The organism is Nakamurella lactea DSM 19367, from assembly GCF_000426645.1.
Classification (GTDB): Bacteria; Actinomycetota; Actinomycetes; order Mycobacteriales; family Nakamurellaceae; genus Nakamurella; species Nakamurella lactea.
The window spans coordinates 1-57,671 of the sequence record NZ_AUFT01000021.1 but is presented as its reverse complement, the minus strand read 5'-3'; the positions used below and the strand labels follow the sequence as shown (position 1 = coordinate 57,671).

Genomic DNA, 57,671 nt, shown 5'->3' with positions numbered 1-57,671 from the left:
AGTTGGCCGCGGTGTACCAGACGATCGCCAACGACGGGGTGCGGCTGCCGCCGTCGCTGGTGCAGGCGACCACCACCGACGGCACCACCACCGAGACGCCGGCGGCGGCCGGCACCCGGGTGATCGACGCGACCACCGCGAAGACCCTGCGGTCGATGCTGACCGCGACCGTGCAGGACGGCGACATGGCCCACCGCGGCACCGCCCCGGCGGCAGCGATCACCGGTTATCAGGTGGCCGGCAAGACGGGTACCGCTCAGCAGTTCGTCGACGGCAAGTACTCCGATTCGATGTACACCACGACCTTCGCCGGCTTCCTGCCGGCGGACAACCCGCAGTACGTGGTGGTGATCTCGTTGGACCGGCCGGGCGGCGACCGTGAAGGTGGCACCAGCGCGGCCCCGATGTTCCACGATCTCGGGGCATACCTGATGGACGCGATGAACGTGCCGCCGTCCGCCGAGGCCGCGCCGGTGCGGGACCTGTACGTCAATCTCGGCGGGTAGCGTTGGCAGTCGTGCCCACCACTTCTTCGCGGCCGGAATCGACCCCCGGCGCCCGGCTCTCGGACCTGGCGACGGCCGTCGGCGCACGGCTGGTCGAAGCTCCGGCCGGCGGTGTCGACCCGCTGGTCACCGGCGCCACCCTGCGCGGCGGCGACGTCCATCCCGGCGACCTGTTCGCCGGCCTGGCCGGCGCGAACGTGCACGGCGCGAACTTTGCCGGCCAGGCGGTCGCGGCCGGTGCGGTGGCGGTGCTCACCGACCCGGCCGGCGCCGAGCTGATCGCTGAACAACCGGCCGCCGCCGGAGTTCCGTTGCTGATCGTCGCGGACCCGCGCCAGGCGCTCGGCGGCGCCGCAGCGCGGATCTACGGTGATCCGTCCCGACGGCTGCCGATCATCGGCATCACCGGGACATCGGGGAAGACCACCACCTGTTTCCTGGTGGAGGCGGCGCTCGCCGCCCAGGGGCTGCGCACCGGGTTGATCGGCACCGTGATGACCAGGATCGGCGGCAGCGTGCCGGATGCCGAGGTGCTGCCCAGCATGTTCACCACGCCGGAGGCACCTGACCTTCAGGCGCTGCTGGCGGTGATGCTCGAGCGCGGTGTGCAGGCGGTCGCGATGGAAGTGTCATCGCATGCGTTGGCGCTTGGCCGGGTCGGCGGAACCCATTACGCCGTAGGCGCTTTCACCAACCTGAGCCAGGACCACCTGGACTTCCACCCGGACATGGAGGACTATTTCGCGGCCAAGTCGAAGCTGTTCGACGGCCGCTCCGACCGGGCCGTGTTCGACATCGACGATGAGTACGGGCGGCGGCTCGCCGCCGATCATCCCGACGGGCTGACGGTATCGGCGGCCGGGGCCGCCGACGCGGACTGGCGGGCGTTGGCGGTGGCCGCCGACCCGACCGGGCGGCAACGGATCGAGCTGGCCGGGCCGGACGGACTGCGGCTGACGATGGAGCTGGCGCTGCCCGGCGCGTTCAACGTTGCCAACGCGCTGACCGCGGTCGCCTGCGTGCAGGCGGCCGGCCATGACCCGGTGCTCGCCGCGCAGGCGATGTCGACCGTGCACGTGCCCGGCCGGATGCAGCGGGTCGACGCCGGGCAGGATTTCCTCGCGGTGGTCGACTACGCGCACAAACCGGCGGCGTTGGTCGCGGTGCTGGACGCGGTCCGCGGCAGCGTGCCAGGTCGGATCATCTCGGTGGTCGGCGCCGGCGGCGACCGGGACACCGGCAAGCGTCCGATGATGGGCGCCGAGGCCGCCCGGCGCTCCGACGTGTTGATCGTCACCGACGACAACCCGCGCTCGGAGGAGGCCGCCCTGATCAGGGCGGCGGTGCTGGCCGGCGCGCGCAAGACCGCCGGCACGGCGGACATCCAGGAGATCGGCGACCGGCGGGCGGCGATCGCGGCGGCGGTGGCGCTGGCCGGACCCGGCGACGCGGTGGTGATCGCCGGTAAGGGCCACGAGACCGGCCAGGAGATCGCCGGCGTCAAGCATCCGTTCTCCGACGTGCAGGAACTCAGGGCGGCGCTCACCGATCGGGTCGGGGGAGCATCGTGATCCGGATGCGGTTGGGCCGGATCGCTGAGATCACCGGCGGGACCCTGTACTCCGACGGCGCGCAGCCGGCCGCCGGGATCCCGGTGACGGGGGTGGTCACCGACTCCCGCAAGGCGGAGCAGGGCAGCCTGTACGTCGCCAGGGTCGGTGAACACGCCGACGGGCACGATTTCGCCGCCGCCGCCGCCGCCAACGGCGCGCTCTCCGTTCTGGGCAGCCGGCCGGTCGACGGCATGCCGACCGTCGTCGTCGAGGACGTCCAGGCGGCGTTCGCCGCGCTCGCCAGGGCGGTCGCGGACGCGGCGGTGCTCGGCGGCCTGCAGATCGTCGGGATCACCGGCAGTTCCGGCAAGACCTCGACCAAGGACCTGCTCGGTCAGCTGCTCGGGAGTTTCGGTCCGACGGTCGCGCCGGAGGGTTCCTACAACTCCGAGGTCGGAGTGCCGCTGACGGTCTGCCGGGTGGACACCAGCACCCGGTTCCTGGTGGCCGAGATGGGTGCCGCCGGCGTCGGGCACATCCACTACCTGACGTCCATCGCGCCACCCAGGATCGGCATCGTGCTCAACGTCGGCAGCGCGCACGTCGGCGAGTTCGGCTCCGTCGAGGCGATCGCGCGAACGAAAGCCGAACTGGTGCAGGCACTTCCGTCAGCCGAGCGCGGCGGCCTGGCCGTGCTCAACGCCGACGACGCCAGGGTGCTGGCGATGCGGGAGCAGACTGCGGCGCGGGTGCTGACCGTCGGGCTGTCGGACACCGCCGATCTGCGGGCGACCGAGGTGCAACTCGATGACAACGGCCGGGCCGGTTTCACGCTGACCGGCGTGCTGCCGACCCCCGGCGGCGACCGGGAGATCGGTGGAGTCCGGATCGCCCTCGGCTTCCACGGTGCACACCAGGTCGGTAACGCCCTGGCCGCGATCGCCACCGCCGGCGCGCTCGGAATGTCGCTGCGCGGCATCGTCAACGAGCTCCGGACGGCGACCCCGATCAGTCGCTGGCGGATGGAGGTGCACGAGCTGCCGACCGGGGTGCTGCTGATCAACGACGCCTACAACGCCAACCCGGAATCGATGGCCGCCGCGTTGCGTGCGCTTGCCCAACTCGGCCGGGGCCGCCGGACGATCGCGGTACTGGGAGAGATGCGCGAGCTGGGCGACAGCTCCGCCGATGCGCACCGGGCGGTCGGGACGCTGGCCGGCGAGCTCGGCGTCCGGCGGCTGCTCGCCGTCGGCCCGGGAACCGCCGGCATCGCCGAGGGAGCGCTGAGCGCCGGAGTGCCGGCGGACGAGGTGCAGCAGGTACCTGGCATCGATGAGGCACACGATCTGCTCCGGCAGTTGCTGACCGCCGGCGACGTGGTGCTGTTCAAGTCCAGCCGCGACTCGGGCCTGCGGTATCTGGGCGACCGGATCACCACCGCGTCCGGCGGGGAGATACCGACGTGATCTGCGTCGCCCGCAGTGTCGGCGTCGTCTCGGCGGTCCACCATCTGGCAGGGTCTGGACAGACCGCAGCGCACCACGGAGCATCCGACGAGAGGCAGGATCGGAGTACATGAAGAGCATCCTGATCGCCGCGGTGGTCGGGCTGATCGTGTCCGTGATGCTCACCCCGTACCTGATCAAGGTGTTCTCCCGACCGGGCTTCGGCCAGGAGATCCGGGAGGACGGGCCGCAGTCCCACCTGGCCAAACGCGGCACCCCGACGATGGGCGGCGCGGCGATCCTGATCGCGATGTGGGTCGGCTACCTGGTGTCGATGCTGGTCCGGCTGATGACCGAGCGCGGCGGTGGCCCGACCGCCTCCGCCTGGCTGCTGCTGTACCTGACCACCGGGATCGGCGTCGTCGGCTTCCTCGACGACTTCATCAAGATCCGGATGAAGCGCAACCTCGGTCTGAACCCGCGGGCCAAACTGATCGGGCAGACCTTCGTCGGCGTCACCTTCGCCATCGGCGCGCTGTTGTTCAAGAACAGCAACGGGTTGACGCCCGGCTCGGTGCGGCTGTCGTACACCCACGACCTGAAGTTCATCACCTTCGGCGCCGTCGGGTTCGTCATCATCGCCGTCCTGCTCATCGCCGCCTGGTCGAATGCGGTGAATCTCACCGACGGGTTGGACGGGCTGGCCGCCGGGTCATCGGTGATGGTGCTCGGCGGCTATGTGGCGATCTGCTTCTTCCAGTTCCGCAACGCCTGCTGGGCGCTTCCGACGAACAGCGCCGCGTACGCCGGCTGCTACGACGTGCGGGATCCACTGGACCTGGCGGTAGTGGCCGCCGCCGCGGTCGGCGGCTGCGTTGGATTCCTGTGGTGGAACGCCCACCCGGCCCGGATCTTCATGGGGGACACCGGTTCACTGCCGCTCGGCGCGTTGATCGCCGGTCTGTCGATCCTGACCAGGACCGAGCTGCTGTTGGTCGTCATCGCCGGGCTGTTCGTGATCGAGATGGCCTCGGTGGTGATCCAGGTGGCGGTGTTCAAGACCCGCAGGGTCAGAGTGTTCAAGATGGCGCCGTTCCATCATCACTTCGAGTTGTCCGGGTGGGCGGAAACCACGGTCTTCGTGCGGTTCCTGCTGCTGGCCGCGGTATCGGCGGCAATCGGACTCGGCCTGTTCTACGCGGACTGGCTCTCCCTGACCGGAGGCTGACGTGGTCTCCCCACCACTCCCCGCACCGTTCGTGATGATCATGGCCGTCCGCCAGCGCCACGCCGGGTCGCTGTCCGATATGCCGGGCAGCGCGTCATGATCATCGCTGACGGGGGTCGGGGCCTCCCGGGAGCCGGCGACCTGGTGGTCGCCGCCGGCGCCGGGGTGACGGGTCTGCCGGTGGTCAGATACCTGGCACGGATCGGCGCCTCGGTGCTGGTCACCTCGAACCGGCCCGCCCCGGCCGGGCTGGCCGAGATCGCCGGTGACGTCACCTTCGCCGGCGACCTGATGAGCGTGCCGCAGGGCTGCTCGCTGGTCGTCACCTCCGCCGGCATCCCACCGTCCCACCCCTTGCTGGCCTCGGCGCTGGCCGCCGACATCGAGGTGATCGGCGAGACCGAGCTGGCCTGGCGCATCGACCAGGCGTCCGGATCGCCGCGGCCCTGGCTGGTGGTGACCGGCACCAACGGCAAGACCACCACCATCGGCCTGCTCGAGGCGATGCTGCAGGCGGCCGGCCGGCAGGTGACCGCCTGCGGCAATGTGGGCTGGCCGGTCATCGAAGCGGTGCTGGCCGGCGGACCCCTCGAGCCGTGGCAGCAACAGCCGAGACAGGACCTGATCGCCGCCGAGCTGTCCAGCTTCCAGCTGCACTACGCCCCGAGCCTGCGGCCGCGGGCCGGGCTGCTGCTCAACCTGGCCGAGGACCACCTGGACTGGCACGGCTCGATGGCCGCCTACGCGCAGGCCAAGGCGCTCGCGCTGACCGGCGACATCGCGGTCGCCGTTCGTGACCGCCCGGTCGACCATGGATCGGGGCGATTCCGGCCGCGACTTCGCGGCGAAAATCACCCCGATCCGACCGCGGAGTCCCTGCTGCGCGCTGCGCCCGCCGGGATCAAGGTCGAGGTGATCGACGGGGTGCCGGCCGACGGCCAGATCGGGGTCACGGCGGCCGGTGGCGCCGAGACTGTCGTCGACCAGGCCTTCGGCCACGGCAGGCTGTTCGCCGCCGCCGACCTGCGGCTGCCCGGCCGGCACAACGTCACCAACGCGATGGCCGCGGCGGCACTGGCGTTGGCCGTCGACGTGCCGCCGCCCGCGATCCGACAGGGGGTCAGGGCGTTCACGCCGGGTGCGCACCGCAACCAGCCGGTCGCCGAGATCGGCGGCGTCCGCTACGTCAACGACACCAAGGCGACCAACCCGCACGCCGCCGCCGCCTCGCTGCTCGCCTACCAACGGGTGGTGTGGATCGCCGGCGGACAGCTCAAGGGTGCGACGGTCGACGAATTGGTCGCCCGGATCGCGGACCGGCTGGCCGGCGTGGTGCTGCTCGGTGTCGACGCACAGGTGATCGAGGACGCACTTGGCCGACACGCGCCCGATGTCCCGCGGATCTCGGTCGGCAGAACCGACGATGGAGCCATGGACGAGGCAGTGCGCGCGGCCGCCACCCTGGCTGCTCCCGGAACGGTGGTGCTACTGGCACCGGCGGCCGCCTCGCTGGACATGTTCAGCTCGTATGCGGCCCGGGGTGACGCGTTCGCTCGAGCGGTTGCCGCCCTGGACCGCCCGTGACCACCACCGATCCCAGACCAGGCGCCTCGGCAGGCCCGACCAGTAGGAACCCGAACAGCCGGACTCCGAACAACCGGCAGTCGACCCAGGGTACGAATGCCCGGAAGAAGAAGAGCCGCGCATCGAAGGCCCCCAGGTCGGCCGGCAACGGCGGCAGCGGGCCGATCGGCCGGCTGCAGAACTGGCTCGACCGGCCGATGACGTCGTTCCACCTGATCGTCGCGATCTTCCTGCTGCTGCTGGGCATCGGGCTGGTCATGGTGCTCTCCTCGTCGTCGGTCACCTCCTACCGCGGCGACGCCCGCAACTCGTTCGCCGCCTTCCAGCGGCAGGCGATCTTCGCCGTCATCGGTTTCATCGGTTTCCTGTTCGCCGCCCGGTTGCCGATCAAGGTGATCAGGGCCTGGACCACCACCTTCATGGTGATCAGTCTCGGGCTGCTGGTCGCGGTGCTGGTGCCGGGGATCGGCAGCAACATCAACGGCGCCCGGAGCTGGATCGGGATCGGGAACACCTTCACCATCCAGCCGGCTGAGTTCGCCAAACTGGCGTTGCTGCTGTGGGCCGCGCACGTACTGGCCGCGCGTCGTTCGTCACTCGGTTCGCTGCGGCAACTGCTGATTCCGATCGTGCCGGTCGCTTTGCTGATGGCGGCGCTCATCTATCTGCAGCCCGATCTGGGAACGCTGGTGACGCTGGCCATCGTGCTGGCCGCGGTGATGTGGTTCGCCGGCGCGCCGCTGTGGCTGTTCCTGACCACCTCGGCGTTCGGGTTGGCCGCGATGGCCTACATGGCCACCTCGGCGGCCTACCGGCTCAAGCGGGTGCTGGCGCTGTTCGATCCGGAGAAGTTTCCGGAGGCCACTTACCAGCTGCGCCAGGGCCTGTACGGGATGGGTCGCGGCGGGTTGTTCGGCGTCGGGCTCGGCCAGTCGCGGGCCAAGTGGAGCTGGCTGCCCTACGCGGATTCCGATTTCATCTTCGCCATCATCGGCGAGGAACTCGGGCTGATCGGCGCCGCCGTGGTGATCCTGCTGTTCGCCCTGTTGGCCTACACCGGTCTGCGGATCGCCCGCCGCAACGTCGACCCGTTCATCAAGATCGCCGCCGGGGCGGCCACGGTCTGGCTGGTCGGCCAGGCGGCGATCAACATCGGTTACGTGGTCGGTGCGCTGCCCACCACCGGGCTGACCCTGCCGCTGATCTCCTCCGGCGGCTCGTCGCTGATCGTCAGCATGACGGTGTTCGGTCTGCTGGCCAACTTCGCCCGCCGCGAGCCACCGGCCGCCACCGCGCTGCATGCCAACGGTCCGGGCCGGTTCTCGGCGTTCCTGGGCATCGGGACCCGCGGATGAGCCAACCCTCCCGACCGCTGTCGGTACTGCTGGCCGGCGGCGGCACCGCCGGTCACATCGAACCGGCGCTGGCGGTCGCCGACGCGTTGCGCGCCGACGACCCGGACGTCCGGATCACTGCCCTTGGCACCGACCGCGGACTGGAGACCACGTTGGTGCCGGCCCGCGGCTACCGCCTCGAGTTGATCCCGGCGGTACCGTTGCCGCGCAAGCCGTCCAAGGATCTGATCACCCTGGCGCCGCGGATGCGGTCGGCGATCAAGGCGACCCGCGCGATCATGGCCGCAGAGCAGGTCGACGTGGTGGTCGGCTTCGGCGGCTATGTCGCGCTACCGGCCTACCTGGCGGCCCGCAAGCGGGTCCCGATCGTCATCCACGAGAGCAACGCGCGGGCCGGGCTGGCCAACAAGATCGGCGCCCGGTTCGCCGACACGGTCGCGGTGGCCGTCGAAGGATCAGGGCTGACGAACGCCACCGTCATCGGAATCCCGGTGCGGCCGGCGCTGGCCGGCCTGGACCGGGCCGCGCTGCGCGCGCAGGCCAGGGAGTTCTTCGGGCTGGATCCGGACGCACCGACGCTGCTGGTCTGGGGCGGATCCCAAGGGGCACAGCGGATCAACACCGCGGTCAGCGGCGCCGCCCGCGAACTTGCCGACGCCGGCATCGGCGTGCTGCACGCGCACGGCCGCAAGAACACCGTCGAGTTGCCGGACGACCTACCGACCGGCGCACCGGCCTATGTCACGGTGCCGTACCTGGACCGGATGGACCTGGCGTTCTCCGCCGTCGACCTGATGCTCGGCCGGTCCGGCGCGATGACGGTCGCCGAGACCGGCACCGTCGGGCTGCCGGCGGTGTACGTTCCGCTGCCGCACGGCAATGGCGAACAGCGGCTGAACGCCACCGGACAACTCGAGGCCGGCTCGGCGATCATCATCGACGACGCTGACCTGACATCGGAAGCCATTGTCTCACAGGTGATTCCACTGCTGCTGCCGGACGGTGACGGCGCCGCCCGGTTCGCCGCGATGCAGGCCGCTGCGGCCGCCGTGGGTCAGCACGACGTCGGCCGGGAACTGGCGCAACTGGTGCGTGCGGCCGCCGGACGAGGAGCCCACCGATGACCGAGTTCGACGCCGTACCGCGGACCGCAGACGGCACCGACCTGTCGCGGGTGCACCTGGTCGGCGCCGGCGGGGCCGGGATGAACGCGATCGCCCGGATCCTGGCCGACCGCGGCCTGGACGTGTCCGGGTCCGACGCCAAGGGCTCGCACGTGCTCACCGGATTGTCCGTCCGCGGCGTGCGCACGGCCGTCGGACACCGGGCCGAGAACCTGGACCTGATCGAGGGCGGGCCGACCGCTGTCGTGGTGTCCTCGGCCATCCGGCCGGACAACCCCGAGGTGGTCGAGGCGCGCCGCCGCGGCATCCCGATCGTCCGGCGGGCGGTGGCACTGGCCGCGCTGATGACGGACCACCGCAGCGTCTGCGTCGCCGGCACCCACGGCAAGACCTCGACCACCTCGATGTTGACCGTAGCGCTGCAGAACGCCGGCCTGGACCCATCTTTCGCGATCGGCGGTGAGCTGAACGAGTCCGGGGCCGGTGCCCATCACGGATCCGGCGATATCTTCGTGGCCGAGGCCGACGAGTCGGACGGCTCGTTCCTGGCGTTCACCCCGCACGGCGCGATCGTCACCAATCTGGAGCCCGACCACCTGGACCACCACGGCACCGCCGAGGCCTACGCGGCAGTGTTCGACCAGTTCGTCGAGCGAATCGCCCCCGGCGGCTTCCTGGTCGCCGGCGTCGACGATCCCGGCGTGCAGGCCTTGCTGGAACGGGTCAGGTCCTCGGGTCCCGGGCAGCCGCGGATCGTCGGCTACGGCCGGGGCGAGAACGCCGACGTCCGGCTCGGGCCGTCGGCGGTGGACGGCCACCACACCGCCGCCGACCTGACGCTGCCGGACGGCACCGTCATCCGGTTGCAGCTGGCGGTGCCGGGGGAGCACATGATGCTCAACGCGGCCGGCGCGCTGACCGCCGGCGTGCTGCTCGGCGTCGACTCGGACACCATGGCGCAGGGCCTGGCACGGTACACAGGTGTCCGCCGCCGGTTCGAGTTCAAGGGCCGGGCCGGCGAGGTGGTGGTCTACGACGACTACGCCCACCACCCGACCGAGGTGCGGGCGCAGTTGCAGGCCGCCCGCAGCATCGTGCCGGCCGACGGCCGGCTGGTGGTGGTGTTCCAGCCGCACCTGTACTCCCGCACGCTGACCTTCGCCGCCGAGTTCGGCGCCGCGCTCGGCCTGGCGGACGTTGCGGTGGTGCTGGACGTCTACGGCGCAAGGGAGGACCCGCAGCCCGGCGTCACCGGCGCGCTGGTGGCCGAGCGGATCGACGGCGCCCAGGTGGTCTACGAACCCAGTCTCGGCGCCGCCCCGGACACGGTCGCCGGCCTGGTCCGCCCCGGCGACGTGGTGGTCACCATGGGAGCCGGCGACGTCACCATGCTGGGCCCGCGGCTGCTGGACCTGCTGACGGACGGGTCGGGTGCGGGATGACCACCGCAACCCGACGCTACGCCGGGGTCGGCCGCGCACCCGAGCCGGCGCCGACCAGGGGCTACCGGCGCCGGCGTTGGCCATGGGTGCTGTCGATCGGCCTGGTGCTGGCCCTGCTGGCCGGCGGCGCCTACGTGTTCTGGAAGACGCCGATGTTCGCGGTCAGGGGCATCAGCATCAGCAGCAGCGACGGCAAGCCGCTGCCCGGCGCGCTGACCGCCGCGGTGAAGACCGCCACCAAGGGGCAGATCGGCACCCCGCTGGTGTCCGTCGACCTGGGCGCGGTGCAGGCCGACGTCGCGGCCGTGCCCCAGGTCAAATCGGTGACGGCGGCGCGAGAATGGCCGAACATCCTGTCCCTCACCATCACTGCGAGGGTCGCGGTGGCGGTCACCAACGCGAACGGTGCATGGTGGTCGCTGGACGCCGACGGACTGCCGTACGTCTCCAGCAAGACCAGACCCGCGTCGCTGCCGGCGATCGAGTTGGCCACGCCCGGTCCGCACGACCCGGCCACCAGGGCGGCGTTGGACGTGGTGAAGGCGCTGCCGAAGCCGGTGCGCGCGATGGTCAGCAGGATCCGGGCGCCCAGCGCCTACCAGGTGACCCTGGTGCTCAACGACGATCGGACGGTGATCTGGGGCGACGGCAGCAACACCGCGCAGAAGGCGCAGATCCTGCCCGTGGTGCTGGAACAACCGGGCACCGTCTTCGACCTGACCGACCCGACGATGGTGACGGTCAAGTAGCACGGCCGGGCCGGCTGGGCGAGCGCCCTGCGGGAGTGCGGAGCCTGTCGTGCGGCTTCGGCGCGGGTGTGTTGGGATGCCACCGGGCGAACGCCCGCCGATTGTCCCGCCGAACCACGAAGGGCAGACCTCGATGAGCCGACCGTCTGTGAACAAGGGCGATTCCCAGCGAACCGGAGCGGCGGCGACCGCTGGCGGGACCTCCCCGGATCCGGGCAAGTCCGCCGGCCGGTCCGCCTCCGGGCTGGACAGATTCTTCTCGATCAGCGCCCGCGGTTCCAGCCTCGCCACCGAGTTCCGTGGCGGCCTGGTCACTTTCGTCACCATGGTCTACATCGTCGTGCTGAACCCGCTGATCCTCGGCACCGTCCCGGATGCCGACGGGCACCTGCTCGGCTTCGGCTCGGCACCGGCGATATCGGCGATCGCCGCGATGACGGCACTGCTGGCTGCCGTGATGACGCTGGCCATGGGCATCGCCGGGCGGGCACCGTTCGCGGTGGCGACGGGGTTGGGGCTCAACGCTTTCGTCGCCTTCCAGGTGGCCTCCGAGATGTCCTGGCCGGCGGCCATGGGCCTGGTGGTGATCGAGGGCCTGGTGATCGTCTTCCTGGTGTTGACCGGGTTCCGGGTCGCGGTGTTTCGGGCCATCCCGTCGACCCTGAAGAGCGCGATCGCGGTCGGCATCGGGATGTTCATCGCGCTGATCGGTCTGGTCGACGCCGGTTTCGTCCGGCGGGGCGACGGCACCGTCGTCGACATCGGCATCCACGGCCACCTGAACGGCTGGCCGACCGTGGTGTTCGTGGTCGGGCTGCTGCTGACCTCGATCCTGGTGGCGCGCAAGGTGAAGGGCGGCATTCTGATTGGCATCGTCGTCAGCACCGTGCTGGCGGTGATCCTGGAAGCCGCGCTGAAGATCGGACCGCAGGGAACCGACGCCGACGGCAACGTGACGAACCCGACCGGCTGGGCCCTGAACGTGCCGTCGTTTCAGGGAAAGACTTTCGGCGCACCGGATTTCAGTCTGTTCGGACAGTTCTCGCTGGGCGCCGGTTTCTCCATCGCCGGAGTGCTCACCTGCGTCGTGCTGATCTTTTCGCTGGTGCTCTCGGACTTCTTCGACGTGATGGGCACGACCATCGGGCTGGCGGCCGAGGCGAAGCTGCTGGACGACAAGGGCGAGGTGCCGCGGATCAAGGAGATTCTGCTGGTCGACGGGGTGGCAGCGGTGGCCGGCGGCGTGACCTCGGCGTCGTCGGCCACCACCTACGTCGAGTCGGCGGCGGGCATCGGCGACGGCGCCCGCACCGGGCTGGCCAGCGTCTTCACCTCGGCGCTGTTCGTGCTGACCATCTTCCTGTCGCCGCTGGCCCAGTTCGTGCCCTCCGAGGCCGCGACTCCGGCCCTGGTGGTGGTCGGTGTACTGATGATGTCGCAGATCAAGAACATCGACTTCGGCAAGTTCGCCGACGCGCTGCCGGCGTTCCTGACCATCGTGCTGATGCCGTTCACCTACTCGATCACCAACGGCGTCGGCGCCGGCTTCATCGCCTGGGTGGTGCTCCGGGCCGCCACCGGCCGGGCCCGCGAGGTGCACCCGCTGCTGTGGGTGATCTCGGCCCTGTTCGCCGTCTATTTCGCCATCGAGCCGCTGAAGAACCTCTTCGGCATCGGCTGACCGTTCGCCCGCCGGGGCCCGGGCGCGCGGAACTGTCCATGTTGGACGGGCGGGCGCGGGGTCGGGCAGTTGGCGCGGCACAGAAAGCCCGACGACACACCGGCGCGTCATCCCCAGGAACGTCGGCCGCCGACTTACCGTTTCAGCAGAACCACTTGACATAACTATAAGGGTCTGGTTGAGGTTGAGGGTTAATCCGGAAGCGTGGGGAAGCGTGCCCGGGGAGCCCACCGAGATCAGGTCCGCAGCGCACACCAGCAACGCCACCCAGCAGACCGGGCAGCACCCGCTCAGACCGACAGATCGAACGAGGGAAGGGTCCGTCACCATGACGCCTCCGCACAACTACCTGGCCGTCATCAAGGTCGTCGGCATCGGCGGCGGTGGCGTCAACGCCGTCAACCGGATGATCGAGGTCGGCCTGCGCGGGGTCGAGTTCATCGCGATCAACACCGACGCCCAGGCGCTGCTGATGAGCGATGCCGACGTCAAGCTCGACGTCGGTCGCGAACTCACCCGTGGCCTCGGTGCCGGTGCAGACCCCGAGGTCGGTCGTAAGGCCGCCGAGGATCACCGCGCCGAGATCGAGGACGTTCTCAAGGGCGCCGACATGGTCTTCGTCACCGCCGGCGAGGGTGGCGGCACCGGTACCGGCGGCGCGCCGGTGGTTGCCTCCATCGCCCGCAGCCTCGGTGCGCTGACCATCGGCGTCGTCACCCGGCCGTTCACCTTCGAAGGACGCCGGCGCGGCGGCCAGGCCGAGGACGGGATCACCGAGCTGCGCAACGAGTGCGACACGCTCATCGTCATCCCGAACGATCGGCTGCTGCAGCTCGGCGACCAGGGCGTCAGCCTGATGGACGCCTTCCGGTCCGCCGACGAGGTGCTGCTCAACGGTGTCCAGGGCATCACCGACCTGATCACCACCCCCGGCCTGATCAACGTCGACTTCGCCGACGTGAAGAGCGTGATGGCGGGTGCCGGTACCGCCCTGATGGGCATCGGCTCCTCCCGCGGCGAGGGTCGCGCGGTCGAGGCCGCGCAGAAGGCGATCAACTCGCCGCTGCTGGAGGCCAGCATGGACGGCGCCCACGGGGTGCTGCTGTCCATCGCCGGCGGCAGCGACCTCGGGTTGTTCGAGATCAACGAGGCCGCCTCGCTGGTGCAGGAGGCGGCGCACGAAGAGGCCAACATCATCTTCGGGACGGTGATCGACGATTCGCTCGGTGACGAGGTGCGGGTGACGGTGATCGCCGCCGGCTTCGACTCCACCCCGTCGACCCTGCCGCCGCTGGAGCGCGACCGCGGCGGCGATCGCACCGCCCGCGGGCCGATCGCCGATTCGGCGGCCGGCCAGGTCCGTCGCGAGCCGGCCCAGCCGGGACGGGGTCCGGCCAACGGCTATGGGCAGCCGGCCGGCGCGAACGGCCAGCCCCCGAACGGTGCGCCGAACGGCCAGCACCCGAACGGCCACAACGGGAACGGTCAGCGGGGCGCCGGCCGGCCGGCCCAGCAGGACGGCTATGACGAACGGCCGGGTGGGCAGCCGTACGTGCCGCCGACCCCGCCGAGTACCCCGCCGCAGCGAAGCGTTGTGCAGGTGGACGACGATGACGACGTCGACGTCCCGCCGTTCATGAAGCGGTGACGGGCGGCACCGCCTTGGTCGGCACTGCCTCCAACGGCACTGAATCGGACAGCACCACACCGGACAGTGCGGCGCCCGAAAGCACTGCGCCGCCGGTGGTGCGACGGATCGTCACCACCAGATCCGGTGGCGTGTCCGAGGCCCCGTTCGACAGCTTCAACCTCGGCGGCGGCGTGGGCGACGACCCGGTCGCCGTCGAGGCGAACCGGGCACGGTTGGCCGCCGCTGCCGGCCTGCCCACCGGTCGGATCGTCTGGATGCAGCAGGTGCACGGCACCAGGGTGGTACCGGTGGACGGGCCGGGACCGCTGCCCGGCACCGACGGGATCGTCACCACCCGCCGCGATCTCGCGCTGGCCGTGCTGGTCGCCGATTGTGTGCCGATCCTGGCCGTCGACCCGGTTGCCGGGGTGATCGGCGCGGCGCATGCGGGCCGCCGCGGCGCCGCCGACGGCATCGGCCTGGAACTGCTCACCGCGATGACGGAGGCCGGCGCCGATCCGGCCGGTCTGCAGGTGCTGCTCGGGCCGGCGATCTGCGGCCGCTGCTACGAGGTGCCGGCCGACCTGCAGGCGCAGGTGGAGGCGACGCTGCCCGGATCGGCCTGCGAAACGGCCGACGGCACCAGCGGTGTGGATCTGCGGGCCGGGCTGGCCGCGCAGTTCGCCGCAGCCGGTGCGGAGACCGTGCTGATCGATCAACGCTGTACCCGGGAGGACCCGGACCTGTTCAGCCATCGGCGATCCGGCCGAACCGGGCGTCAGGCAGGTCTGATCTGGATGCCCGGCAACTGATCAACGGACCTGCGTGTCGCAACTCCAGGGGTCCGGTCGCGGCCATTAGCGTGAACCACCAGAGCATCGTCAGCTGAAGGGACGGACATGGGCACGCTGCGCAAGATGGGGGCCTTCCTCGGTCTCGTTCCCGACGATCAGCGCTACCTCGGGGAGGGCGAGCAGGTCCACCCCGGTTACTCCGACGATCCGGGTGCGGCCGACGGCTACCGCGAGTCGTACGGGTCATCGGACTACCCGGCGCAGGAGTATGCCGCCGATGGGTATGACGGCGACGCCTACGACGGCGACTATGCCGGTTCCGGCGTCAGTGCCGAGTACCGCGCCGGCTACGACAACGACGGTTATCGCACCGACTACGCCGACGAGGGCTCCGACCTCCGCGAGCCGGCCTACGCCGGCTACCAGCATTCGTCGGCCGACGGTGACGGCGACGTCTCGATCGAACCGGAACCGGCCTACGCGGGCGTCGCCGTCGATGCCATGCCGGCCGGGCGTCCGGAGCCGGTGAAGGCGGCCCGCGGCGGCGGCCGTGGCGCTCGTGGCCACCGCGGCCGCAGCGCCGACTCCGACTTCCACACCCAGGGCGCCCTCGCGGTGCAGCCACAGGCTGTCCAGCTGGAGTCGCCGGTGGAGGCATCCACCGGCAAGCCCGCCACCGTGAAGCTCAGCGGCTTCGGCGACGCACGGCAGGTCGGCGAGACCTACCGCGACGGCCAGGCAGTGATCTTGGACATGACGGACCTCACTGATTCCGAGGCCCGCCGGATGGTGGACTTCGCGGCCGGCCTCGCCTTCGCCGTACACGGGTCCATCGACAAGGTCACCACCAAGGTGTTCATGCTGCACCAGCCCACCGGTGACGCCGCGCTCTGAGCGCGCGCCGGTACCCTTGGCTCAATCTGCCGCGCGCCGGAGTCCTCCTCGGGCGCCGGTGAGGCCCCGTGTTCTGCGCCGACAGGCCCGAGATCAGGTACAAGTGGAACTGTGAACATCCTCTGGCAGACGCTCTTCCTGCTGCTGTGGACCTTCCGGTGGCTGCTGCTGGGTCGGCTGGTTTTCGATTTCGTCCGGATCTTCGCGCGTAACTGGCGGCCGGTCGGCGGCGGCGCGGTGGCGCTGGAAGTGCTCTACGCAACCACCGATCCGCCGATCCGGGTACTTCGGAAGATCATTCCACCCGTTCGCCTCGGCGGGGTAGGGTTCGACCTCAGCGTTATGGTTCTGCTCGTAGTGGTTGTCATACTGATGGCCCTGGTCGGTAACGCGGCTTGGGCAACCCTGTAGCGAAACCGCCAACACGGTCCGCTGCTGTACCGAGATCTGTAAGGAGCAATCATGCGGCTGACGCCCGCTGACGTGCACAACGTCGCCTTCAAGAAGCCCTCGATCGGGAAGCGGGGCTACGACGAGGACGAGGTCGACGCCTTCCTCGACCTCGTCGAGGGCGAGCTGAGCCGTCTGATCGAGGAGAACAACGACCTCACCCAGCGGTTGGCCGTCTATGAATCCGGTGGTCAGCCGCCGGCTGCCGTCGGACTGTCGAAGTCGGCCGACGAGCCGGCCGCACCCGCCCCGGCGGACCAGGCCGCGGGGAGCCAGCAGCCGACCGGCGAGCAGCCGGTCGTCGACGGTTCCGGAGCGGCAGTTGCCGGCTCGCAGACACCGGCCCAGCAGGCACCCCCGGTTGCCGCGGTGCCGGCAGCCGAGGCGGCCGAGCAGGTGCAGCAGGCGGTGGCCCAGGCGCCGGCTCCGACCAGCACACTCGCCGACCACCACATGCACGCGGCCCGGCTGCTCGGCCTGGCCGAGGAGACCGCGCAGCGGCTCACCACCGAAGCGCAGGAGCACGCCGACAACACCCGGAATTCGGCCAACGCCGAGTCCGAGAAGCTCCTGGGCGATGCCCGCAGCCAGTCCGAGAAGCTGCTCGCCGATGCGAAGAGCCAGTCGGAGCGGATGCTCTCGGAGGCCAAGAACAGCTCCGAGCAGATGGTCAAGGAAGCCAGCGAGAAGGCCGAAGCGACGACCCGCGACAGCCAGCTCAAGGCCGAGGCCATCGACCGCGAGGCGCAGCGCAAGTACACCGAGGTGATGACGCAGCTCACCGCGGAGCGCACCAGTCTGGAGAAGAAGATCGACGACCTGCGCACTTACGAGCGGGAGTACCGCAGCCGGCTCAAGGGCTGGATCACCGAGCAGCTCGCCCAGCTCGACGAGAGCGGCTCGACCAACGCCCCGGCCGCGGCCGAGGGCGGCGCGAAGTAGGCCGATCCGAGATTCGATCACTACTGCGGCGGGCGGAACCACTTCGCCCGCCGCAGTAGTATCTGTACGAAGTTGATTCACCGGCTGTATCTGATTCACCGGCTGTGACCCGGCCATCACCGGCGAGCCATTCGGAAGAACAGGGACCTGCCCGGGAGCGCAACGGCTGCCTCCGATCGCAGGTTCCTCACTAGACCCGAACGGGTCCGGCCCGTCATCGCCGGCGAACGAGCGGCCCGGCAGCAACATCGTCGGGCAAGTGGGGTGGTACCGCGGGAAGGACGGCCGATCGGGCCGGGCTCCTCGTCCCTGCAGCGGCATTCCGGTATCCGGGCAGACCCCCGGGCAACGGAGCATCAGCAGCGGACCGAGAAGGAGCGATCGATGGCGTACCCCAAGGCCGGCACCGGCGATGACCGGAGTGTCACCGCTCACCCGAACTTCCCGGCGCTGGAACGCGCCGTCCTGCAGTACTGGGCCGCCGATGGCACCTTCCAGGCCTCCATCGACCAGCGGCCGGCCGGCGAGGACGGCGGCAACGAATTCGTCTTCTACGACGGGCCGCCGTTCGCCAATGGGCTGCCGCACTACGGCCACCTGCTCACCGGATACGTCAAGGACCTGGTGCCGCGCTACCAGACCATGCGTGGCCGTCGGGTCGAGCGCCGGTTCGGCTGGGACACCCACGGCCTGCCGGCCGAGCTGGAGGCGATGCGGCAGCTCGGCATCAAGACCAAGGACGAGATCCTCGAACTGGGTATCGGAACCTTCAATGACGCCTGCCGGGCTTCGGTGCTCAAGTACACCGACGAGTGGCGCGAGTACGTCACCCGACAGGCCCGCTGGGTCGACTTCGACAACGACTACAAGACACTGAATCCCGACTACATGGAGTCGGTGATCTGGGCGTTCAAGGCGTTGTACGACAAGGGCTATGTCTACGAGGGCTTCCGCGTCCTGCCCTACTGCTGGAACGACCAGACCCCGCTGTCCAACCACGAACTGCGGATGGACGACGACGTCTACCAGATGCGGCAGGACCCGGCCGTCACCGTCGGTTTGCGGCTGGCACACACCGCTGACGACGACCCGCTCAGCGGCGCGCTGGCGCTGGTCTGGACGACAACGCCGTGGACGCTGCCGAGCAACCTGGCGGTGATGGTCGGCCCGGACATCGACTACGTCGTGGTGGAGGCTGCACACCCCGCTGTGGCCGGCACGATGGAGCGGTACCTGATCGCGGCGGCCCGGTTGGCCGCCTACGCCCGCGAGCTGGGGGAGGACGCCGACCAACGGATCGTGGCCCGGGTCAAGGGATCCGAGCTGCTCGGCCGGAGCTACACGCCGCCGTTCGGCTACTACGTCGGGCACCACGGCGCGCACCGGGTGCTGGCCGCCGACTTCGTCACCACCACCGACGGCACCGGCCTGGTGCACAACGCCGGCGCCTTCGGTGAGGAGGACAAGGTGGTGACCGACGCGAACGGGATCGAGCCCGTCGTGCCGGTGGGCCAGGACGGCTGCTTCCGGTTCCCGGTGGTGGAATACGAAGGCATGCTGGTCTTCGACGCGAACCCGCACATCATCGACCATCTCAAGGCCCGGACCGCCGGCGCCGGCGAGATGGGCGACACCACAACGGGAACGGTGCTGCTGCGCCGGGAGACCTACGACCACAGCTACCCGCACTGCTGGCGCTGTCGGAATCCACTGATCTACATGGCGGTGTCCTCGTGGTTCGTCGAGGTGACCAAGTTCAAGGACCGGATGGGTGAGCTGAACCAGCAGATCGCCTGGGTTCCCGAGCACGTCAAGGACGGCCAGTTCGGCAAGTGGCTGGCCAACGCCCGCGACTGGTCCATCTCCCGGAATCGCTTCTGGGGCAGCCCGATCCCGGTGTGGAAGTCGGACGATCCGAAGTATCCGCGGATCGACGTCTACGGCTCGTTCGCCGAACTGGAACGCGACTTCGGCCAGGTGCCGACCCGGATCGACGAGAACGGCCAGACGGTACCGGATCTGCACCGGCCGAACGTCGACCGGTTGGTCCGGCCGAACCCGGACGACCCGACCGGCAATTCGATGATGCGCCGGATCGAGGACGTCTTCGACGTCTGGTTCGACTCCGGCTCGATGAGCTACGCCCAGGTGCACTACCCATTCGAGAACGCCGACTGGTTCGAGCACCATTTCCCGGCCGACTTCATCGTCGAGTACATCGGCCAGACCCGCGGCTGGTTCTACATGCTGCACATCCTGGCGACCGCACTGTTCGACCGCCCCGCGTTCTCCAGCGTGATCAGCCACGGCATCGTGCTGGGTGACGACGGACAGAAGATGTCCAAGTCGCTGAACAACTATCCGGATGTGACGGAGGTGTTCGACCGGGACGGCGCCGACGCCATGCGCTGGTTCCTGATGAGCAGCCCGATCCTGCGCGGCGGCAACCTGATCGTCACCGAGGAGGGCATCAGGGAGGGCGTCCGACAGGCCGAGCTGCCGTTGTGGAACGCCTGGTACTTCCTGTCGCTCTACGCCGGGGCGGCCGGCCGGGATGGCGTGTGGCGCACCGACTCTGCCGATGTGTTGGACCGGTATGTGCTGGCCAAGACGGCCGATCTGGTGACGTCGGTGACGGCGGCGTTGGACGGTTACGACATCGCCGGTGCCTGCGCGCAGCTGCGCGAGTTCCTGGAGGTGCTGACCAACTGGTACGTGCGCCGCAGCCGGCAGCGGTTCTGGGACGGTGACGCTGACGCCATCGACACCCTGCACACCGTGCTCGAGGTGGTCTGCCGGGTCGCGGCCCCGTTGCTGCCGCTGACCACCGAGGTGATCTGGCGCGGCCTGACCGGGGAGCGCAGCGTGCATCTGACCGACTGGCCGGGTGTCGATCTGATCCCGGCCGACGCCGAGTTGGTGACGGCGATGGATCAATTGCGACGGTTGGCATCAGATGCGCTCGCCCTGCGCAAGACAAACAAGATCCGAGTGCGTCAGCCACTGTCAAAGTTGGAGGCCTTCGTCGCCAATCCTGCCCCGCTTCTTGGCTTTCGGGAGCTTCTCGCCGACGAAGTTAATGTTCGAGAAGTAGTGGTTCGTTCCACTGAAGATATCAGTCTCCCAAAGGATCTGACCGTAAATGCGCGTGTTCTCGGTCCGAGGCTTGGATCTAAGGTCCAGGATGTGATCAAAGCTGCGAAAGAGCGCAAATATGAGCTTAATTCGGACGGAACTGTGACGGCTGCGGGCGAAACTCTCCGGGGCGAAGAATTCAACCTCGAGTATCGATTCTCGAAAGGATCGACGATCGAGAATCTCTTTGGGGCATTCACGGGAGGCTTGCCGAGCTCGGCGTCGAACCCAGTCTTCTCGGTTACCGGTGGAGGAGGTGTTGTCGTGCTCGACATGGCGCTCACCGACGAGTTGCTCGCCGACGGCGCGGTTGCCGACCTGCTCCGGTTGGTGCAGCAGGCCCGCAAGGATGCCGCGCTGCAGGTGTCGGATCGGATTGCGCTGCAGCTGGACGTATCGGAATCGTTGTGGCCGGCGGTGCACGCACGGATCGGCCAGATACAGGCCGAAACCCTGGCGCTGACGGTGGAGCGAGCCGCCCTCACCGCTGGTGACGGCGTGCTCTCCGGCGCGGTCGGCAGCGGCGAAACGGTGCGCGTGCGGGTGGCAGCGGCGTCGGCCGGCGGTCCGACAGGCAGCTGACACCCGCGGTCGGTGCCGCCCAACGGTATTCCGCCGGCGGTAGCCCGCGGCACCGGGTCAGCCGTTGTCGGTATCGTCGGCCGGGTCGCCGGTCCGCTCGGCGGCGTCCAGTGCGGAGTTCGTCAGCCCCGTCATCCCCATCAGCATGGCCAGCATCAGCATCGCGGCGACCCCGAAGACGAGGCGCAGGCCGAACAGCTGGCCGAGCGCCCCGCCGACGGCGGCGCCGAGCGGCCGGGTTCCCCAGGCGACCAGCCGGTAGCCACTGTTCACCCTGCCCAGCAACCGATCCGGTGCGATCCGTTGCCGGAGCGAGACGGCGATGACGTTCCAGATCACTGTGGTGACGCCGCCGACCACGAACCCGGCCCCGATCAGGTACGGATCGGCGGTGGCGGCCGGCACCCCGACCATCACCGCCCCGCCGATCATGCTCAGCGCCAGCGACAGGCTGCGGCCGAGCCGCCGTTCCACCCAGGGCGCGACGAACGAACCGAGCAGGCTGCCGACGGCCAGTGCGGTGAGCAGGATGCCATAGCCTGCGTCACTGAGCCCGGCCGCCGACGACGGGCCGACCAGGTGCAGCACCAGCACAGCGAAGGTCGCGTTGGTCGCCAGGTTGAAGAGCCCGGTGAGGACGGCGAGGGAACGTAGAACCCGGTTGTGCCACAGGAATCGCAAACCCTCGGCGATGTCGGCGCGCAGCGTGGTCCGGCCGATCCGCTCGACCCGGAAGGACCCGCGGAGCAACAGCAGCAGCGCGACGGCAGCGAACCACAGGCCGGCCGGCGTGGCGACGGCGAGCACCAGGCCGGCGGCGACCAGCAGGCCGCCCAGTGGCGGACCGACGAACTGGTTGGCCGTCAGCTCGGCGGCGTACAGCCGGCTGTTCGCCCGCGACAACTGATCCCGGTCGACCAATTGTGGCAGGATCGATTGCGCGGACGTGTCGTACAGCGTCTCGCTGGTGCCCAGCAGCAGCGCGGCCGCGTACAGCAGCCAGATCGCCGCGGCCCCGGTTGCCACCGCCGGGACCAACGCCACCAACACCAGGGCGCGGGCGGTGTTCGACCAGAACATGATCTTCCGCCGGTCCACCCGGTCGGCCAGTGCGCCGGCCTGCAGGGCGAACAGCAGCCACGGCAGTGCCAACGCGAAGCTGAGCCCGGCGATCGCGGTGGGCGACTGGGTGTACCGGATCGCGATCAGCGGAAGGGCTACCTGGAAAATGCCGTCGGCAAGATTCGACAGGCCGCTGGAACTCCACAGTCGCCAGAAGTTCGCGCCCAGTGGACGCTGCCGTTGCCGGGTCACCTGGCGAGGCTTCACAGATGGACATTCCCACATCGATGGGGAATATTCAAGGTGATGGGGAAAGATGGATCGATGCCGTAACCTGACGCCATGAGTGGTCCGCCGATCGAACACCGGCCGGAGATCACCGCTGGAGACGTGCCGTTCCGCCGTCGGCCGGCGACGCTGCAGGAGGCCAAGGCGGTCGCTCACCCGTTGCGGCTCCGGATCCTTCGGCTCTGCACGCTGGAGGAGTTGACCAACAAGCAACTTGCCGATCGGCTCGACCGAGATCCCGGCACGGTCCTCTATCACGTCAAACAGCTGGTCGACGCCGGCCTGCTGGAACCGGCGCCGGTCCGAACGGGTGCCAGCGGCGCACTGGAAAAGCCGTACCGGGCAACGGGTGTCACACGCTGGCTGGAGACAACGCTGGCCCATTCGGTGGACGGCGGCGCGCTTGCCCCTGTGCTGGCAATGCAGCAGGAACTGCAGGCTGCCGGGCCCGACGCGATCGAGAAGATGTCACGGTTCGTGCTGCACCTGCGGCCCGAGCAACTCGAGGAGCTGGCGCTGCGGGTGGTCGAGGTACTGGACGACTACACCGCCGGCGACGGCGAGCGGCTGGATCAACCGGTGTACAGCGGGATGTTCCTGTTGCACCGGCTCGGCGCGCCCGGCGAGCCGCAATGACCCGGCCCGTCAGCCCGGTGCTGGCGTCCCGTCGGCGACCGGGTCCAGGAGCGGCAGCAGACCGCCGAGCGTCTGGCTGCAGCCGGCGTCGAGCTTCAGATCGGCGAACTCGTCACCCCTGGTGCTGCCGCGATTGACGATGGCCACCGGCCGCTCCTCCCGATGCATGCGCCGAACGAACCGCAGACCCGACTGAACCGTCAGCGACGAGCCGAGCACCAACAGACCGGGTGCCGTATCGACCAGGGCGTAGCACCGGGCGACCCGGTCCGGCGGAACGTTCTCGCCGAAGAAGACCACATCGGGCTTGAGCACCCCGCCGCAGATCAGGCAGTCGGCGACGACGAAACCACTGGTGTCGGCCAGTTCGACGTCGCCGTCGGGACGCTGCTGTGGCGTCAGCCCCTGCCCGTAGCCCGGATTCAGCGCGGCGAGCCGCGCCGCCAAGTCGGGGCGAGCGGAGATCGCGCCGCAGTCCAGGCAGATCACCCGGTCCAGCCGACCGTGCAGGTCGATCACGGAGGTGGCTCCGGCCCGCTCGTCGAGGCCGTCGACGTTCTGGGTGATGATGGCGCCGACCCGGCCCTCCCGCTGCAACCCGGCCAGCGCCAGGTGACCCGCGTTCGGGGCCGCTCGGTCCATCCGCTGCCAGCCGACATGGCTGCGCGCCCAGTACCGCTGCCGGGCGGTCGGTCCAGACCGGAATTCCGAGATCGTCATCGGCATCCTGGCCGGCGCATCCGGCCCGCGGTAGTCGGGGATCCCGGAATCGGTGCTCATGCCGGCCCCGGTGAGGACGACCGGCGGGCCGTCGAGTCGTCGCAGGTACCCGGCGAGGGCGGTGGCCGGGTCCGGCGGGGGGCCCGGCTCAGCCAACCGGAGCCGGGCGGACGTGGATCCCGTGGGCGATCGCTTCGTCGATCTCGGTGCGATGGCCGTCGACGTCGGCGACGATCGCGTCACCGTCCATGCCGAGGCCCAGCACGGCGCCCGGAACGATGCCGCCCTTGTGCAGTTCGGACATCACATCGGGCTGGTTCTGCACGATCTCGATGATCCGCCGGACCTCGAAGGTGCCGCCGGCGGTGGCCGCCGAGTCGGCGCCCTGCAGGTCGGCGTGCGTCTCGGCGACCGGATCGGCCTGCGAGCCCAGCTCGTTGAGGCCGGGGATCGGGTTGCCGTAGGGCGACAACTGCGGGTGCCCGAGCAGTTCGATCAGTCGGCGCTCGACCTGCTCGCTCATCACGTGTTCCCACCGGCAGGCCTCGACGTGCACATCCCGCCACTCCAGGCCGATCACGTCCAGCAGCAGCCGTTCGGCGAGTCGGTGCTTGCGCATCACCGCGACGGCGCGTTCGCGGCCGGCGTCGGTCAGCTCGAGGTGCCGGTCGTCGCCGAGCACGAGCAGACCGTCGCGCTGCATCCGGGCCACCGTCTGCGAGACGGTGGGCCCGCTCTGGCTCAGCCGCTCGGCGATGCGGGCGCGCAGCGGCACGATGCCCTCCTCTTCGAGTTCGAAGATCGTGCGGAGGTACATCTCGGTGGTGTCGATGAGGTCATTCAACGGGGACGTCCCCTTCCTGGCCGGTCCCTCGATCCTACCGACATCGGCGACATCGATGACCGCACCATCTGCCGGACGGCGCCGTCGGCCGACGAACCCGGTGCGGGACAATCCAGCGATGACCGGAACCAGGCCCAGTACAGCCCTGATCGACCCGACCACGCTGGCCGCCACGATGGCCGCCGACCGGCCTGCCGGCGCCGCGCCGGTACTGCTGGACGTGCGATGGTCCGTCGCCGGGCCGCAGCGGGATGCTTACCTGGCCGGGCACCTTCCGGGTGCCGTCTTCGCAGACCTGGATGACGACCTGGCGGCGCCGCCGGGCCGGCTCGGCCGGCATCCGCTGCCGGATCCCGTTGCGCTGCAGGGATTTCTGCGGTCCGCGGGAGTCTCCGACGGCACGCCGGTGGTGGTCTACGACGGGTCGAACTCGTCGATCGCGGCCCGGGCCTGGTGGCTGTTGCGCTGGGCCGGCCATCGGGACGTGCGGGTACTCGATGGTGGGTACCGGGGCTGGCAGCGGGCCGGGATGCCGGTCGAGACAGGTGTGCCGATCGCCCCGACACCCGGTTCCTGCACGGTCCGGCCCGGATCGATGCCGGTGGTGGACATCGACGGTGCGGCCGCGATCGCCACCGGCGACCCGGCCGCCGGTGTGCTGCTTGATGCCAGGGCGGCCGAGCGCTACCGCGGCGAGGTCGAGCCGCTGGACCCGGTGGCCGGACACATCCCGGGTGCCGTCAGCTTGCCGCTGACCGATCTGGTCACCGAACAGGGCGTCTTCCGCGACCCCGATGAGCTCGCCGCCCGGTTCGCGGCGGCCGGCGTCATCCCCGGAGTGGTGGCGGTGGCTTCCTGCGGATCCGGGGTGACCGCCTGCCACCTGATCCTGGCCGGCGAACTGGCCGGCCTGCAGCTGGCGCTGTACCCGGGTTCGTATTCCGGCTGGTGCGCCGCCGGCCGCCCGGTCGCCACCACCCCCTGATCCGGCGCTTATCAACTTCTCAGGCGCTTGCCAACTGGGCGATTGTGGGACGGGTGTGACCAAAGTGAACGATTTCGCCCGCGCCCGTGAAGTTGATAAGCGCCCCGGGTGGGGGATTTGTGCCGGGGCGAGAGGTTCGCGACGGGGCAGCAGCGGGTCGGCCGCATAATCTGTCGGTATGGCCGCACCGCTGGTGATCTGGGACGAGCAGATGCTGGGCTACGACCTGGGCGGGCGGCATCCGATGCATCCCGACCGCTGGGTGCTGACCTGGGCGCTGGCCGAATCCCTCGGCGTGCTCGACGGGGTCGAGCGGTTCGCGCCGCCGCCGGCCGACGACGGCACCCTGCAACTGGTGCACAGCCCGCGCTACCTCGAGGCCGTCAAACGCGCCTCGGTCGAGCCGCCGGCGCCGCCGGTGGGACACGGCATCGGCAGCACGGACACCCCTGCCTTTCCCGGTATGCACACCAGTTCCGCTCTGATCGCCGGCGGGTCGGTGGCCGCGGCGCAGGCGATCGCCAGGCACGATGTCGACCGGGCGGTGAACATCGCCGGCGGCCTGCATCATGCGATGCCCGATGCGGCGTCGGGCTTCTGCGTCTACAACGATGCCGCGCTGGCGATCGCCACCCTGCTGGCCGAGGGCGTCGAGCGGGTCGCCTACATCGACGTCGACGTCCACCACGGCGACGGAGTGCAGGCCGCCTTCTACGACGACCCCAGGGTACTGACGATATCCATTCACGAGACGCCGCAAGCACTCTGGCCCGGCACCGGTTGGGCCAGCGAGCTTGGCCGTGGCGCGGCGGCCGGCACCGCGGTGAACATCGGCGTACCGGCCGGCACTACCGACGCGGCGTGGCACCGGGCGTTCCACGCGGTCGTGCCGAGTGTGGTGACGGCCTTCCGGCCGCAGGTGCTGGTCACCCAGCACGGTGCCGACTCGCACCGCGAGGATCCGCTGGCGGACCTGAACCTGACGGTGGACGGACACCGGGAGAGCTACCGGGCGCTGCGTGAGCTGGCCGAGCGGGCGGCCGGCGGTCGCTGGCTGGCGCTCGGCGGCGGTGGCTACTCGGTGGTGCGGGTGGTGCCGCGGTCGTGGACCAACCTGTTGGCCACCGTGCTGGATCGGGACATCGACCCGCGCACCGGGATCGGGGCCGGCTGGCTGGCCAGGGCGGCGGAGCTCCGGCCGCACATCGAGGCGCCCACCACGATGACGGAGGGCGCCCCCGACGGCATCGTTTTCGAACCCTGGGACGGCATGCCGGAACTGCCGGTCGACCGGGTCATCGACGACGTCCGGCGCGCGGTGTTCCCGCTGCACGGGCTCGATCCGTTCGATCCCCGGGACTGACGATGCCCGAGCCGGACTACCCGCAGCACTGGGAGGCCGACGTGGTGCTGTCCGACGGCGGCGTCGTGCACCTGCGGCCGGTGCGCAGCGACGACCGGGAGGCCTTGCGCGCCATGCACTCCCGGATGTCCAGCCGCAGTCTGTACCTGCGCTACTTCACCGCGGTCGCCGAGGTCGGGGACCGGATCCTGGACACCTACGTCGAGGTCGACCATCACGACTCGGTGACGTTGGTCGCCGAGCTCGGCGACGAGATCATCGCCGCCGGCAGCTATCACTTCGACGCCAAGCGGCAGGCGGCCGAAGTGGCCTTCAGCGTGCAGGACGCAGACCAGGGCCGGGGCCTGGGTTCGATCCTCCTCGAGCATCTGGCGGCGGCCGCCCAGGAGTGCGGCATCCGTCGGTTCACCGCCGAGGTACTGGCCGAGAACCCAGCCATGGTCAGGGTTTTCATCGATGCTGGCTATCAGGTGGCTCGTGAGTACTCGTCCGGCGTGGTCGACCTGGAGTTCGACATCGCGCCCACCGACAGGTCGCGGGCGGTGCTGGTCTCCCGGGAACACCGGGCCGAGTCGCGGTCGATCGCCCGGCTGCTCACCCCGCGGTCGATCGCGGTGATCGGTGCGTCCAACGAATCCACCAAGCTCGGCCATGCCGTGCTGGCCAACCTGCTGGCCGGGCCGTTCACCGGGCCCGTTTACCCGGTGAACCCGGAAGCCGTTGCAGTACAGGGCGTTCGGGCCTATCGGGAGGTGACAGAGATCCCCGGCGAGGTGGACGTGGCGGTGGTGACCGTGCCGGCGGCCACCGTCGCCGAGGTGGTGGAGGGCTGCCGGCTCAAGGGCGTGCACGGCCTGGTGGTGGTGACCGCCGGCTTCGCCGATGCCGGCGCCGGCGGCGCCGACGCCCAGCGCACCATGGTGTCGGTGGCCAGGGCCAACGGGATGCGGGTGCTCGGGCCGAACTGCCTTGGCATGGTGAACACCGACCCCGCTGTCCGGATGAACGCCACCCTCGCGCCCCGGGTTCCGCCGCCGGGCCGGGTCGGCTTCTTCTGCCAGTCGGGAGCGCTCGGCATCGCAGTGTTGGCCGATGCCGCGACCCGGGGTCTGGGGCTGTCCAGCTTCGTCTCGGCCGGCAACCGGGCCGACGTCTCCGGCAACGACCTGCTGCAGTTCTGGCAGTCGGATGCCCGCACCGAGGTGGTGCTGCTGTACCTGGAGTCGTTCGGTAACCCGCGAAAGTTCGCCCGGCTGGCCCGCACACTGGCCAGGTCCAAGCCGGTGATCGCGGTGAAGTCGGGTCGGCACGCCCTGGTCACCCCGGGACTTGCGGCCAGTTCCAGCGCCTTGAGCCCGGCCGCGGTGGACACCGTCTTCGCCCAGTCCGGGGTGATCCGCACCGACACGCTCGGCCAGGCCTTCGACGTGGCTCAGCTGCTGGCGACCCAGCCGCTGCCGGTCGGGGAAACCGTCGCCGTGGTGGGCAATTCGACCGCGCTCGGGGTGCTGGCGATGGACGCCTGCCTCGACGCAGGGCTGACGGTGGCCGGCGACGGTCCCCGCGATCTCGGGGTGAACGTCAGCCCCGACGAACTGGCCGGAGCGGTGCGTGCGGCCAGCGCCGACCCCCAGGTCGGCGCCGTGGTGGTGGTCTATGTCCCGCCGGTCGCGATCCAGGGCGACCAGCACGCAATTGCGCTCCGGGAGGCGGCGGTGCAGTCGCGGGTACCGGTGGTCAGCACGTTCCTGGCGGTCGACGGCCTGGTCGATCAACTCACCGTGCCTTCCGGCGACGGCGGGGCGGCCCGTGGTTCGGTGCCCTCCTACCGCACCCCGGAACGTGCGGTGGCGGCCCTCGCCCTGGCCGCGCGGTACGCCCGGTGGCGGCAGCGGCCGGCCGGAACCCTGATCCGGGCCGACGACATCGACAAGGGCGCGGCCCGTGCACTGGTCGAGGCGTGGCCGGCGACCGACGGTCCGGCCCGGGAGGTGACGGACGACGAACTGGCCGCTCTGCTGGCTGCCTACGGTATCGAGTTGGCCGCCTTCCGGGTGGCCGATGGCGTCGACGAGGTGCTGGCGGCGGCCGCCGAGCTCGGATATCCGGTGACGCTCAAGACGTTCGACCGGCAGACCAGGGAGTCCCTGCTCGGTGGGGGAGTCCGACCGTCGCTGCAGACCGAGGCGCAAGTGCGGGCCGCCTACGAAGTGCTCTCCAGCCTCGGTGCGCCGCGGATCTATGTGCAGCGGATGGCACAGCCGGAGAAATCCGGGGTGTCCACGGTCTTCGGTCTCGGCGCCGACCCATCGTTCGGCGCCTTGGTGTCGTTCGGGATCAGTGGAGTGGCCACGGATCTGCTCGACGACCACGGATACCGCGCGGTGCCGCTCACCGACCTGGACGCCGCCGATCTGATCGACGCCCCGAGGGCGGCGCCGTTACTGGATGGCTACGGCGGCCGGACTCCGGTGCGCCGTGAGGCGCTGGAGGACCTGGCGCTGCGGCTGTCGGCGTTGGCCGACGACGTGCCGGAGTTGGCCCAGCTACAGATCCGGGTGCTGGCCGGGCCGGCCGGATGCACGGTGATCGGCGCTACCGCGACGGCCGGACCGCCGCCGGCCCGCCCCGACGAACGGCGCCGGATGCGTTGACGCAGGGCGTAGCGGGGTTGCCCCGGGACAACCCCGCTACGCGCGCGGGACGAACCAGCTGCGGGTGGCGGGACCCCAGCGGCGGGAACGGACGAAGGGCCGGGTGCGCCCGTTCGGACGTACCCGGCCCCTCTGGGGAAGGTCTCTGACGCCGGCGATCGTTCGCCGGCCGGCGCGTTGCCTCAGCTGGCGTAGGCGCGCAGTGCCTCGGACCGATCGCCGGCCCGGAGCTTGGACATCGACTCGCGCTCGATCTGCCGCACCCGCTCGCGGGAGATGCCGAAGACCCGGCCGATCTCGTCCAGGGTGTGCGGACGCCCGTCGGTCAGGCCGTAGCGCAGCCGGACAACGGTCTGCTCGCGCTCGTCCAGGGTCTCCAGCACCTTGTCGATGTCGCTGTGCATGAATCCGGCGACCACCGCGGATTCGGCCGACGCCGATTCGGTGTCCTCGATGAAGTCGCCAAGCGGCGCTTCCTCGTCGGCTCCGACCGGCATGTCCAGCGACACCGGATCGCGGGCGTGGTCCATCAGGTCGTTGATCCGGTCGACAGCGATGCCGGACTCCTCCGACAGCTCCTCGAGGGTGGCGTCCCGGCCGAACTGCTGGTGCAGTTCGCGCTTGAGCCTGGCCAGCTTGTTGACCTGCTCCACCAGGTGCACGGGCAGCCGGATGGTACGTCCCTGGTCTGCCATGCCGCGGGAGATCGCCTGCCGGATCCACCAGGTTGCGTAGGTGGAAAACTTGAAACCCTTGGCGTAGTCGAACTTCTCGACCGCGCGGATCAGCCCGAGGTTGCCCTCCTGGATCAGGTCCAGCAGTGGCATTCCGCGGCCGGTGTAGCGCTTGGCCAGCGAGACGACCAGCCGGAGGTTGGCCACCAACAGGTGCTGACGGGCGCTGCGGCCCTCGCGGACAAGGGTCCGCAGGTCTGCCTTGCGCTGCGGCGAGAGCCGCTTTCCGGTCTCCAGCTTGTGGGCGGCGTACAGGCCGGCCTCGATCGACTTGGCCAGCACCACTTCCTGTTCCGCGGTGAGCAACGCGGTCTTCCCGATGCCGTTGAGGTACACCCGCACCAGGTCGGCGGCCGGACTCTGGGCATCCAGGTCCTCGGCCTCCATCCGGGCCCGATCGGCGGCAACTGCGGCTGTCATCTCGTCATCCCCCTTCGGTTCTGCCGCGGAACCGGCTGACGCCGACCCCGCCTTCGCTGCGCGTGTGGAAGGTGTGCTCGTGGGTGCTGAGCTCTTGTCGTTCGCGGGGCGGTATTCCTTGGTCACTACCTTCGCGGCCGGAACGGACTCGTCCTGTACACGGGGCTTCATATCGGTCATCATCGGAGCGGCGGACATGTAGTGCTCCCTTCATCACGCCTATCTACAGAACGCCTGAGCGGTCCTTTTCGTTCCCGGTGGTGGTGCTGGTACTGCTCCGGGGCTGTAGGTCCAAGACGTTCGGATCGGCAGGTCGGTTGCTCGTGAGGCTTACTCAATCGGTCCAGGCGGGGCGTCCGCTGTGGCAATGATGAGAACGACATGGGAACCTTGCCCAGCCGCCCGGCCCGGCAAACGTCGCCGGCGCCACCGATCGCGATCGGCCCGGCCGGTGGCTGCGCTTTGCGGTCAGTCGAGCTCAACGATGACGGTAAACGGCCCGTCGTTGACGCTGGTCACGGCCATGTCGGCGGCGAAGACGCCGGTGGCCACCGGAGCGCCCAGTTGTCGCAGGGTTTGCGCGAGCGCCGCCACCAGCGGCTCGGCGACGGATCCCGGTGCGGCCTCCGACCAGCTCGGGCGACGACCCTTGGCGGTGCGCCCATAGAGTGTGAACTGACTCACCACCAGCAGGCCGGCCCCGGTCGAGGCGCAGGACTGCTCGTCACGCAGGATGCGCAGCTCGTGCAGCTTGCCGGCCATCCGCGCCGCGGTGCCGGGAGTGTCGGTGTGGGTGACGCCGAGCAGGACCAGCAGACCGGGGCCGGTCAGCTCGCCCCGCACGATCCCGGCCACCGAGACCGATGCCGAGGTGACCCGGCTGACGACGGCCCTCATCGGTGGCCGGCCGCGCCGTCACCGGCCGGATCCGAGGCCCCGCCGGCCGGATCCGGGGCCCCGCCGGCCGGATCCGAGGCTCCACCGGCGTCGGCCGGATCCCCGGTCGGATGCACCAGCCCGCGGCCGATGGCCACCCTGATGCTCGGCAGCACCACCGCGGCGAGGGCGTCGGCGTCGACGTCGTTCGCGCCGGCCAGCAGCTCGATCAACAGCTGCAGCGGCGCCTCTCCGCGGCAGCCGGCGAAGATCGCCCTGGTCCATTCGTCCAATTGCAGGTGGGCGCCGGGCCCGCCCGGCCGGGTCAGCATCCGCAGCACCGGGGTCCAGCCGTCCTGTCCGGGGAGCGAGCGTTCCTCCAGTAACGCGGAGGCGGCCAGCGAGAAGCGGGTGGCCAGCAGCTGCCGGTCGTCGGTGGTGTTCAGGTAGCGGCGCCGGGCCAGGAAGGCGTCGGCTTCCTCGCCGGTTACCTCCTCGCCGGCGCCGGTGATCTCGTCGAAGATCTGGTCGACCGGAGAGGTATCGTCGGACTCCTTGCGCCGCAAGGTGATCGAACCCATCCCGATGCCGCGCACGTCAAAGCGGTCGAACCAGTCGAGCCAGTCGGCGCCCAGTGCGGCCACGGTGTCGGTGTCCTCGCCGGCATCGGCCAGCCAGAGCGAGACGTACTGGGTGGGGTCGGCGAACTCCCGCTGCACCACCCAGGCGTCGCAGCCGGTGGCGCCGACCCATTCGGCGACCCGCACCCGCCAGTCGTCGTTGCCGATCACCAGCCAGTTCGCCAGCAACTGTGCGGTGCCGCCGGGGTTGAGGTGATCGGCCAGTCCGCGGACGAGCTGCTCACAGATGCCGTCGCCGACCAGCCCGGAGTCGCGGTAGATGTAGTGCTGCTCGCCACCGCCGATGACGAACGGCGGGTTCGACACGATCAGGTCGAAGCGTTGCCCGGCAACGGGTTCGAACAGGCTGCCGGCGCGCAGATCCCATTCCATGCCGTTCAGCCGGGCGGTGCCGGCGGCCAGCGCAAGGGCGCGCGGATTGGTGTCGGTGGCGACGATCCGTTCGGCGTGCGAGTTCAGGTGCAGCGCCTGGATGCCGCAGCCGGTGCCGAGGTCCAGCGCGCTGCCCACCGGTCGGCGGATCACCGCGCGGGCCAACGAGATCGACGCTGCGCCGATCCCCAACACGTGGTCGTGGCGCACCGGACCGGGACGGGTGTCGGAGTCCTGGTCGGAGATCACCAGGAACTCCGCCTCGTCATCGGCGTGCGGGCGGATGTCCAGCCCGGCCCTCAGGCCACCGTCGGCCCGTTCCAGTACGCCGTTGTCGACCGCCGGATCGATTCCGGTGCCCGGCAGGGCCGCCGCGACCTTCCCGGCGGGTTCGGTGGTGCCCAGCAGGAAGAGCCGGATCAGGGTGGCCAGCGGTTCGTCAGCCCCGACCGCACGTCCGGTGGCCTGCAGGGCCGGCCAATACTCGCCGCGACCGAGCGCGGCGTTCGCGCCCGCGCCGAGCAGTGCCGGCACCCCGGTCGCGTCGAAGCCGGCCGCCCGCAGATCGGCGCCGAGGGCGTCGACCACCCGCATGTCCTGCAGCGGCAAGGGACGTTCCGCGGTGCTCATCTGGCTGAGCGTAATGGCCGTGCCACCCTGGCCGCGGCATGGGATCGTGGAGTCCATGACTGCATCGTCTTTGTTCCTGACCGCGATTCCCGAGGCCGATGCGCTGCTGGCGCGGGACGGCAACGCCCTGTTGCTGGGCATGGTGCTCGACCAGCAGGTGCCGATGGAGAAGGCGTTCGCCGGGCCGGCGGTGATCGCCGAGCGGATGGGCGGCACGCTGGACGTGGCGGCGATCGCCGCGGCCGATCCCGAACAGTTCGGCGCGATGTGTTCGACCCCGCCGGCGATCCACCGTTTCCCCGGCTCGATGGCCGGCCGGGTCCAGCAGGTCTGCCGGCAGCTGGTGGCCGACTACTCAGGCGACGCCGAGAACCTCTGGGGGACGGCGAGCTCCGGCGCCGAGCTGAAGAAGCGAATCGCCGCGCTGCCGGGTTTCGGTGAGCAGAAGGCGTCCATCTTCGTCGCGCTGCTCGGCAAGCAATACGGGGTGACGCCGGCCGGCTGGCGGGAGGCCGCCGGCGCCTACGGCGAGGACGGCAGCCGGATCTCGGTGGCCGACGTCACCGATCCGGAGAGCCTGGCGCAGGTGCGGGCGGCCAAGAAGGCCGCGAAAGCCGCGGCGAAGGCGGCCAAGACCGGCTGACGGCTGACGGGACAACCCCGCTACGGCTGGCGTAGCGCACTTGTCCCCGGGGGCCTGGTTTGCTGGCGGGACAACCCCGCTACGGCTGGCGTAGCGCACTTGTCCCGGGGGGCCTGGTTTGCTGGCGGGACAACCCCGCTACGGCTCAGGGTGGGGTTGCGAGGCTTCGACGATCTCCGCTGGATGGCCGCTGGTCAGCGCGCGTTCGGTGTTCAGGGTCCCGCGCCGCACATAGCGCTGTTTGCGGGCCGGACGGTCGTTGGCGACCAGTACCGCCATCCACGGCAGCGGGATCGACACGCAGATCAGCGTGATGGCCAGCCAGGGCGTGTGGTAGGTCGCGGCGGCGGCAATCAGGAACGGCACGCGCATCGCCATCATGATCACGTACCGGCGTCGGCGGATCTTGAACTGGTCGGCGTAGGACAGTTCGGCCTCGGTGATCAGGGTGGGCTGATGGCCACGGGTAGGCACAGCCCTACGCTACTCGGTCGCGGCACCCCGGCGGATCTGCCACCAGCGCCGCTTCGGCTCGGGGGACCCGGGCCGCAGTGCGGCGATGGCCGCCGCCTGCTCGTCGGCGCGGCGCTGCCGCTCGGCCTGCCAGTCGGCGACGATTTGCTCGACGTCGAGTTGCCGCATGGCCAGCGGGGGAGTGGAGGTCGGCATCCGGATCTCGTCCAGCACCCGCTTGTTCAGGTCCTCGACCAGGCTGCGCACCTTCTGCTCGGACCGCTCCTTGGCCACGCGGGTACCGATATCGGCGGCCTCCTTGCGCAGCTGTAGCGACATCGGCAGGAACGAGCCGCCGCCCTCTTCGGCCTGTGCCCAGCGGCCGAGGAAGTCGCCACCACCGGACCCGGTGGGCGGCAACGGTTTTCCGGCGCCTGGCAGATTGTCGAAGGCGCCGCGTTCCGCGGCTTCGCGGATCGCCTGGTCGATCGGTGACTCGTAACCAGCCATGTCCAGAGAATACCGACCGCGCCCGCCGGGCCCCGGGATGAGGCCCACCCGGGCCGCTCCGGACACCCGGGTCAGGCGGGCCGGGCGCCGATCCGGGCGGCCGCGGCGGTCCCGGCGGCGACTCCGGCAGTCAGCGCGGCGTCCGGCGTCGCGCCGGCCAGCCAGTGCGCCAGCAGGCCGGCGTTGAAGGCGTCACCGGCGCCGGTCGCATCGACCCGGTGCACGGCGGGGGAGGGCACGGTCACCGGATCCGACCCAAATTTATGCCAGGTCGCACCGTCGCTGCCGTGCGTCACCACCACCGCCCGGACGTGTTCCAGCGCCGCCGGCACGCCGCCGACCGCGGCGATCTCGTGGTCGTTGGGCAACAGCAGATCGGTGTCGGTGATCCAGTCCAGGAAGGCCGCGGCGCCGACCGCTTCGATGTGCACAGCGGCCTGCGGATCCACCGAGGTGGTCCACCCGGCATCGCGCGCCCGTTGCAGCGCGGCCAGTCCGGCCGGCCGGGACCCGCTGTCCAGCAACACATATCCCGATACGTGCAGGTGCCGGCGCCCGGCGACCTCCGGGAGCACGATGTCGTCGGGGGACAGTGCCGCGTTGGCGCCGCGGTCGGCCAGCATGGTGCGTTCGCCCTGCTGGTCGACGATTGCGACGACGCAGCAGGTCGCCAGGTGCGGATCCACCGTGAACCGGCAGTCGATGCCGGCAGCGGTCAGCCCGGCGGCCGAGGTCTGCCCGGCGTGGTCGTCGCCGATCCTGGCGATCAGCGAGACGTCGACGTCCTGCACGGCAAGCCAGGCGGCGGTGTTGCCGCCGGCACCGCCGGGCCCGACGGTGATCGCCGCCCGCGCGTCGTGTCCGACGATCGGCTCGGCCAATTTGGCGGCCACGTCCAACCCGACGTCGCCGACCACGCAGATGTGCGGTCGGCTCACGCTGCGGCCAGAGCGGCGGCCACCTGACCGGCCAGCAGGGCGTTGCTGAGCACCAGATCGACGTTCACCCGCAGACTCTCGCCGTGCGTCGCGCTGTGGAAGTGTTCCAGCAACCGCGGGGTGACGTCCTTGCCGGACACGCCCTCGTCGTGCAGCAACTGCAGTCCGGCGGCCAACGTCCGGTCGTGCAGCTCCGGGTCGAGCTGCTGGTCCACCGGCAGCGGGTTGGCCAGCACGACGCCCGCGGTGTCGGTACCCAGCTCGCGGCGGGCCCTGACCACCGCGGCGGCCTGTTCCGGGGTTTCCACCCGCCAGGGCACCGCCTGCCCGGAATCGCTGAGGTAGAAGCCGGGGAAGTTGTCGGTGCGGTAGCCGATCACCGGCACCGACAGCGTCTCCAGGTACTCAAGGGTGCCGGGCACATCCAGGATCGACTTGACACCCGCACACACCACCAGCACCGGGGTGCGCGCGATCACCCCCAGGTCGGCGGACACGTCGAAGGTCTGGCCGGCGCCGCGGTGCACACCGCCGAGACCGCCGGTGGCGAACACGCCGATGCCGGCGGCGTTGGCCAGCGCCGAGGTGGAGGCCACCGTGGTCGCGCCGTTCACGCCGAGTGCGATTGCCGGTCCGAGGTCGCGGACCGACAACTTCACGATGTCGTCGGAGGAACACAACAGGTCCAGCTGGTCGCCGTCCAGGCCGATCCGGACCACCCCGTCCAGCAGCGCGATGGTGGCCGGCACCGCGCCGCCGTCGCGGACCCGCTGCTCGATCTCGTCGGCGATCCGCCGGTTGTCACCGCGCGGGAGTCCGTGAGCCAGGATGGTCGATTCGAGGGCGACGACCGGGCGGCCGGCGGCCACGGCGTCGGCGACTTCGGGGTGCAGTCGGAACACGGAAACTCCTTCGGAAGGGCGGTCTGACGCTCAGTCTGCCAGGGGCCGCCGCCGGGTCCGGTCGGCCGGATCGGGGCCTCCCGGGTAACCTCGGCGCCACGGTGCAGGCGCCGTCGCGACCGGCCCCTGAACGTGGCGGCGGTCGTCGGCGTAACACCGGTCGTCGGCGCGACACCAGATCGTCAGCGCAACACAAGGAGGCGTCATGCTCGTCCAGATTCTGGTCTTCGCTGCTTCGTTGGTGATCATGTCCGCTGTGGTGCTGCCAGGGCACCTACCGGCCAGGTCGACCGGCCACAGCGCCGACACCCACGGCGCCCACTCCGCCGCCGAGCCCGCGACCAAGGGCGGCCCGGGCGGCGCCATCTACAGCGTGGTGCTGGTAGTGATCCTGAGCCTGCTGGTCGCGGCCGGCTTCACGGCACTGTCGAACATGTGACCCCACCAGCCGGCCTTCCGACGACGGCGGGCGGTGGCATCATCGAGTCTGACCGCCATCCGACAGGGAGAACACCATGACCAGCCCGACCACCGAGGTGCTCGAGCAGCCGACGGACACCACGTCGGACGACACCCCGAAGCTGTTCCACTACGTGCGCAAGGCGAAGATCGCCGAATCCGCCGTGATGGGCAACCATGTCGTCGCACTCTGCGGCGAGACCTTCCCGGTGACCAAATCGGCCAAGCCCGGCTCGCCGGTCTGCCCCGACTGCGAACGCATCTTCAAGCAACTGCCCCCCGGCAAGGACTGACCTTCCGGCACCCCGGGCCCACCCTCGTCCCCGGGCTCACCCTCGTCCCCGGGCTCACCCTCGTCCCCGGGCTCAGCGTGTTCTGGCCGCGGCCGCCTCGGCGGCCGCGGCTTCCGCGTCATCGGCCTCCAGCCGCCGCCACTTGCGCAGCGTCCGCCGTGACTGTTTCGGCGGGTAGTACTCGAGCGTGGCGTTGTTGAACTGTGCGCCGATCACGATCGCCATCGAGATGAAGTAGTAGAACAACAGGAACGTGATCGGGGTGGCCAGCGCGCCGTACGTCAGCCCGTGGCTGTAGACGTAGCTCAGGTACAGCCGCAGGCCGAAGCTGGCCACCAGGAACACCAGCGCGGCGAGCAGCGCTCCGGGGAGCCCGCGCCGCCACGGATGTTTGTGCCTGGGGGCCACCTTGTAGAGGGTGGCCAGCAACAGGATCAACCCGACGGTCATCACCGGGTAGTAGAGCCAGTTGACGATGTCACCGACCTGGTCCCGCCAGTCCTGCGGGAAGAGATTCGTCAGCAACTCGGGTCCGATGGCCAGCAGCGGTAGCAGGAAGATGCCGCTGATCAGCGCGATCAGGTACAGCTCCAGTGCGAAGAACCGTTCGGCGACCGGGTGCCGGACCTCATGTTGGCCGTAGGCGATGGTGATCGACTCGACGAACGCCGACATCGCCGACGAGCCGGCCCACAGGCTGATCACCAGGCCGATCGACACTACGTCACCGCGCTGCTCGAACAGGATCTGGTTGACCGTGTCGCCGACCAGGCTGGTGGCCACTTCCTCGTTGAAGATGCCGTTGAGGAAGGTCATGATCTGCTCGTGGATCTGGCTGATGGTGTCCGCACCGAACCAGGGCGCCACATAGCTGACCAGGCCGAGCAGGGCCAGCAGCAGCGGGGCGGTCGACAGCGCACACCAGAACGCCGCCTGCGAACTCATCCCGAACAGCGAGTCGTCCCAGGCCTTGCTCAGCGTGCGCCCGGCGACCTTGCGCCAGCGCTGACCGGTGGAGCCACCGGGCAGCACCGGGACCGGTCCGGTGGTGCTGCGGTGCCAGGCGACCCGCCGGCCGGACTTGTCGTGGGCGAATCCCGGCCCCGCCGCGCCGGCCGGGTCGGTGTCCGGCGTCGGGATGGCCACCGTCGGGGCCGAAGGCGCGGCCAGTTCGTTCCGGCGCAGCGCCCTGGTGGGCGCATCCGCCGGAGAACCGGCGGGCCGGGCGCCGCCGGCGCCGACGCTCGAATCGGTGAGCGCGGACGCCGACGAGCGAGGCTGCGTCGACCGCCGCTCGGCCGGACCCGGGGTGCTCACCCCTACGAGGATGCCAACTCGCGGCGCAGTCCGGGTAATCGGACACTGCGCTGACGCCCAAGTTGTGATCCCGCATTCTCCGCATTCGTGCGCAGTTCGGTCATATCCGCAGATGGTCGATCCCACCCCGCTGGATGCGGGTTCGCACGAAAGAGGGACGGTGCGCCGCCGCTGGCGCGTCCGGCCGATGGCGTCGGTCGCCCCGGGTAGGGTCGCTCAGGTCCGGAAACCCTGGGCTGACGACCGGACCTGACGGCCGGGCGGGACCCAGCAGGACGAGGACAGCAGTCAGCGGGCAGCGCCGCCCGGGACACGACGAACGGAACGGGGGGTGAGCGGTGACAGCGGCGCCCGCAGCGTTCCTCGGCGACGGCCCGTCCGCCACCCGGTTGCGCCACTGGCAGCGCACCGCGCTGCAGGCCTACGAACAGGCCGGCCGCAAGGATTTCCTGGTCACCGCGACGCCCGGCGCCGGCAAGACCACGTTCGCGCTGGCGTTGGCCTGCCGGCTGATCGCCGCCCGCGTCATCGACCGGGTGGTGGTGGTCTGCCCGACCGATCACCTGCGCACCCAGTGGGCCGACGCGGCGGCCGGGGTCGGGCTGCGACTGGACCCGAACCTCAGTAACGCGCAGGGCCCGGTACCCGACGGCGCGCACGGCTACGTGACCACCTACGCCCAGGTGGCCGGCAAGCCGGCCATCCACGCCGGCCGGTCAAAGGCCCGCCGTTCGCTGGTCATCCTCGACGAGATCCACCACGCCGGCGACGGGCTGTCCTGGGGGGACGCGGTGGCCGAGGCGTTCGGCGACGTGCAGCGGCGGCTGTGCCTGACCGGCACGCCGTTCCGGACCTCGGCCGACGAGCGGATCCCGTTCGTCGACTACGAGATCGACGGCGACCTGGTGAAGTCCAAGGCCGACTTCGCCTACGGCTACACCAATGCGCTGGCCGACCACGTGGTCCGGCCGGTGGTGTTCGCCGCGTACACCGGCGTCTCACGGTGGCGCAACAGCGCCGGCGAGGTGATCGCGGCCTCGCTCAGCGACACCAGCACGAAGTCGGTGGAGGCGGCCGCCTGGAAGACCGCGCTGGATCCCAAGGGCGGCTGGGTGCCGCACGTGATCGCCGCGATGGACGAGCGGATCACCCACCTGCGCCGCTCCGGGGTACCGGACGCGGCCGGGCTGGTGCTGGCCAGCGATCAGGACGATGCCCGTGCCTACGCCCAGGTGGTCCGCAAGATCACCGGCCGCAAGCCGGTGCTGGTGCTGTCCGACGATCCGAAGGCGTCGAAGGCGATCGAGGCCTTCCGCGACTCGAACGAGCGGATCGCGGTCTGCGTCCGGATGATCTCCGAGGGCGTCGACATCCCGCGGGCCGCCTGTCTGGCCTGGATGACCAGCTACCGCACCCCGCTGTTCTTCGCCCAGGCCGTCGGCCGGGTGGTCAGGGCCAGGTCCCGGCAGGAGACGGCGACGGTCTTCCTGCCGGCGGTCCGGCCGTTGCTGGCGCTGGCCGCCGAGATGGAGACCGACCGCAATTACGTGATCGCGCCGCCGCCGAAGGCGCCGGCCGACGACGACCTGGCCGATCCGCTGGATCTGCAGGTCGACGAGGGCGACGAGGCCGACGCGGTGCCGGACCGCGAGTCGCTGGACAGCGAGGCGACCTTCGCGCACGTGCTGCACTCGGGGCGGGCGGTGACGGCCGAGCCGGTGCTGGACCTCACCGAGGACGACGAGGAGTTCCTCGGCCTGCCCGGGATGCTGACGCCGGAGCAGATGGCCTCGCTGTTGGCCCGGCGGGACAAGGACCTGCGCAAGCGGGTGGACGAGGCGTCCCGGCGCCCGGACTCCGATGACGAGCCGGCCGGGTTCGGCTCACGTCGGGTCAGGGGTGCCGGGCGCGGTACGGAGACCGGCGGGGCTGACGGCGCGGCCGGTTCCGATCGTGGTTACGTGACGTCGGCGGCCGGCTGGCGGGCGGCCGCGGACCTGCGGCGTGAGGTGAACCAGCTGGTCGGCCGGGTGGCGGCGCGGACCGGGTCGCCGCACGCGAAGGTGCACGCTCAGCTGCGGCGGGCGGTCCCCGGCCCGGCGTCGGCCGCCGCTGACGTCGAGGTGTTGAGTCGCCGGCGGGATCATCTGCTCGGCTTGCTGTAGCCGCCGCGAGTCGACCATGGTGCTGGTGGGCGTCACCAGTAAACCTTCCAGATGTCTTTGTAGGCATTGCCTTTCGTGTCGTAGAAGGTCACGGTGTCTCCCGTGCGCAGGTGGTCGACGAAGGCGTAGAAGGCCTGGAACGCGGTGCCGGGTAGCGGAGTCAGTGCGAACTCGGTCGTGGACCCACCAGCCTTGGGCCGGTACACGATGCGTGAAGTGGTGCCGTTCGGCACTGCGCTGAACAGGACGCCGGTTCCGCTGGGCAGGCGCTGAGTGGCGAAGTCCGTGGGGTTGACGACGTATTGCTTCGCCAGATCGTCGCGGCACGCGCGAACCGGCTCCCAGGGTGTGCCCGACGGCGGGTTGAACTCCATCACCAGGCACTGATCGCCGCCGCTGCTGCGCGGCTCGGAGTAGATCCGGAACGGCACCCCGTCGATCGTCTTCTGCGCCGTGGTCGCGTGCTTCTCACCGGCAAGGTCGGAGGGAAAGCCGGTTGGCCACGGCTCGTACTCGAAGGTGTCGCCGTTCGATGCCGTCAGTGTCAGCCGGTCGCCGGACAGCGTCCAGTGCAGCTGAGCTTTGTGCCCCAGCATCCGGTTGTAAGCGTCGCGCAACGGTGTCGCGGGGCAGCCGACATCCGTCGACCAGAGGTCGCCGGAGATGGTGAGCGACTCCTTGTCCACCGAGGCCGGCCCACCAATCGAGTTGCAGCCGTCGTTGGCCTCGACCTGGCCCTTCGCGAACTGCATGGTGTAACTGCCGAACACCGCACTGCCCGGGTGCTGCGGCGAGCGGTACGTGGTGCCGTCGACAACGGCGCGGACCAGCAACCAGGTGGTGCCCTCGACGGCCGTTCGACCGGTCGCCGGCGCGCTCGTGACGGTCGGGCTACCGGGCGAACTCGTTACGGCCGGTGGCCTGCTCGGTGGGCTGGACACGGTTGATGGGCTGGACCCGGGCGGTGAGCTGCTGGGAGAGACCGCCGAGGCGCCGACAGTGCTGGCTGTGTCCCGCGCCCCACCACCCGCGGGGTCCGTACCGGTGGCGCAGGCTGCCAGCACGACGGCGAGCGTCGCCGCCAGCGCCGCGCAGCGACGTGCGGTCCTCGGCCCCGATGGCCTTGATCCGAACCGGGCCATGTCGCCATCCTCCGTCGTGACCGGCGGGCGCGGCTCGCCCTGACTACCCGCTGGACGGCAGCGCGGTGCCGGGAGGTTGCTGGGCCGTCGCGATCGCGTTCATCTGGCGTTCGTCGGGTGCTACTACGGGGTTGCCAGTGCCTTGATCGCGCCGATCAGGCAGACGATGCCGGAGACGGCGAACAGGTACCAGCCGATCTGGGCATTGGACAGCATCGGGCCGAGCCCGCCGGCGGCCTGCCGGCTGCGCAGCACCCACCAGACGGCACCGCCGATCGAGACCACCGAGACCAGCAGCGCCACCGCGCCGAACGGCTGGTGGTCGATCGGGGTGAACATCGCCAGGCCGAGCAGGATGCAGGCGCCGCCGGCGATCGCCACGGCCAGCACGGAGTACAGCGCGATGCTGTCGGCGACCGACAGCTGCTGGCTGCTGCCGATGACCAACTTGTCCCAGCCCGTCAGCGAGCCGTACTTGGGCAGTTTCTCGACTGCGGGGCTCCACGGCAGCAGCAACTCCAGGACGCCGGCCAGCCCGCCGAGGATCAGCATGAACCCGGCGAAATAGTCCGGTGCCACCGCAAGGCGGGGGCGCGGGGGAGCCATCATCGTCACCTGCACGTCACCCGAAAGTGTGTCCGGACCATCGGGTCATCATCCCGTATCGGCCTGCCCGCGCGCGGCCGGATTCCCAACTCCCGGGAAATACGCCAGGGCGGCCCGGCGCAATGCCGGGCCGCCCTGGGCGGGTGCTGCTGTGTCTCAGTTCTCCCGTGTGTCGTGCAGTTGTGCTTCCAGCTCTTCGAGGCGGGTGGAGTGCTGGCGGGCATGGTGGCCGCAGAACAACAGTTCACCGCCGGCGGGGAGGATGGCTCGCACGACAGCTGCGGCACCGCAGCGATCGCATCGGTCCGCTGCAGTCAGCGCCACGGGGGTGCTCAGCGTTGCGTTCATGACGTCCTCCCATCGATCGTTCCGCCCCTATGGGGCGGACCTTCCGGATACCTTCACCTGGTGTGACGCTTCCGGTACGGCATCTGTTCCCGTGTCGGTCCCACCTGTGACCGGAGATTCACCGAACGGTGACCTGCGGCCGCGGATGTCGGCCCGGGGCTGGACGTCGTTCCTTCATGCTGCCATTGACGAACGAGTTTTCCCCGCCGGACGGCCCGTGTACGCCAACGGCGAAACGACACGCCGGGTCCCGTCGGCAACAGCGGTGACCGCGGTCACCGAACGCCGTAGAGTCGGTCACGGACGATCTGCTTCCGGATTCGGGTCGCGACGGCGGGAGGTGGCGCCATGGGATCGACCATCGGGTGGGGCGAACCGGACCGGTCAGAGACCAGCCCGACGGCCCGTGCGTTGCTCACCCTCGAACTGATCCAGAACCGGCCGGGCATCACCGCGGACGCGATCGCGGACCGGCTCGGCGTGACCGCGCGGGCGGCCCGGCGGTACGTCGCCATCCTGCGGGAGGCCGATATCCCGATTCATTCGGTCACCGGCCCGGCCGGCGGTTACCGGCCAGGTCGCGGGCTGCGGCCGCCGCCGCTGATGTTCGGCCCGGCCGAGGCGCTCGGGCTGGTGATGGCGGTACTGGACGGCCATCACGACGCCGGCGACCCGGACGACCCGGTCGGCAGGGCGCTCGGCAAGTTGCTGCACGCGCTTCCGGAAGCCGTTGCCGCGCAAGCCGAATCCGTGCGATTGGCGACTGCACCGGCGCCGGACCGGTCCGCCGTCAGACCCGATCCCGACATCACCGCCACCCTCGTCCGGGCCCGCTCCGACCACCGGCTGGTGCGGGTGGACTACCGGTCCGAGTCGGGAAAAGAGTGGGAGTTCGAGGCCGAGCCGTGGGCGGTGGTGGTCCGGCACGGCCGCTGGTATCTGCTCTGTCGGTCGCTGACGGCGGATGCTGTCCGCGCCTACCGGGTCGACCGGGTGCGCAGCGCCGAAGCGCTGGATCGCACCTTCACCCCGCCGGCCGGGCTGGACCCGGTGGCCACCCTGGAAGAGCACCTCGGTTCCGGGTGGGAGTACCAGGCCGAGGTGGAGATCGATGCCCCGCTGGAGCGCTGCGGCCGGCTTCTGCCGCGCACCCTCGGGCAGTTGTCGGCCGTCGACGAGAACACCACGCGACTGGTCGGCAGCACCAGCGACCCGTACTGGTACGCCGAACAACTGACGGTGCTTCCGGTGAGCTACCGGATCCGCGGCGGCAACGAGATCCGGCACTGTGCCCGCACTGTGGCGCAACGGATGCTCGCCGCCCTCGATCGGGACTGACACTGCACCAGGACTGACACTGCACCAGGACTGACACTGCAATACGACTGACACCGCAATCGGTGACACTTCATCGGGACTGAGTTGCCCGCGGCCGGGTGTCACCGGCCTCACATCCGCACCGGGACCTTCGGCCCTGGGCGGCAACGGATCTGCCCCGCAGGCTGATGACGTCCGGTACACCGCGCGGCAGGTGCGGGCCGACCGAGCGGAGGATCCGATGGATGTGCTGAGCCTTGCCCGTTGGCAGTTCGGCGTCACGACCGTCTATCACTATCTGTTCATCCCGATCAGCATCGGCCTTGCCCTCTATGTGGCCATCGTCGAGACCGCCTGGGTGCGCACCCGCAATCCGGTGTATCTGCGGTCGGCGAAGTTCTTCTCCTCGCTGCTGTTGATCAACTTCGCCATCGGGGTGGTCACCGGCATCGTCCAGGAGTTCCAGTTCGGGATGAACTGGTCCAGCTATTCCCGGTTCGTCGGCGACGTGTTCGGCGCGCCGCTGGCGATGGAGTCGTTGCTGGCCTTCTTCATCGAGTCGACCTTCCTCGGGCTGTGGATCTTCGGCTGGGACAAACTCTCGCCGCGGCTGCACTGCGCGTGTATGTGGATGGTCGCCTTCGGCACCACGGCCAGCGCCTACTTCATCCTGGCGGCCAATTCGTTCATGCAGCACCCGGTGGGCATCGAGATCGATGCCGCCACCGGCCGGCCCCGGTTGGTCGACATCGGTGCAGTGCTCTTCCAGCCGCTGCAGCTGATCACCTTCTCGCACGTGATCACGGCCTGCTGGTTGACCGGCGCGGTGGTGGTGGTCGGCGTCAGCTCCAATTTCATGGCCAAGCGCCGCTCGACGGAAGTGTTCCGGCCGGCGCTGCGGTTCGGGCTGTGGGCACTGCTGATCAGCTCGATCGCGGTGATCGTCACCGGCGACCTGCAGGGCAAGATCATGACCGAGGTACAGCCGATGAAAATGGCTGCGGCGGAGGCACTCTACGACACCACGGACAGTGCGTCATTCTCGCTGATCACCATCGGAACCCTGGACGGGCACCACGAGACCTGGTCGATCCGGGTGCCCGGCGTCACCTCGTACATGGCCACCGGAACCTTCGACGGCACCGTCGAGGGCGTCAACGACGTGCAGCGTGAGTACGAGCAACGATTCGGACCGGGCGACTACCGGCCGAACATCCCGGTGACCTACTGGACCTTCCGATTGATGATGGGCGCCGGATTCATCCTGGCGCTGGTCTCGGTGGTCGGGCTCTGGCTCACCCGCCGCGGTCGAAACCCGGTGTCGCCGTGGGTGTGGCGGCTGGCGATGTGGTCGGTGGCCGGCGCCTTCGTCGGCAACACCGCCGGCTGGGTGTTCACCGAGATGGGACGTCAACCCTGGACCGTTGTCGGGCTCTACAAGACCCAGGATTCGGTGTCGCCGACCGTCACTGCCGGCACCGTCCTCACCTCGCTGATCGTGCTCACCGTGTTGTACGGCGTGCTGGTGGTGATCGAGACCCGGTTGATCTTCCGGACGATCCGCAAGGGGCCGCCGGAGGAGGCGGCCGTGCTGGCCATGCTCGGTCGGAAGAATCCCTTGCGCACCAACACCTTGCCCGACCGCGGGGATGACGGCACCCCCGCGGGTGGCGCCGGGCGCGGTGACGCGGAGCCCGACCGCGATGACGACGTGTTGACCTTCGCCTACTGAGGACGGCAGAACAATGACGCTCAACGACCTGTGGTTCCTGCTGATCGCGGTGCTCTGGGCGGGGTACTTCGTGCTGGAGGGATTCGACTTCGGGGTCGGCATCCTGCTCCGCCCGGTCGGCCGCGACGAGCGCGGCCGGCGGGTGCTGCTGAATACCATCGGCCCGGTCTGGGACGGCAACGAGGTGTGGGTGATCACGGCAGCCGGCGCCACCTTCGCCGCCTTCCCGCAGTGGTACGCGACGTTGTTCTCCGGCGGGTACCTGCCGCTGCTTCTGATCCTGGTCTGTCTGATCGTCCGCGGACTTGCCTTCGAGTACCGGGGCAAGGGCAGCACGGCGCAGTGGCGGCGGAACTGGGACATCGCCATCACGGTCTGCTCGTTCGTCCCGGCGCTGCTGTGGGGGGTGGTGTTCGGCTCCATCGTGCACGGGGTGCCGCTGCGCGCCGATCACGAATTCGTCGGCACCGTCGGCGATTTCCTGTCGCCGTTCGCGTTGCTGGTCGGTCTGCTGACGCTGAGCCTGTTCGTCTTCCACGGCGCTGTGTTCCTCTCGTTGAAGACCACCGACGAGGTCAGGGCCAGGGCTCGGCGGATCGCCACCGGCGCCGGGGTTTTCGCCACCGTCGCGTACCTGGTCGCGGTGATCTGGATGCAGCAGATCCGCGGTGGTGTCTCGGGTCTGCAGTTCGGCGCCACCTCGTTGGTCGTCGGGCTGGCCGGTGGTGTCGCGGTCGCGGTGGCTCTCGTGCTGACCCGAGTGGGCCGCGACGGCTGGGCATTCGTGTCCAGTGCCGTCGGCGTACTGGCACTGGTCGGCTCGATCTTTACCGTGCTGTTCCCGCTGGTGATGCCCTCGACCGGTGACCCGGCCGGAACGCTGGACATCCACAACGCCGCCTCCAGCCCGTACACGCTGACCGTGATGAGCTGGGTCGCCCTGGCGCTGGTGCCGTTCGTCATCGGTTACCAGGCCTGGTCCTACTGGGTGTTCCGCAAGCGCATCTCCACCCGGCAGATCCCGCTGCCCCGGAGCGGGGCCCACGCCGAGCGCCAGCCGGCTGGGGAGGTTGTCCCGGAGGCGCGTAGCGGGGTTGTCCCGGGGGCGCGTAGCGGGGTTGTCCCGGGGGCGCGTAGCGGGGTTGTCCCGGGACCGGGTAGCGGGGTTGTCCCGGGGGCGCGTGGCGGGGTTGTCCCGGGACCGGTGGATCGTGAAACCCCTTGACCCGGCGCTGATCCGCCGGGTCGGGTCGGTTCGCAGACTTCTGGTGACATCGACGGTGCTGCGGATACTGGGCACCCTCGCCCTGGTCGTGCAGGCGGTCGCGATCGCCAGGATCCTGGCCGGGGCGATCGATCCCGCGGACGGCAAATTCGCCTTTCCGACAACGGATCTGGTGTTGCTGGCGACCGCCGTGCTTGCCCGCACTGCGGTCGGCGCGCTGACCGAGCGGGTTGCCGGCCGGGCCGCCGGCGCTGCGATCGGCCAGCTGCGGATGCAGGTGCTGACCGCGGTCGCCCGCCGGCCGAGCCGGACCCGGGCCGGCAGTTCGACGGCGGAGCTACAGCCCTTGTTGACCCGTGGTCTGGACGGCCTGCACGCCTATCTCGGCAGCTACCTGCCTGCGCTGGTGCAGGCGGCCATCGTGCCGGCCGCGGTTGTTGTCGTCCTGCTGGCGGTGGATCCGCTGAGCGCGCTGATCGTCGGGGTTACCCTGCCGCTGGTGCCGTTGTTCATGTCGCTGATCGGCTGGTACACCCAGACCGCGACGCGGGATTCGTTGCTGACGGTGCAACGGCTGGCGGGCCGGTTCGCCGATGTCGTCGCCGGCCTGCCGGCGCTGGTGGTCTTCGGCCGGGTCCGGGCGCAGGCCCGATCGGTGGGTGCGGCCGCCGAGGAACATCGGGTGGCGACCGCGCGCACCCTACGGGTGGCCTTCCTCTCGTCGATGGTGCTGGAACTCGTCGCGACTCTGTCGGTAGCGCTGGTCGCGGTGACCTGCGGCATCCGCCTGGTCGGCGGCGGCATGCCGATCCAGACGGCGCTGATCGTGCTGCTGCTGGCGCCGGAGGCGTACCTGCCGCTGCGCGCGGTCGGAGCAGGGTTCCACGCCGCAGCCGACGGCGCCGCCGCGGTCGAGCAGTCACTGTCGATCATCGACGAGCCGGGCCGAAAGATCGGCACTCGCACCGATTCCGCCGCCGTCCCCGGCTTGCGGATCGAGGGGGCCGGGCTCGACTTCGCTGACGGCCGCCGGCTGACGGTCGGCAGCCACCAGTTCCCCGCCGGGCAGATCACCGTGGTCTCCGGGCCGAGCGGTAGCGGCAAGTCGACCCTGCTGAACCTGTTGGCGGGGCAGGACAGCGCCGATCGTGGTCGGGTGCTGGTGGACGTTGCCGACCGGGGCGCTGTCGACCTGCGCGATGTGGACCTGCGGCACTGGCGCAGCAGGATCGGATGGCTCGGCCAGCGGGTGGCGCTGCGACCCGGCACGCTGCGGGAGAATCTGACCGCAGGCCGGGCCGTCACCCCCGCGCTGATGGACCGGGTGGTCACGGCCAGCTGCCTGGGTCAGGTGCTGGCAGAGCTCCCGGACGGGATGGACACCGTGGTCGGTCCCGGTGCCCGGGACCTGTCCACCGGGCAGCGGCGCCGGGTCGGGCTGGCCAGGGCATTGCTTGCCGACGCACCGGTCTTGCTGCTCGACGAGCCCACCGAGGGGTTGGATGAAGCGACCGAACACACCGTGCTGCAGGGCATCCGACCGCTCCTCGCCGGCCGGACCGTGGTGGTCACCACCCACCGACCGGCGGTGCTGGAGTTGGCCGACCGACGGATCGTCCTGGCCGGCGACCAGAACGACCAGCGAGAGCCGGACGATCGGGAGCTGGTGTTGGCGTGAACGTCAGGGTGTTCTGGCAACTGGTCCGCCCGTGGCGGAGGCAGCTGATCGTCGCACTGGCCGCCGCGGTCGGGGCCGCCGTGTGCGCCGTCGCGCTGACCACCACCGCTGCCTGGCTGATCGCCACCGCTGCCGGCCGGGTCCCGGTGCTGACGCTGATGGTGGCCATCGTCGCGGTGCGCGCCTGCGGGATCGGCCGCGGTGTGCTGCGCTACGTCGAACGGTTGGCCGGGCACGACGCGGTCCTGCGGATGTTCGGGACGATCCGGGAGCGGGCCGTGACCGGGCTGGCGGCGCGGCTGGGCCGCGGCGAGGTTCGGCTGGGGGATGCGGACGCATTGGCCAGGGTGACCTCGGACGTCGACGACCTGCAGGATGCGGTGCTGCGTGGCGTCCTGCCGTACCTGTCCGCACTGGTGGTGGCGGTCGGCGCGAGCGCAGTGGCGATCGCGGTGCTGCCGTCGGCCGGTCTGGCCCTCGCCGTGCTGCTGCTGGCGGCCGTGCTGCTGGTGCCCGCGGCCGGGGGCAGGCGCGCAGCAGAGCGGGAACGCGCCGCCGTAGCGGCCCGGGCGGATCGGGACCGGCGGATCGGCGACATCCTGGATGGTGTCGACGATCTGGTGGTGGCAGGAGGGTGGGAGCCGGCGCTGCGGGACCTGGCGGGAGCAGATCTGGCCGAACGCGGCCAGCGTGACCGGCGGGCTTCGGCGGCCGGTTGGGCGGTAGCCGTTGCGGTGCTGACGACGGGGATCGCCGGGGTGCTCGCCGCGGCCTGGGGCACCGTCGCGGTCGACGCCCGAGCGCTGGACCCGGTGCTGCTCGCGGTCCTGGTGCTGCTGCCGCTGGCACTGACCGATCTGGTCGCCGAGGCGGGGGAGTGCGGCGGTGCGATCGGCCGGACCGCGGCCGCCGGGACCAGAGTGTTGGAGCTGCTCGACGCGACCGGGCCCGATCCGCAGGAGGAGTCCCTGGCTGACGAGAAACCCGCTGTGGCACCGACGATCCGCTTGCATCGGGTGTCGGCCCGCTGGCCCGGCGCCGATCGGGACGCGATCAGCGACCTGAACCTGGAACTGCGGCCGGGTAGCAGGGTGGCCGTCGTCGGCCCGTCCGGATCGGGAAAGTCGACGCTGGTCGCGGTGCTGCTCGGCCTGCTCCCGGTCAGATCGGGAACCATCACCGTTGACGGTCGTGACGTCACCGGTGACCAGCAGACCCTGCGGGACATGATGTCCTGGCTACCGGCCGAGCCGCACCTGTTCGATTCGACCATCGACCGCAACGTCCGCCTGGGACGTCCCGACGCCGACCGGGATCAGCTGCACAAGGCCCGCGATGCCGCCGGCCTCGGCGACTGGATCGACCGGCTGCCGGACGGCGACCGGACCAGGGTAGGGCCGCGGGCGTTGGCGGTGTCCGGCGGAGAACGTCAGCGGATCGCGCTGGCCCGTGCGTTGCTGGCCGACCGACCGGTGCTGCTGGCCGATGAGCCGGCCGCACACCTGGACGGCGCGACCGCGGACGCCGTCACCGCTGCGGTGCTGGCTGCCGACCCTTCCCGAGCCGTGTTGCTGGTCACTCACCGCGAGCAGGATCTCCCGGCCGTCGACTCTGTGCTGCGACTGAGCGGCGGCCGGTGACCGCTGCTCTGTACACCGACAGTGCCTACTGCGCACGCTCTCGGTGCATTTCGGCGGGAGGCTCGTCAGCCGGCGAGCATGCTGACCCGGCCGCCGGTGGCCTCGGCCACCGCTATGTAGGCGGCGGCCTGGGCCCGGCGACGTAACCCGAGTTTGGCCAGCACCACCGTCACCGTGTTCTTCACGGTCTTCTCGGCGATGCCGAGCCGGAACCCGATCTCCCTGTTGGTCAGGCCGAGTCCGATCTCGTGCAGCACCTGCTGTTCGCGGGGGGTGAGCCGGGTGATGAGCGCTGTGGTCATGACTCGAGCATATTCGACAAGTTGTAGAACTTCTACGTTTGGTAGAATCGTCTCGACAGGAAGCGAAAGGGTGCAGATGACAGGTCGTGGGGAACTTGAGCGTGCCGTTGTCGAGGTGCTGTGGGACAGCGGAACGCCGATGACCGCGCGTGCGGTGACCGATCAGCTGATCGATCGTGACCTTGCTCTCACCACCGTGCTGACGGTGCTGGGCCGGCTGGAGACCAAGGGTCTGGTCGAGCGATCCAGGGACGGCCGGGCCCATCTGTACCGCGCGGTCTCGGACCGTGCCGGACACACAGCCGAACTGATGCGTCAGGTGCTGGAGACCGCGGGCGACCGGCAGGATGCGCTGGCCAGGTTCGTCGATACCGTCTCGGATGACGATCTGGCTGCCCTGCGCCGCGCTCTCGACGACCACTGACCTTCCGTCCGCGACCGGACCAGCCGCCGGCACCGGCCGCTCGCCCGGACCGTTGACGGTTCGGGCAAGCTGGGGCCGTGTCCGTGCTCGCCGCCCCCGTGCTGGCCGGCGGCCTTGCCGTCGTCGGCGTGGTCGCTGCCGTCCCCGGCAGCGCCTGGCTGGCCCGCGCCCGCTGGCCCGAACGCAGCCCGATGGTCTCGTTGGCCCTGTGGCAGGCACTCTGTCTGTGTGCCGGGCTGTCGCTGACCGGCGCCGCGCTGGTGCTGGCCGTCGAGCCGCTCGACGACCACTTGCCGGGTGCGTTGATCACCTTGCTGCGCAACACCTTCCGCGGACAACCACTGCTCGGTCTGACGCCCTGGCGGATCGCGCTGCTGGCCGTCGCGGTGATCTTCGCCGCGGCCCTGTTGGTGATCCTGATCCGCTGCTTCGTGCTGGCGCTGCTGCGGCGGCGCTCACACCGCGAACTACTCGACCTGTTGACCGCCCCCGGCGGTCCCGTCGGCGCCCGGGGAGACGACGCCGAGCTGTCGGTGCCGGCCGGCGTCCGGGTGGTCGACCACCACGTGCCGGTTGCCTACAGCGTGCCCGGCTGGCACACCCGGCTGGTGCTGACCGCCGGCCTGGTCGACCTGCTCACCCCGCCGCAGCTGGCGGCTGTCGTCGCCCACGAACGGGCCCACCTGCAATCGCACCACGATCTGCTGCTGCTGCCGTTCCAGGCCTGGTCGGTGGCGCTGGGTCGACTGCCCGGAGTCGACGCGGCGCGCCGCGCGGTGGCCGCGCTCGCGGAGATGCAGGCCGACGATGCGGCGGCCCGGCAGGTCGGTGCCGATACCGTCGCTGCGGCGCTGGCCGCGGTGGTGCTGGCCGACCGGACGCAACCCGGACTGCCGATGCCGACCGACGTGCCGGAGGTGGGCGGCACCGCGGTGGTGCGCCGGGTCCGCCGGCTCACCCACCCGCAGTCGATGTCGGCACCGGCGGTGATCGGGGTCTGGGCATGGGCGATCGCGCTGCTGGCGGTGCCGACGGTCGCGCTGTTCCTCGGTTGGTCGTGAGGCAGAGTGCGAGCGCGATAAGCTCCCACTGCTGATGGTCCGTGGCGGGAATGCGCCGCCGCGGGACAACAGGGAATCCGGTGTGAATCCGGAACTGCCCCGCAGCGGTGACCGGGAACGAAGGTCGTCAACAGCACTGGGCCACGGGCCTGGGAAGCGACGATCAGTAGGAACCGGCGGGTGAGAGCCCGCCGTCGCCCGGGAGTCCGAAGACCTGCCATCGGTGCGTCGCGCCAACCGGCCGGCGCTCGTTCGGGGCCGCGAGGGACGGCCGTGGGCGATCGGCCGTCGGCCGGGGCCTGCAGGATCCGGACCCTCCCGTCGGTCGATCTGGAGTCGTCATGTCCCGAATGTTCCGCCCGTCCCGCCGCGTGACGCGGGCCGCGTTCGCGGCCGGCCCGCTGGTCGCCGCGTTGCTGCTCAGCGGCTGTGCCGGCGACGACGGCGGATCGGCCGCCGGAGCTGCGAGCTCGTCGTCGGTCGCGGGCTCCGGGTCGGTTGCGGAGTCCGGGTCCACCTCGGTAGCGGCATCGTCGGTGGAAGGCACCTCGGGTCCGTCGGCATCGACCACGGTCACGGCCAACGGCGGGTCGAGTGCCGGATCGGCCGCGCCGGCACCGGGCACGCCGTCGGGCGTCTCAGCCGTGCCGGTACTGGATGCCAAGGGCTGCATCACGAAGTTCGACGCGAACACCGACTACTACCCGGACAAGCAGGAGCTGGAGTTCGCCAAGAATTTCAGCATCTCCTACCACCGGTCGTACCAGGTGGTCACGGTCTCCCAGCCGGGCAGCCCGGCCGAGAACTACGTCCTGGTCCACTGCGGTGCCGACGCGCCGAAGTTGACCGGTGACCTGGCCAAGGCGCAGGTTGTCACCACGCCCGTCAGCTCGCTGTACTCCGCCTCCACCACCCACCTGCCGGCGCTGGTCGAGCTGGACCAGCTCGACGTGCTGACCGGGGTGGCGTCCGCAGCGTTCGTCTCCGAGCAGCCGGTGCTCGACCACATCGCGAAGGCGAAGGTGGTCGACTTCGCGCCGACCGGCACCACCGACGCCGAGAAGGTACTCAAGGGCAAGCCGCAGGTGCTGGTCGGCGGCGGCTTCCCGGACGCCTCCGACGGCAAGCTCGAGGCGGCCGGCATCCCGGTACTGCAGGACTACGACTTCGCCGAGGGCACGCCGCTGGGCCGGGCCGAGTGGCTCAAGTTCTTCGCCGCGCTCACCGGCACCGAGGCAAAGGCGGCGGTGAAGTTCGACAAGATCGCCGCCGACTACGCCGCCACCGCAAAGCTGGTGGCCGGCGCCGACAAGGTGCAGATCGTGCCGGGCCAGCCGTACCAGGGAACCTGGTACGTACCGGGCGGAAAGAGCTGGAACGCCAAGCTGTTCGCCGATGCCGGCGGCACCACTGCCTGGGCTGACGACACCACCGCGGCGTCCGTGCAGACCACCTTCGAGGCCGTCTATGCCAAGGCCGCCAAGGCGCCGGTCTGGCTGGCCAGCACGACCTGGACCAGCGAGCAGGACGCGCTGGCCGAGGAACCGCGGTTCAGCAAGTTCGCCGCGTTCGCCACGCACAACGTGTGGAACCCGGTGAAGGACGTGACCGCCGCCGGCGGCAACCCCTACTACGAAACCGGCGCCGCCAGGCCTGATCTGGTGCTGGCCGACGTCGCGGCCATCCTGCACCCGGACAAGTTCCCGGGTCATGATTTCAGCTTCTACCTGAAGTTGAAGTAGCGGTCCGACGCCAGTGAGAATGCAGTGAACCGACCGGCGGTGGTGTTGACCGCCGCGGTCCCGGTGCTGCTGGTGACCTTCATCCTGGCCCTCTCGGTGGGATCGGAACCGGTCTCGCTCGACTCGGTGTGGCATTGGCTGACCGGCCGTGGCGCCGGTGACGACGCCGTACTGCTGGTCGACTTCCACCTGCCCAGAGCGCTGACGGCGATCGCCGCCGGCGCCGGTCTGGCGGTGGTCGGCCTGCTGATGCAGACCCTGTTCGCGAACCCGCTGGCCGACCCGTACATCCTTGGGGTCTCGTCGGGAGCGAGCCTCGGGGTCGCCGTTTCGGTGCTCGGGACCGGTAGCGCCGCAGTGAGTTTCACCGCGACGTTCGGTGCGCTGGGTCGCTGGGGCACGGTCGCTGCCGCCGGGATCGGGGCGTTGCTGGTACTCGGGCTCGTCCTGCTGGCCGGACGTTGGGTGCGAACGGTGGTGTCGCTGTTGGTGATCGGTGTGATGGTCGGCTCAGCGGTCGGCGCGCTGGTCTCGCTGCTGCTGGCGTTCGCCGACCCGGCCAGGGTGCAGAAGTTCGTGCTCTGGAGCCTTGGCTCGGTGGATGGCACCTACCTCGGCGACATGGTGGTGCTGCTGCCGATGGTCGCGGTCGGGTTGATCGCCGCCGTGTCGATCGCCCCGTCGCTCAATGCGCTGCTGCTGGGCGAGCGGTACGCCGCGTCGATGGGCGTGCACGTCCGGCGGATCCGGGTGGTGGCGATCATCGCGACCGCGTTGGTCTGCGGTGTGGTGACGGCCTTCTGCGGTCCGATCGCGTTCCTCGGGATCGCGGTGCCGCACCTGGCCAGGGTGCTGATCGGCCGGGCCGACCACCGCTACCTGATCCCGGCCTGTGCGGTGCTCGGGGCGATCGTCTGTCTGCTCTGCGCGGTGGTCGCCACCCTGCCAGGTGCGGACGGCGTGCTGCCGCTGAACGTGGTGACCGCGGTGATCGGCGCCCCGGTGGTGGTGATCGTGCTGCTGCGCAGCCGAGCGCTGGCGGCCGGTCAATGAGCGGGCACGCAGTGCGGGAACAGGGCCAGTCACTGCGGCTGGCCGGGCTGTCCGTCGGTTACCGCAAACGACCTGTCCTGCAACCGGTGACGGAATCGGCCGAGCCGGGGCGGGTGACGGTGTTGTTGGGCCCCAACGGGTCCGGCAAGTCCACCCTGTTGCGGACGGTCGCCGGACTGCAGCCCCCGCTGGCCGGTCAGATCCATCTCGGTGACGACGACCTGTTGGCCATGGACCCGCGGGCCAGGGCGCGGCAGCTGGCGGTGGTGCTCACCGACCGGTTCGAGGTCGGCCTGCTGCGTGGCGGGGATGTCGTGGCGCTGGGTCGTCATCCCTACCTCGGGATGGGCGGATCGCTGCGACCGGCCGACCGAGCCGCAGTGGCTGCGGCCTTGGCCGCCGTGCACGCCGAGGAACTGGCCGATCGCCTGCTGGCCGAGATGAGTGACGGTCAGCGGCAACGGATCCTGATCGCCAGGGCGCTGGCACAGGAGCCGCGGCTGTTGTTGTTGGACGAGCCGAGTGCCTTCCTGGACGCGCCCAGCCGGATCGAACTGCTCGCCGTGCTGCGCCGGATCGCCGAGCAGCGCGGCATCCCGATCCTGGTGTCCACCCATGACGTGGAGGCGGCGATCAGGGCCGGCCAGGACGGTTGGGTGATCGACCAGGGCAGGATGCGGTCGGGGACGGTGGAGATGTTGGCGCGCACCGTGATCGGCGATGCCTTCGACACCCCGGCGGTCCGCTTCGACGCCGCGGACTCCACCTTCCGGCTGCGCTGAACTACTTGAACAGGTTGGTCTCGCCGGCGTCCATCTGGATCTGCAGGTCCGGCCCGATCACCGGACGGCGCTCGGACTTCGGCTGCGAGTACTGCTCGAGCGAGTCGATCACGATGCCGGAATCGGTGACCAGGATGATGCCTGGCACGCAGCTGTAGATCAGATCGTTATCGTCGGCGTTCGGCGCGTCGATCTGCACGGTGGTGCCGCGGCCGTTGTCGATCGTCATCGTCACCTGGTAGCGGCGGAAGGAGCCGGTGCCGTTCGACTGGGCCGAGTAGGCGACCGGCACAATCGCCTGGATACCCGCGTGCGGCCGGATCTCGATCCGCTCCACGGCCATCGGCGCCCCCTGCGGCATTCCCTGCGCCGCCATCGCCTTCTTCTCCTTGCGGGAGATCCGCGGCTGGCCGGCCCGGCCGACGTCACCGAGGTGCCGTACCGCCCCGTCGGATGAGGTGAGACTGAACTGCTTGTTCTCGTGGGTGCCGAACGCCGACACGGTCTCGGTGCGGCCGTCGCGGTAGCGGATCAGCGCATAGACGTCGTAGTCGGTGGCTGCCGGCCAGGTGACCGACGCGACGATCAGCTCGGAGCCGTCGATCGAGACCCGCTGGCCCTTGGTCAGGTTGATCGCGCCGGATCTCTTGCCCAGATCCACCTTTCCGCCCGGTGGCGGCAGATTCGGTGCCGGCGCCCCGGTCGGTGGCGGCAGTGGCGCAGCAGCTCCCGAGGGCGGTGGCAGCGGTGCGGCGGCCCCGGTGGGCGGGGGCAGGTTGACCGGCGCCCCGGTCGGCGCGGGCGCAGCCGCAGGTGCGGAAAGCGGCGGGACGGGCGGCGGGGCAGCAGCCGCCGGCGCATCGTCGACGCTGACACCCAACTCGGTGGCCATCGCCGACAAGCCGCCCGACCAGCCGGCCGAGACGTTGCGGACCTTCCAGCCGTCACCCCGGCGGTAGATCTCGACCAGCACCGCGGCGCGTTCGCTGGTCAGTCCGGCGACCGGGGCGGAGGTCGACCCGCCGGCCGATACGGTGACCGCCAGGCCGGCGATTCCGGCGAGTGATCCGGTGACGGAGTCGTCGAGGGCGACCGCAACGGCCAGCACCGCGATGTCGGCCGGCACCGCCGACAACTCGGCCGAGATCCGGTCCGGCCCGGTCAACCGGACCGCGCCTTCAGGGGACGTCGGCTGGTTGAAGAACACGAAATCCGCATCCGAGCGGACCCGGTGGGCATCGGTCAGCTGGAAGATCATCAGGTCGACCGAGCCCTGCGCCGCCCCGCTGACGGACAGCTCGACGGAAGTGGTCTCGAGAGGGGCGTTGCCGCCCTTGGCCAGTTCGCTCACTGGTGCACCATCCTTAGGTCAGTGATTTCAGATGGATTGCTGATGCGCCCGAGGTGCCGCCAGTTCATCGCCGAGCTTGCTCGACACGGTTGATGTCCATCATGAGATCTGCGAGGACTGGTGGTTACCCGGGACGTGCGGACCGTCGACAGGGCTGAGCGCCAACGCCAACACTGGCTGCGAGCGCCGATCAGTGAGCGAACCGGCAGCCACGTTCCGGAACCACTGGCATACGAGGGCGCCTCCCCACTGGTACTAGCAGCGAGGAG

Annotated in this window: 50 protein-coding genes and 1 riboswitch (1 of these 51 running past the window's edge); of the genes, 34 read left to right on the top strand and 16 right to left on the bottom strand. The window is 70.2% G+C overall.

The window, feature by feature from the left end:
• The 16 genes from K340_RS31550 to ileS all read left to right on the top strand — a co-directional run.
• Positions 1-506, top strand: partial view of a peptidoglycan D,D-transpeptidase FtsI family protein gene (locus K340_RS31550; RefSeq protein WP_154674360.1) — the end only. Its footprint begins 1,915 nt before the window's first position; the window shows 506 of its 2,421 coding nt (coding positions 1,916-2,421); the start codon falls outside the window, past its left edge; it ends in the stop codon at positions 504-506.
• Between the two features lie 2 nt (positions 507-508).
• The gene (locus K340_RS0119155; RefSeq protein WP_211229541.1) at positions 509-2,077 is read left to right on the top strand and encodes a UDP-N-acetylmuramoyl-L-alanyl-D-glutamate--2,6-diaminopimelate ligase; all 1,569 of its coding nucleotides are present in this window, start codon (positions 509-511) and stop codon (positions 2,075-2,077) included.
• Positions 2,078-2,082: 5 nt separating this feature from the next.
• Entirely contained in the window at positions 2,083-3,525 is a 1,443-nt protein-coding gene (locus tag K340_RS0119150) for a UDP-N-acetylmuramoyl-tripeptide--D-alanyl-D-alanine ligase (RefSeq protein ID WP_245599643.1), read from the top strand.
• A 109-nt stretch (positions 3,526-3,634) separates the two neighbouring features.
• Positions 3,635-4,732 (top strand): phospho-N-acetylmuramoyl-pentapeptide-transferase, encoded by a 1,098-nt coding sequence (gene mraY / locus K340_RS0119145; RefSeq protein ID WP_029137890.1) that lies wholly within the window; start codon positions 3,635-3,637, stop codon positions 4,730-4,732.
• Positions 4,733-4,828: 96 nt separating this feature from the next.
• Positions 4,829-6,316: a UDP-N-acetylmuramoyl-L-alanine--D-glutamate ligase gene (murD, locus tag K340_RS0119140; RefSeq protein ID WP_051266887.1), complete on the top strand. Its 1,488-nt coding sequence runs from the start codon at positions 4,829-4,831 to the stop codon at positions 6,314-6,316.
• Complete coding sequence (ftsW, locus tag K340_RS31545) at positions 6,313-7,671, top strand: putative lipid II flippase FtsW (protein WP_051266885.1); 1,359 nt, start codon at positions 6,313-6,315, stop codon at positions 7,669-7,671. Before murD ends, ftsW begins: the two co-directional genes overlap by 4 nt.
• Positions 7,668-8,795: an undecaprenyldiphospho-muramoylpentapeptide beta-N-acetylglucosaminyltransferase gene (gene murG / locus K340_RS0119130; RefSeq protein ID WP_029137888.1), complete on the top strand. Its 1,128-nt coding sequence runs from the start codon at positions 7,668-7,670 to the stop codon at positions 8,793-8,795. The genes ftsW and murG overlap by 4 nt, the downstream gene beginning before the upstream one ends.
• A complete protein-coding gene (murC, locus tag K340_RS0119125; protein ID WP_029137887.1) occupies positions 8,792-10,237 on the top strand; it encodes a UDP-N-acetylmuramate--L-alanine ligase in 1,446 nt (481 codons plus the stop codon). The genes murG and murC overlap by 4 nt, the downstream gene beginning before the upstream one ends.
• Positions 10,234-10,986, top strand: coding sequence for a cell division protein FtsQ/DivIB (locus K340_RS31540; RefSeq protein ID WP_051266883.1), 753 nt, complete (start codon positions 10,234-10,236; stop codon positions 10,984-10,986). Before murC ends, K340_RS31540 begins: the two co-directional genes overlap by 4 nt.
• A gap of 133 nt (positions 10,987-11,119) precedes the next feature.
• Positions 11,120-12,667 (top strand): NCS2 family permease, encoded by a 1,548-nt coding sequence (locus tag K340_RS0119115; RefSeq protein WP_084614662.1) that lies wholly within the window; start codon positions 11,120-11,122, stop codon positions 12,665-12,667.
• Positions 12,668-12,995: 328 nt separating this feature from the next.
• Complete coding sequence (gene ftsZ, locus K340_RS0119110) at positions 12,996-14,315, top strand: cell division protein FtsZ (protein WP_029137885.1); 1,320 nt, start codon at positions 12,996-12,998, stop codon at positions 14,313-14,315.
• A gap of 95 nt (positions 14,316-14,410) precedes the next feature.
• Positions 14,411-15,109, top strand: a complete 699-nt coding sequence (gene pgeF, locus K340_RS0119105; protein ID WP_029137884.1) for a peptidoglycan editing factor PgeF — start codon at positions 14,411-14,413, stop codon at positions 15,107-15,109.
• 87 nt (positions 15,110-15,196) lie between these two features.
• Positions 15,197-15,985, top strand: coding sequence for a cell division protein SepF (locus K340_RS34540; protein WP_051266881.1), 789 nt, complete (start codon positions 15,197-15,199; stop codon positions 15,983-15,985).
• Between the two features lie 111 nt (positions 15,986-16,096).
• Positions 16,097-16,396, top strand: a complete 300-nt coding sequence (locus tag K340_RS0119095; RefSeq protein ID WP_029137883.1) for a YggT family protein — start codon at positions 16,097-16,099, stop codon at positions 16,394-16,396.
• A gap of 51 nt (positions 16,397-16,447) precedes the next feature.
• Positions 16,448-17,377, top strand: a complete 930-nt coding sequence (gene wag31, locus K340_RS31530) for a DivIVA-like cell division protein Wag31 (protein WP_037365734.1) — start codon at positions 16,448-16,450, stop codon at positions 17,375-17,377.
• A 384-nt stretch (positions 17,378-17,761) separates the two neighbouring features.
• On the top strand, positions 17,762-21,094 hold the full coding sequence (gene ileS / locus K340_RS0119085) for an isoleucine--tRNA ligase (RefSeq protein ID WP_029137882.1): 3,333 nt from the start codon (positions 17,762-17,764) through the stop codon (positions 21,092-21,094).
• 57 nt (positions 21,095-21,151) lie between these two features.
• Here ileS and K340_RS31525 read toward each other — a convergent pair whose 3' ends face one another.
• The gene (locus K340_RS31525) at positions 21,152-22,408 is read right to left on the bottom strand and encodes an MFS transporter (protein WP_037365691.1); all 1,257 of its coding nucleotides are present in this window, start codon (positions 22,406-22,408) and stop codon (positions 21,152-21,154) included.
• A gap of 90 nt (positions 22,409-22,498) precedes the next feature.
• Here K340_RS31525 and K340_RS0119075 point away from each other — a divergent pair, with 90 nt between their 5' ends.
• Entirely contained in the window at positions 22,499-23,080 is a 582-nt protein-coding gene (locus K340_RS0119075) for an ArsR/SmtB family transcription factor (RefSeq protein ID WP_051266878.1), read from the top strand.
• 9 nt (positions 23,081-23,089) lie between these two features.
• Here K340_RS0119075 and K340_RS0119070 read toward each other — a convergent pair whose 3' ends face one another.
• Both K340_RS0119070 and K340_RS31520 read right to left on the bottom strand, forming a co-directional pair.
• Positions 23,090-23,956, bottom strand: a complete 867-nt coding sequence (locus tag K340_RS0119070) for an NAD-dependent protein deacetylase (RefSeq protein ID WP_029137880.1) — start codon at positions 23,954-23,956, stop codon at positions 23,090-23,092.
• On the bottom strand, positions 23,949-24,644 hold the full coding sequence (locus K340_RS31520) for a metal-dependent transcriptional regulator (protein WP_037365729.1): 696 nt from the start codon (positions 24,642-24,644) through the stop codon (positions 23,949-23,951). Before K340_RS31520 ends, K340_RS0119070 begins: the two co-directional genes overlap by 8 nt.
• Positions 24,645-24,762: 118 nt before the next feature.
• Here K340_RS31520 and K340_RS0119060 point away from each other — a divergent pair, with 118 nt between their 5' ends.
• The 3 genes from K340_RS0119060 (at position 24,763) to K340_RS0119050 (ending at position 29,646) form a co-directional block, all read left to right on the top strand.
• On the top strand, positions 24,763-25,629 hold the full coding sequence (locus tag K340_RS0119060; RefSeq protein ID WP_029137879.1) for a sulfurtransferase: 867 nt from the start codon (positions 24,763-24,765) through the stop codon (positions 25,627-25,629).
• 178 nt (positions 25,630-25,807) lie between these two features.
• A complete protein-coding gene (locus tag K340_RS0119055) occupies positions 25,808-26,992 on the top strand; it encodes an acetoin utilization protein AcuC (protein ID WP_029137878.1) in 1,185 nt (394 codons plus the stop codon).
• 2 nt (positions 26,993-26,994) lie between these two features.
• Entirely contained in the window at positions 26,995-29,646 is a 2,652-nt protein-coding gene (locus K340_RS0119050; protein ID WP_037365689.1) for a bifunctional acetate--CoA ligase family protein/GNAT family N-acetyltransferase, read from the top strand.
• Between the two features lie 182 nt (positions 29,647-29,828).
• On the opposite strand, the gene K340_RS0119045 is transcribed toward K340_RS0119050, so the two are convergent.
• The 3 genes from K340_RS0119045 to K340_RS31515 all read right to left on the bottom strand — a co-directional run bounded on the left by K340_RS0119045 (position 29,829) and on the right by K340_RS31515 (position 33,319).
• A complete protein-coding gene (locus K340_RS0119045) occupies positions 29,829-30,800 on the bottom strand; it encodes a sigma-70 family RNA polymerase sigma factor (RefSeq protein ID WP_037365687.1) in 972 nt (323 codons plus the stop codon).
• A 468-nt stretch (positions 30,801-31,268) separates the two neighbouring features.
• On the bottom strand, positions 31,269-31,697 hold the full coding sequence (gene dtd / locus K340_RS0119035; RefSeq protein WP_029137875.1) for a D-aminoacyl-tRNA deacylase: 429 nt from the start codon (positions 31,695-31,697) through the stop codon (positions 31,269-31,271).
• Positions 31,694-33,319, bottom strand: a complete 1,626-nt coding sequence (locus K340_RS31515) for a DUF7059 domain-containing protein (protein ID WP_154674359.1) — start codon at positions 33,317-33,319, stop codon at positions 31,694-31,696. Before K340_RS31515 ends, dtd begins: the two co-directional genes overlap by 4 nt.
• Before the next feature lie 55 nt (positions 33,320-33,374).
• On the opposite strand from K340_RS31515, the gene K340_RS0119025 reads away from it, so the two are divergent.
• Entirely contained in the window at positions 33,375-33,962 is a 588-nt protein-coding gene (locus K340_RS0119025; protein WP_037365725.1) for an HhH-GPD-type base excision DNA repair protein, read from the top strand.
• A 138-nt stretch (positions 33,963-34,100) separates the two neighbouring features.
• Here the strand turns inward: K340_RS0119025 and K340_RS0119020 are convergent, their stop codons facing one another.
• The 4 genes from K340_RS0119020 to K340_RS0119000 all read right to left on the bottom strand — a co-directional run bounded on the left by K340_RS0119020 (position 34,101) and on the right by K340_RS0119000 (position 36,765).
• Positions 34,101-34,436, bottom strand: a complete 336-nt coding sequence (locus tag K340_RS0119020) for a DUF3099 domain-containing protein (RefSeq protein WP_029137873.1) — start codon at positions 34,434-34,436, stop codon at positions 34,101-34,103.
• A 9-nt stretch (positions 34,437-34,445) separates the two neighbouring features.
• A complete protein-coding gene (locus K340_RS31510) occupies positions 34,446-34,925 on the bottom strand; it encodes a DnaJ family domain-containing protein (RefSeq protein ID WP_037365683.1) in 480 nt (159 codons plus the stop codon).
• Between the two features lie 71 nt (positions 34,926-34,996).
• Positions 34,997-35,863, bottom strand: a complete 867-nt coding sequence (locus K340_RS0119005; protein WP_029137872.1) for a carbohydrate kinase family protein — start codon at positions 35,861-35,863, stop codon at positions 34,997-34,999.
• Positions 35,860-36,765 (bottom strand): pseudouridine-5'-phosphate glycosidase, encoded by a 906-nt coding sequence (locus K340_RS0119000; protein WP_029137871.1) that lies wholly within the window; start codon positions 36,763-36,765, stop codon positions 35,860-35,862. Before K340_RS0119000 ends, K340_RS0119005 begins: the two co-directional genes overlap by 4 nt.
• A 205-nt stretch (positions 36,766-36,970) precedes the next feature.
• Here K340_RS0119000 and K340_RS0118995 point away from each other — a divergent pair, with 205 nt between their 5' ends.
• The gene (locus K340_RS0118995) at positions 36,971-37,204 is read left to right on the top strand and encodes a hypothetical protein (protein ID WP_029137870.1); all 234 of its coding nucleotides are present in this window, start codon (positions 36,971-36,973) and stop codon (positions 37,202-37,204) included.
• A gap of 76 nt (positions 37,205-37,280) precedes the next feature.
• Positions 37,281-37,517, top strand: coding sequence for a DUF3039 domain-containing protein (locus tag K340_RS0118990; protein ID WP_029137869.1), 237 nt, complete (start codon positions 37,281-37,283; stop codon positions 37,515-37,517).
• A gap of 72 nt (positions 37,518-37,589) precedes the next feature.
• On the opposite strand, the gene K340_RS31505 is transcribed toward K340_RS0118990, so the two are convergent.
• Positions 37,590-38,834, bottom strand: a complete 1,245-nt coding sequence (locus K340_RS31505; protein ID WP_245599632.1) for a YihY/virulence factor BrkB family protein — start codon at positions 38,832-38,834, stop codon at positions 37,590-37,592.
• A 338-nt stretch (positions 38,835-39,172) separates the two neighbouring features.
• Between K340_RS31505 and K340_RS0118980 the strand changes: the two genes are divergently transcribed.
• Complete coding sequence (locus K340_RS0118980) at positions 39,173-40,999, top strand: DEAD/DEAH box helicase (protein WP_029137868.1); 1,827 nt, start codon at positions 39,173-39,175, stop codon at positions 40,997-40,999.
• Positions 41,000-41,031: 32 nt separating this feature from the next.
• Here the strand turns inward: K340_RS0118980 and K340_RS34535 are convergent, their stop codons facing one another.
• The 3 genes from K340_RS34535 to K340_RS0118960 all read right to left on the bottom strand — a co-directional run bounded on the left by K340_RS34535 (position 41,032) and on the right by K340_RS0118960 (position 43,095).
• Positions 41,032-41,940, bottom strand: a complete 909-nt coding sequence (locus tag K340_RS34535; RefSeq protein ID WP_161632140.1) for an META domain-containing protein — start codon at positions 41,938-41,940, stop codon at positions 41,032-41,034.
• A 324-nt stretch (positions 41,941-42,264) separates the two neighbouring features.
• Complete coding sequence (locus K340_RS0118965; RefSeq protein ID WP_154674358.1) at positions 42,265-42,747, bottom strand: hypothetical protein; 483 nt, start codon at positions 42,745-42,747, stop codon at positions 42,265-42,267.
• Between the two features lie 156 nt (positions 42,748-42,903).
• On the bottom strand, positions 42,904-43,095 hold the full coding sequence (locus K340_RS0118960) for a DUF7455 domain-containing protein (RefSeq protein ID WP_029137864.1): 192 nt from the start codon (positions 43,093-43,095) through the stop codon (positions 42,904-42,906).
• 348 nt (positions 43,096-43,443) lie between these two features.
• Between K340_RS0118960 and K340_RS0118955 the strand changes: the two genes are divergently transcribed.
• The 5 genes from K340_RS0118955 to cydC all read left to right on the top strand — a co-directional run bounded on the left by K340_RS0118955 (position 43,444) and on the right by cydC (position 50,687).
• A complete protein-coding gene (locus K340_RS0118955; RefSeq protein ID WP_051266876.1) occupies positions 43,444-44,433 on the top strand; it encodes a helix-turn-helix transcriptional regulator in 990 nt (329 codons plus the stop codon).
• A 220-nt stretch (positions 44,434-44,653) separates the two neighbouring features.
• Positions 44,654-46,144: a cytochrome ubiquinol oxidase subunit I gene (locus tag K340_RS31495; protein WP_084614668.1), complete on the top strand. Its 1,491-nt coding sequence runs from the start codon at positions 44,654-44,656 to the stop codon at positions 46,142-46,144.
• Positions 46,145-46,157: 13 nt separating this feature from the next.
• Positions 46,158-47,369: a cytochrome d ubiquinol oxidase subunit II gene (gene cydB, locus K340_RS31490; protein ID WP_084614659.1), complete on the top strand. Its 1,212-nt coding sequence runs from the start codon at positions 46,158-46,160 to the stop codon at positions 47,367-47,369.
• The gene (gene cydD, locus K340_RS31485; protein WP_161632139.1) at positions 47,356-49,047 is read left to right on the top strand and encodes a thiol reductant ABC exporter subunit CydD; all 1,692 of its coding nucleotides are present in this window, start codon (positions 47,356-47,358) and stop codon (positions 49,045-49,047) included. Before cydB ends, cydD begins: the two co-directional genes overlap by 14 nt.
• On the top strand, positions 49,044-50,687 hold the full coding sequence (cydC, locus tag K340_RS31480) for a thiol reductant ABC exporter subunit CydC (RefSeq protein ID WP_037365709.1): 1,644 nt from the start codon (positions 49,044-49,046) through the stop codon (positions 50,685-50,687). Before cydD ends, cydC begins: the two co-directional genes overlap by 4 nt.
• Positions 50,688-50,752: 65 nt before the next feature.
• Here the strand turns inward: cydC and K340_RS0118930 are convergent, their stop codons facing one another.
• The gene (locus K340_RS0118930; protein ID WP_029137862.1) at positions 50,753-50,989 is read right to left on the bottom strand and encodes a response regulator transcription factor; all 237 of its coding nucleotides are present in this window, start codon (positions 50,987-50,989) and stop codon (positions 50,753-50,755) included.
• A gap of 76 nt (positions 50,990-51,065) precedes the next feature.
• Here K340_RS0118930 and K340_RS0118925 point away from each other — a divergent pair, with 76 nt between their 5' ends.
• The 5 genes from K340_RS0118925 (at position 51,066) to K340_RS0118905 (ending at position 56,051) form a co-directional block, all read left to right on the top strand.
• Entirely contained in the window at positions 51,066-51,413 is a 348-nt protein-coding gene (locus K340_RS0118925) for a BlaI/MecI/CopY family transcriptional regulator (protein ID WP_029137861.1), read from the top strand.
• Between the two features lie 77 nt (positions 51,414-51,490).
• Entirely contained in the window at positions 51,491-52,474 is a 984-nt protein-coding gene (locus K340_RS0118920; protein WP_051266872.1) for a M56 family metallopeptidase, read from the top strand.
• A gap of 18 nt (positions 52,475-52,492) precedes the next feature.
• Positions 52,493-52,710, top strand: a riboswitch (cobalamin riboswitch).
• 105 nt (positions 52,711-52,815) lie between these two features.
• Positions 52,816-54,216 (top strand): ABC transporter substrate-binding protein, encoded by a 1,401-nt coding sequence (locus tag K340_RS31475; protein ID WP_245599630.1) that lies wholly within the window; start codon positions 52,816-52,818, stop codon positions 54,214-54,216.
• A 24-nt stretch (positions 54,217-54,240) separates the two neighbouring features.
• Positions 54,241-55,269, top strand: coding sequence for a FecCD family ABC transporter permease (locus K340_RS0118910; protein ID WP_029137859.1), 1,029 nt, complete (start codon positions 54,241-54,243; stop codon positions 55,267-55,269).
• A complete protein-coding gene (locus tag K340_RS0118905; RefSeq protein WP_029137858.1) occupies positions 55,266-56,051 on the top strand; it encodes an ABC transporter ATP-binding protein in 786 nt (261 codons plus the stop codon). Before K340_RS0118910 ends, K340_RS0118905 begins: the two co-directional genes overlap by 4 nt.
• A 1-nt stretch (position 56,052) precedes the next feature.
• On the opposite strand, the gene K340_RS34530 is transcribed toward K340_RS0118905, so the two are convergent.
• Positions 56,053-57,402, bottom strand: coding sequence for a TerD family protein (locus K340_RS34530; protein ID WP_051266870.1), 1,350 nt, complete (start codon positions 57,400-57,402; stop codon positions 56,053-56,055).
• Between the last annotated feature and the right edge of the window lie 269 nt (positions 57,403-57,671).

Excerpts from the sequence above, each read along its gene's own strand:
- K340_RS0119150 (WP_245599643.1), top strand. The coding sequence starts at position 2,083 with ATGCGGTTGGGCCGGATCGCTGAGATCACCGGCGGGACCCTGTACTCC.
- mraY (WP_029137890.1), top strand. The coding sequence starts at position 3,635 with ATGAAGAGCATCCTGATCGCCGCGGTGGTCGGGCTGATCGTGTCCGTG.
- murD (WP_051266887.1), top strand. The coding sequence starts at position 4,829 with ATGATCATCGCTGACGGGGGTCGGGGCCTCCCGGGAGCCGGCGACCTG.
- murG (WP_029137888.1), top strand. The coding sequence starts at position 7,668 with ATGAGCCAACCCTCCCGACCGCTGTCGGTACTGCTGGCCGGCGGCGGC.
- murC (WP_029137887.1), top strand. The coding sequence starts at position 8,792 with ATGACCGAGTTCGACGCCGTACCGCGGACCGCAGACGGCACCGACCTG.
- K340_RS31540 (WP_051266883.1), top strand. The coding sequence starts at position 10,234 with ATGACCACCGCAACCCGACGCTACGCCGGGGTCGGCCGCGCACCCGAG.
- K340_RS0119115 (WP_084614662.1), top strand. The coding sequence starts at position 11,120 with ATGAGCCGACCGTCTGTGAACAAGGGCGATTCCCAGCGAACCGGAGCG.
- ftsZ (WP_029137885.1), top strand. The coding sequence starts at position 12,996 with ATGACGCCTCCGCACAACTACCTGGCCGTCATCAAGGTCGTCGGCATC.
- K340_RS34540 (WP_051266881.1), top strand. The coding sequence starts at position 15,197 with ATGGGCACGCTGCGCAAGATGGGGGCCTTCCTCGGTCTCGTTCCCGAC.
- wag31 (WP_037365734.1), top strand. The coding sequence starts at position 16,448 with ATGCGGCTGACGCCCGCTGACGTGCACAACGTCGCCTTCAAGAAGCCC.
- ileS (WP_029137882.1), top strand. The coding sequence starts at position 17,762 with ATGGCGTACCCCAAGGCCGGCACCGGCGATGACCGGAGTGTCACCGCT.
- K340_RS0119075 (WP_051266878.1), top strand. The coding sequence starts at position 22,499 with ATGAGTGGTCCGCCGATCGAACACCGGCCGGAGATCACCGCTGGAGAC.
- K340_RS0119060 (WP_029137879.1), top strand. The coding sequence starts at position 24,763 with ATGACCGGAACCAGGCCCAGTACAGCCCTGATCGACCCGACCACGCTG.
- K340_RS0119055 (WP_029137878.1), top strand. The coding sequence starts at position 25,808 with ATGGCCGCACCGCTGGTGATCTGGGACGAGCAGATGCTGGGCTACGAC.
- K340_RS0119050 (WP_037365689.1), top strand. The coding sequence starts at position 26,995 with ATGCCCGAGCCGGACTACCCGCAGCACTGGGAGGCCGACGTGGTGCTG.
- K340_RS0119045 (WP_037365687.1), bottom strand. The coding sequence starts at position 30,800 with ATGACAGCCGCAGTTGCCGCCGATCGGGCCCGGATGGAGGCCGAGGAC.
- dtd (WP_029137875.1), bottom strand. The coding sequence starts at position 31,697 with ATGAGGGCCGTCGTCAGCCGGGTCACCTCGGCATCGGTCTCGGTGGCC.
- K340_RS31515 (WP_154674359.1), bottom strand. The coding sequence starts at position 33,319 with ATGAGCACCGCGGAACGTCCCTTGCCGCTGCAGGACATGCGGGTGGTC.
- K340_RS0119025 (WP_037365725.1), top strand. The coding sequence starts at position 33,375 with ATGACTGCATCGTCTTTGTTCCTGACCGCGATTCCCGAGGCCGATGCG.
- K340_RS31510 (WP_037365683.1), bottom strand. The coding sequence starts at position 34,925 with ATGGCTGGTTACGAGTCACCGATCGACCAGGCGATCCGCGAAGCCGCG.
- K340_RS0118995 (WP_029137870.1), top strand. The coding sequence starts at position 36,971 with ATGCTCGTCCAGATTCTGGTCTTCGCTGCTTCGTTGGTGATCATGTCC.
- K340_RS0118990 (WP_029137869.1), top strand. The coding sequence starts at position 37,281 with ATGACCAGCCCGACCACCGAGGTGCTCGAGCAGCCGACGGACACCACG.
- K340_RS0118965 (WP_154674358.1), bottom strand. The coding sequence starts at position 42,747 with ATGGCTCCCCCGCGCCCCCGCCTTGCGGTGGCACCGGACTATTTCGCC.
- K340_RS0118960 (WP_029137864.1), bottom strand. The coding sequence starts at position 43,095 with ATGAACGCAACGCTGAGCACCCCCGTGGCGCTGACTGCAGCGGACCGA.
- K340_RS0118955 (WP_051266876.1), top strand. The coding sequence starts at position 43,444 with ATGGGATCGACCATCGGGTGGGGCGAACCGGACCGGTCAGAGACCAGC.
- K340_RS31495 (WP_084614668.1), top strand. The coding sequence starts at position 44,654 with ATGGATGTGCTGAGCCTTGCCCGTTGGCAGTTCGGCGTCACGACCGTC.
- cydB (WP_084614659.1), top strand. The coding sequence starts at position 46,158 with ATGACGCTCAACGACCTGTGGTTCCTGCTGATCGCGGTGCTCTGGGCG.
- K340_RS0118930 (WP_029137862.1), bottom strand. The coding sequence starts at position 50,989 with ATGACCACAGCGCTCATCACCCGGCTCACCCCCCGCGAACAGCAGGTG.
- K340_RS0118925 (WP_029137861.1), top strand. The coding sequence starts at position 51,066 with ATGACAGGTCGTGGGGAACTTGAGCGTGCCGTTGTCGAGGTGCTGTGG.
- K340_RS31475 (WP_245599630.1), top strand. The coding sequence starts at position 52,816 with ATGTCCCGAATGTTCCGCCCGTCCCGCCGCGTGACGCGGGCCGCGTTC.
- K340_RS0118905 (WP_029137858.1), top strand. The coding sequence starts at position 55,266 with ATGAGCGGGCACGCAGTGCGGGAACAGGGCCAGTCACTGCGGCTGGCC.